The sequence below is a fragment of the Pseudomonas sp. ES3-33 genome, from assembly GCF_000952175.1.
GTDB classification, from domain to species: Bacteria; Pseudomonadota; Gammaproteobacteria; order Pseudomonadales; family Pseudomonadaceae; genus Aquipseudomonas; species Aquipseudomonas gregormendelii.
Window position 1 is genome coordinate 57,672 of record NZ_JZRI01000157.1, and the last position, 46,187, is coordinate 103,858.

The following is a 46,187-nucleotide window of genomic DNA, read 5'->3' on the forward strand; positions in this document are numbered from 1 at the left end:
AATCGGCGTGGGGTACTGAAAGTCGACGCCCCCTTCGGAGATGATCACCGGTTGCGGCTCGCCAATCTGCCCCAGCACGGTAATGGCGATCACCTGGCTCAGCAGGTCGATGCGTTTGTTCTGGGATTTCAAGAATGCCGCAAGGTTGCGGTCGCGCTCACTGATCTGGCGCAACAGGTGTTGCGATTCGAATTCGCTCAGGTGCAATTCGCTGAGCAAATTGAACAGTGGAGAAGCATCCTGCAACACTTCCTGGCCCGCGGCTTCGACAGCGGACAAAGGCCGAATTTCCAGTGCGATCGTGTCCTCGATACGGTAGTATTCGCGGCGATCTTCTTCATCTAATGTCGACATGGCGAACCCATGGTAGCGGCGGTGGTCTGAGTGTAAAGCTGGGTATCGACCCCCGCCACAAGGACGTTCCTTTTCCCTCCGAACAAGCCCCGACATGTTCAGACCTCTCTTCGTATTTATTGGCACGCGTTATACCCGTGCAAAGCGTCGCAATCATTTTGTGTCGTTCATTTCCCTGACTTCCATGATCGGGCTCGCCTTGGGCGTGGTCGTGATGATCGTGGTGCTGTCGGTCATGAACGGCTTCGATCATGAGATGCGCACCCGCGTGCTGGGCATGGTGCCCCACGCGACCATCGAGTCCGGTGAACCGATCAGCGACTGGCCAAGCCTGGCGGCCAAGGTCAAGCAGAACCCGCAGGTGACGGCGGTAGCGCCGTTTACCCAGATGCAGGGGTTGCTGACCAACAACGGCAAGGTGTCCAAGGTGCTGCTCAATGCCATCGACCCGGCGCTGGAGCGCCAGGTGTCGATCATCGACAAGTTCATGCTGCAGGGCAAACTCGACGACCTGGCGCCCGGCAGTTTCGGCATCGTCATCGGTGACAAGGCCGCCGCCAAGCTGGGTGCCGCCATCGGCGACAAGCTGACCTTCGTCGCGCCGGAAGTCACCGTGACCCCGGCCGGGATGTTCCCGCGCATGAAGCGCTTTACCGTGGTCGGCATTTTCCATGTCGGCGCCGGTGAGATCGACGGTTACCTGGGCGTCACCAACCTCCAGGACCTGGCGAAACTGCATCGCTGGAAGCCGGATCAGGTGCAGGGCATCCGCCTCAAGTTCGACGACCTGTTCCAGGCGCCGCGTACCGCGTGGAACATCGCCCAGCAACTTGGCGAAGACCGTTACTATGCGCGTGACTGGACCCGTACCCACGGCAACCTGTACCAGGCGATTCGCATGGAAAAAGCCATGATCGGTCTGCTGTTGCTGCTGATTGTGGCCGTGGCCGCGTTCAACATCATCTCCACCCTGGTGATGGTGGTGAACGACAAGAAGGGCGATATCGCGATCCTGCGCACCCTGGGCGCGACGCCACGCACCATCATGGCGATCTTCATGGTGCAGGGCACGGTGATCGGGGTGTTCGGTACGCTGATCGGCGCCGTGGTCGGGATTTTCGCCGCGCTGAACGTCAGCGCAGCGATCTCGGCCCTCGAAGGCCTGATCGGCCACAAGTTCCTGAACGCCGATGTGTACTTCATCGATTACCTGCCGTCGCAAGTGCAGAGCCAGGACGTGGTGATGGTCTGTGCCGCCGCGTTGATCCTGAGTTTCCTCGCCACCCTGTATCCAGCCTGGCGTGCCGCGCGCACCCAGCCTGCGGAGGCGCTACGTTATGAGTGAATTGGGCATGAGTGAAAAAGCAATCCTGAGCTGCCGCAACCTGGGCAAGTCCTACGAGGAAGGTCCGGAATCGGTCGAGGTCCTGGCGGGGCTGCAACTGGAGTTGCACCCAGGTGAGCGTGTCGCCATCGTCGGCACCTCGGGTTCGGGCAAGAGTACCTTGCTCAACCTGTTGGGCGGCCTCGATACGCCGACCCAGGGCAGCGTGTGGCTCGACGGTGAAGAGCTGTCGGCCCTGAGCGAGAAGAATCGCGGCCTGTTGCGCAATCGGTCGCTGGGTTTTGTCTACCAGTTCCACCACTTGCTGCCGGAATTCACCGCGCTGGAAAACGTCTGCATGCCGCTGCTGATCGGCAAGACTGCGATCCCCGAGGCGCGCCAGCGTGCCACGGCGTTGCTGGAGCGGGTAGGGCTGGGCCATCGCCTGGAGCACAAGCCGGCCGAACTGTCCGGTGGCGAACGCCAGCGTGTGGCCATCGCTCGCGCCCTGGTGAACAAGCCTGGCCTGGTGATGCTCGACGAGCCCACCGGCAACCTCGACTCCCACACCGCCCAGGGCATCCAGGACTTGATGCTGGAACTCAGCACTTCGATGCGCACCGCGTTCCTGGTGGTGACTCACGACATGAACCTGGCCCGCCAGATGGATCGCGTCCTGCATCTGCAGGAAGGCCGCCTGACGCCTATCTGACTGGTCGAAACCCGAGGTCTGCAACGACCTCGGGTCATTTATTTTTATACGGTGCCCCAGCGAATGTTCAGACCGTTATCGATCTTCATCGGCGCGCGCTACACCCGCGCCAAGCGTCGCAATCGCTTCGTGTCCTTCATCTCGATGACCTCGATGATCGGTCTCGCCCTGGGCGTGCTCGCCATGATCGTGGTGCTGTCGGTGATGAACGGCTTCCAGCGTGAGATGAGCTCGCGCATCCTCGGCATGGTGCCGCACGCGACCATCGTCGGTGTCAACCCGATCGACGACTGGCAGCCGGTGGCCGCCGCTGCGATGAAAAACCCCGAAGTGACCGCCGCCGTGCCGTTCACCGAGATGGAAGGCATGCTGTCCTACAAGGGCACGATGCAGCCGATCCAGGTCAGCGGCGTCGACCCGGCGCTCGAAGGCCAGGTGTCGATCGTCGCCAAGCATATCGTCCAGGGGCGCCTGGATGCGCTCAAGCCAGGTGAGTTCGGCGTGGTGGTCGGTGAAATCACGGCCCGGCGTTTCCGCTTGAATGTGGGCGACAAGATCACCCTGATCGTGCCGGAAGTGAGCACGGCACCGGGCGGCATCACGCCGCGCATGCAGCGCCTGAACGTGGTGGGCGTGTTCAAGGTTGGCGCCGAGCTGGACGGCTCGATGGCGCTGATCCATGTGGCCGATGCCGCGCAGATGCAGCACTGGCAGCCGAACCAGGTGCAGAGCGTGCGCCTGGCGGTGAAGGACTTGTACGCGGCGCCGAAGGTCTCCAGCGATATTGCCGGCAGTCTCGGCAGCGCCTACCGGGCGGATGACTGGACCCACACCCAGGGCAGCCTGTTCAGTGCGATGAAGATGGAAAAGACCATGATCGGCCTGCTGTTGCTGATGATCGTCGCCGTTGCCGCCTTCAACATCATTGCCACCCTGATCATGGTCGTGAACGACAAGGGCGCGGACATCGCGATCCTGCGCACCATCGGCGCCACGCCACGACAGATCATGGCGATCTTCATGGTGCAGGGCACGGTGATCGGGATCGTCGGGACCTTGATTGGCGGGGTGCTGGGCGTGATTGCAGCGCTGAACGTCAGCGAGCTGGTGGGTTGGGTAGAGCGGGTGAGCGGGCAGCACATCTTCAGTTCGGATGTGTACTTCGTCAGCAACCTGCCTTCGGAACTGCAGGCTGGTGATGTGCTGTTGATCTGCTCGGCGGGGTTCGTGTTGAGCTTTTTGGCCACGGTGTACCCTGCGTGGCGAGCGGCGAAGATCGAGCCGGCGCATGCTCTACGTTATTCGTAAGTCCTGACGCCGCTCCCCCGTAGGAGCTGCCGAAGGCTGCGATCCTTTGATCTTGCTCTTCCGCCGCTCCCTCGTAGGAGCTGCCGCAGGCTGCGATCTTTTGATCTTGCTCTTAAAAAACAGGATCAAAAGATCGCAGCCTTCGGCAGCTCCTACCGGGGCGGGGGTCAAACTCTTTTTGGCAGCTCAATCGAAAACCGCGTCCAGCCATCCCCCGATTCACACCGAATCTGCCCGCCATGGGCCTTGATGATCGACTGGGTAATCGCCAACCCCAGCCCCGCATGTTCACTGCTGCCTTCCTGGCGCGCAGGGTCCGCCCGGTAGAATCGGTCGAACAAGCGCGGCAGCAGCTCGGCGGCAATCCCTTCGCCCGTGTTCTCGACCACCAGTCCCAACACCTTGGGCTGCTGGCTGATCCGCACGCGCACCTCACCCTCCGCCGGGGTAAACCGCAAGGCATTGTCCAGCAGATTGGAGAGCGCGCGGCGCAGCATGTTGCGATCACCCTCCATACTGGCAGTGCCTTCACGGCTCAATGTCACCCGGGCGTCTTCCGCCAGGGGAGCGAAAAACTCCAGCAGCACATCCACTTCCTGTCCAAGGTCGAGCGGTTCGCGGGTGGGCATCAACAACCCGTGATCGGCCTTGGCCAGGTACAGCATGTCGTTGACCAGCTGCGCCATCCATTGCAGCTCTTCAAGGTTGCTGTGCAGCGCCTCGCGGTAATCCTCCAGCGGTCGCGGGCGCGTGAGGGTGACCTGAGTGTGGGTCAGCAGGTTTGACAGCGGCGTGCGCAGCTCATGGGCGATGTCGGCGGAGAAAGCCGACAGTCGCTGGAATGAGTCGTCGAGACGTTCCAGCATGGCGTTGAAGTGATGGGCCATTTGCGCAAGTTCGGGTGGCATCTGCTCTTCGGGCAATCGGGCGTTCAGCGACTGGGCCGACACCCCGCGCGCCACTTCACTCATGCGCCGCAGCGGCCGCAAGCCACTGCGCGCCGCCCAGGCTCCAAGCAGTGCGGTGGCCAGCGCCGAGAGGCCGACGGTCAGCCAGATCAGGCGCTGCATGCGCTGCAGGAAGTGCTGGTGATGGGTGATGTCGAGCAGCAGGGTCAACTGCGGCGAGTCGGGTTGGCCCGGATAGAGCGGGGCGCTCAGCACTCGATAGTCGGTGCCTACGTGGCTGGTGGTGGACAAGCCCGCGGTCAGTGGAAGTTGTTCCGGCAGTTGCGCCGAGCTGTCGTACCAGCGCCGGCCGTCAGCCCCGGTGATGCGCAGTGCCAGGTCGGCCTGGCGGCTCAACTCATCGGCTAGCCTGGCCTGGCTGTCGCTCGATTGAATGTCGTGCAGCGCCCGACGCAAACCAATCAATTTGCCGTCCAGCAACTGTTGGTCCAACTCGATGAAATGCGCCTCGCTGGCACGGCTGAACAGCACGCCGGCGATCAGTGACACCACCGCCGTACAGGCAGCGAACAGCAGCGCCAGGCGGCTGCTCAAGGACAGTCGAGGCATCAGGCAGAACGCTCTTCGAGGACGTAACCCATGCCGCGCACGGTGTGGATCAGCTTGTTGGGGAAGTCATCGTCAATCTTCAGGCGCAACCGGCGGATCGCCACTTCGATAACATTGGTGTCGCTGTCGAAATTCATGTCCCACACCTGTGAAGCGATCAGCGACTTGGGCAACACCTCGCCCTGACGGCGCAACAGCATTTCCAGCAAGGCAAACTCCTTGGCGGTGAGGTCGATGCGCTGCCCACTGCGTTCAACCCGGCGCCGGATCAGGTCCAGGCGCAGGTCCGCCAGTTGCAAGCTGGTGTCCTGGGGCGGGGCGCTGCCACGGCGTAACAGGCTGCGCACCCGCGCCAGTAATTCGGAGAAGGCGAAGGGCTTGACCAGGTAATCGTCGGCCCCCAGCTCCAGGCCATAAACCCGGTCCTCTACGGCGTCACGGGCGGTGAGAAACAGCACCGGCGTGTCGAGACCTGCGCCGCGCACGGCTTGCAGAATTTGCCAGCCATCGCGCCCGGGCAGCATCACATCAAGAATCAACAAGGCGTATTCGCCGCTCAGTGCCAGCTGTTGACCAGTGCTGCCTTCGGCCACCAACTCGGTATTGAACCCGGCCTCGGTCAGGCCCTGGCGCAGGTATTGGCCGGTTTTCGCTTGGTCTTCGACGATCAACAGTTTCATGGAGAGCTCGGGGTCAATGGAACGAAGGCTTTATACCGTGGGCCGCGCGAGTGCAGGCCAACCTGACAAAGTTGTAATCTGCCTGTCAGGTTACGGGCAGTCGTGTCAGTTTAGAGTTTTCTACAGGCTGAACCTTATCTTGTTGGAGAAGACCCATGTTTTTGCGCAAATCCCTGCTGTTGACCGCATGCCTGCTGGCGCTGAGCGCTCCGGCGTGGGCATCGCCGGCGCAATCCGTCGATTTTGGTCAGCCGGCCCCGGCAGCCAATGCGACCCGCAGCATCGAAGTGGTCATGGGTGACATGTCGTTCGATCCCCGGGCCATCAAGATCAAGGCGGGGGAGACCGTCCGCTTCGTCCTGGTCAATAAAGGCCAGTTGCTGCACGAGTTCAACCTCGGCGACGCAGCCATGCATGCCCAGCATCAACAGGCCATGCTGCAGATGCAGCAAAGCGGCATGCTGACACCGACCGGCATGAAGGCCATGGATCACGCTGCCATGGGGCATGGCATGAAGCACGATGACCCCAACAGCGTGTTGGTCGAGCCTGGCAAAACCGCCGAGCTGACCTGGACCTTCACCAAACCCACCAGCCTGGAATTCGCCTGCAACATCCCCGGCCACTACCAGGCCGGCATGGTCGGCAAACTAACCATCGAAGCCCCTTAGGCGCTGCGCAGGAGCTGTGTAGGAGCTGTGTAGGAGCTGTCGAGTGCAACGAGGCTGCGATCTTTCCAAAACCACCCAACCCCGAATTCCCAATCCCCAACCCCCAACAAAACCACTGAACACTGATAGAATCCCCTGATTCTTCAGTCAGGTTTCCGCCATGCATCCCGCAGCCGAACACTCGCCGCTGGGTAAATCCAGCGAATACATCGCCACCTACACGCCGTCCCTGCTGTTCCCGATCCCGCGCACCGCAAAATGGGCCGAGCTCGGCCTGACGGCGCAAACCCTGCCGTACACGGGTGTGGACTTCTGGAACTGCTTTGAGCTGTCGTGGTTGCTGCCGTCCGGCAAGCCCGTGGTGGCGATCGGCGAATTCAGCATTCCGGCGGACTCGCCGAATATCATCGAGTCGAAGTCGTTCAAGCTGTACCTCAACTCGCTGAACCAGACGCCATTCGCTGACACGGCAAGCCTCGAGGCAACCCTGGCCAAAGACTTGTCGGCTGCCGCCGGCAAACCGGTGGGCGTGCGCATCCGCAGCCTGAAAGAGGTGGAGGCCGAAGGCGTCGTCGCATTGCCGGGGGTGTGCATCGACGACCTCGATATCAGTGTCAGCAACTACGAACACCCGCGTCCGGAACTGCTGCGTTGCGATGATTCGCGTATCGTCGAGGAGAGCGTCCACAGCCATCTGCTCAAATCCAATTGCCCGGTCACCAGCCAGCCGGATTGGGGCAGTGTGGCAGTCGAATACCGTGGTGCGGCGCTGGATCACGCGAGCCTGCTGGAGTATATCGTCAGCTTCCGCCAGCATTCGGACTTCCATGAGCAGTGTGTGGAGCGGATATTCCTCGACCTGCAGCGGTTGCTCAAACCCGAGAAGCTGACCGTGTATGCGCGGTATGTGCGCCGTGGCGGTCTGGATATCAACCCGTATCGCAGTACCGAAGCCGTGCAACTGCCGAACCACCGCCTGGTCCGCCAATAAAGAACGAATGGGGAGCCCGGTCCCACAGGGAATGCATTGCAAACTGCGCACAATAAAAAGCCCCGCCATCACTGGCGGGGCTTTTTTGCATCTGGCGAATTCAGATACCCATATTGCCCAGCGCCTGCACGATGTTGCGCAAGGTACCAGCAAGGGTCGGGTGCTCGATTTCGAAGCGCTCGACCGCCAGGTTCACATTATCGGACAAGCTTGAATCCTGGGTTTTGGTCTCAAGCTCAAGCTCAAGTTCGATCTGCTGCATCAGTACGTGCAGGTCTTCACGCTCCACTTCCGTCAGTGGCGGATTCTGTTCCAGTTGCTCGCGCAGAGTATTGAGCTGTTCTTGCAGTTCGCGGGCAGGCATGACGTTCTTCCTTTTATCGATAGGCACTGGCATAGACCGCAGCAGCGCGCCAAAGGTCTATGGCTTGCCTTTAGATTAATCCACTCGCGGGCAACCTGCATGCGTTGATCGTGGCGAGGCGGCAATCAGGGCTTTTCGCCCTTGAGTCGGCGCAGGCTGATGTCCGCCAGGCAAGTGTCGAGTTCGCCCAAGTGGTCGATCACCGAATGCACGCCCAGGCCGAACAGTTGCACGGTGGCCTTGCCGCGTTTGAGCTCGCGCTGCTGTGCGCTCAACGCTTGCCATTCATTCGGCGCCAGCCCGCACAGCGATCCGCAGGAGGCCAGGCCAATGGTCCACAAACCGGCGTTCAGGCCTGATTGCAGCAGCCGCGGCTCACCGCTCACCAGCACGCAGCCATCCAGTTGAGCAACGTTGAGGGCCATCAAGGCTTCCCAGCAGGCATGGGGGGACGGCCATGGATTATTTGTTGCAAATTGTGTCGAAGGTTTGATCCATTCCGGCAGCGCGAGCGCCAGGGAGTGGCTAAGGGCAGGGGGCAGTTCATCGAGCCAGGCACAGGGGATTTGCTGTCGCTGCAAGCTGTGCAGACTGTCCAGGGCGCCAGGCGTGACTTCGGCATGCTCCCCTTGATGGTCGGCGTGTTGGCGGGTGCGCGCGCCGAAATCCACCAGGCAGCCACTGAGGCCAAACAACACGGCGGTCAGGCGGGGCGCGGCGAGGGGCAAGGCTTCGGCATGCGGCATTTCGGCATCCTTGAAATAGTACCGAGGCTATTGGACGCGGGTGACAGTTGAGTGACACTGCTGTTATCGACCGTAGGCCAGCTAGACTTGCGCGCTGGCTCACGGCGATACTGCCTAAAACGGCCTTTCCGTCTTATACTAGCCAGCTCAACGCTTGGGTCCAGAGCCCGCGTCAGTACAATCCAAGGAGTTTTTCTATGCGCTGGAGCAACCTTCTAGCTCAGCTGTGTGTGTGTTCCAGCGTGTTGCTGGTGCCTTTCGTTGCCCAGGCAGCCACGGAAGAAGACCCTTGGGAAAGCGTCAACCGCCCAATCTACAAATTCAACGACGTACTCGACACCTATGCGCTGAAGCCATTGGCCCAGGGTTATCAGTACGTGACGCCGCAGTTTGTCGAAGACGGCATTCACAACTTCTTCCGCAACATCGGTGACGTGCGCAATCTCGCCAACAATGTGCTGCAGGCCAAGCCGGCTGCAGCGGGCGTTGATACTGCGCGCCTGATCTTCAACACCACGTTTGGCCTGCTGGGCTTCATTGACGTCGGTACCCGCATGGGCCTTCAACGTAACGATGAAGACTTCGGCCAGACCCTGGGTTACTGGGGTGTCCCGAGTGGTCCGTACGTGATGCTGCCGTTGCTCGGCCCGAGCACCTTGCGCGATGCACCGGCCAAGTACCCGGACTCCTACGTCGGCGCCTATCGCTACGTCGACGACGTAGCCGTGCGTAACTCGTTCATGGCTCTGGATGTGGTCGATGCCCGCGCCAGCCTGCTGTCGGCCGAGAAGCTGATCAACGGCGACAAGTACGTGTTCATCCGTAACGCCTACCTGCAGAATCGTGAATTCAAGGTCAAGGATGGTCAGGTCGAAGACGATTTCTGATTTCGACCAGGCATAAAGAAAGGCGGCCATTGTGCCGCCTTTTTCATTGTCCGGATCACGCAAACTCCAGGTTTTATGGGGCTGAGCAGGCGTTTTGCGCACTGAGTGCTACCTAACATTGAGTTACGGTTTTACCGGTTCTTATAACTACTGGTCATTTGCCAGGTAAAGTCCTCAAGTGACCTTCGCCACGAGCTTGAAACGCCCAGCGGATGGGAGTACCGTCTGCGCCTTAGAGGGCACCTCTGGTGTGACGTGTGCGTAGGGCAAAAGCCCGAAACCGGCGCGTCAGAGAGGCTAGAAAGCGAATCCAGTAGCGAGAGCCGGGTCTAAACCCCGCCTGCTACGCCAACCTAATTCTGGCGCCGTTTGCCCACATGCCAAAAACCAGTGCCACGCTGCTGATAATCGATGATGACGAAGTAGTGCGCGCGAGTCTCGCCGCCTATTTGGAAGACAGTGGTTTCAGCGTCCTGCAGGCCAGCAATGGCCAGCAAGGTCTTCAGGTATTCGAGCAAGACAAGCCCGACCTGGTCATCTGCGATCTGCGCATGCCACAGATGGGCGGACTCGAACTTATCCGTCAGGTCACCGAGCGGTCTGCGCAAACCCCGGTCATTGTGGTTTCGGGTGCCGGCGTGATGAATGACGCGGTCGAGGCCCTGCGCCTGGGCGCCGCTGACTACCTGATCAAGCCTCTCGAAGATCTGGCCGTGCTCGAGCACTCCGTGCGCCGGGCCCTGGATCGCGCGCGCCTGCTGCTGGAGAACCAGCGCTACCGTGAGAAGCTGGAGAAGGCCAACCGCGAGCTGGCAGCCAGCCTCAACCTGCTGCAGGAAGACCAGAACGCCGGTCGCCAGGTGCAGATGAACATGCTGCCGGTCAGCCCCTGGACCGTCGATGAGTTCCAGTTCGCTCACCAAATCATCCCGTCGCTGTACCTGTCGGGTGATTTTGTCGACTATTTCCGTGTCGATGAGCGTCGGGTAGCCTTCTACCTGGCGGACGTTTCCGGTCACGGCGCTTCGTCAGCCTTCGTCACCGTGCTGTTGAAGTTCATGACCACGCGCTTGCTGTTCGAATCCAAGCGCAGCGGTACATTGCCGGAATTCAAGCCTTCAGAGGTGCTTGGTCATATCAACCGAGGCCTGATCAGTTGTAAGCTGGGTAAACACGTCACAATGGTCGGTGGAGTCATCGACGAGGAGACAGGTTTGTTGACCTATAGCATCGGTGGTCATTTGCCGTTGCCTGTGTTGTACACGCCAGACAGTGTGCGTTATCTGGAAGGGCGCGGTCTGCCGGTGGGCCTCTTCAATGAAGCCACCTACGAAGACCACGTACTGGAACTGCCACCGACCTTCAGCCTGACGCTGATGTCCGACGGCATCCTGGACCTTCTGCCTGAACCTACACTGAAGGAAAAAGAAGCGGCTTTGCCCCAGCGGGTCAAGGCAGCGGGCGGCACCCTGGATGGGTTGCGGCAGGTTTTTGGATTGGCCACGCTTGGGGAGATGCCGGATGATATCGCCCTGTTGGTGTTGAGCAGGAATCTTTAATGAGTACCGGTAGAATCCAGTTCGCCGAGCAGGACGGCACTTTCGTCCTGAAGTTCGTCGGTGAAGTTCGCCTGACCCTGTGTTCGGCGTTGGATGCGACTATTGAGCGGATCTTCACGGCGTTGAATTTCAACGCCATTGTGATCGACCTGACCGAGACCCGTAGCATCGACAGCACCACCCTTGGCCTGCTGGCCAAATTGTCGATCCTGTCGCGGCAAAAAGTCGGCCTGCTGCCGACCGTCGTCACCACCCACGAAGACATCACCCGTCTGCTGCAGTCCATGGGCTTCGAGCAGGTGTTCAACATCGTTGACCGCCCGATCCCGTGCCCTGAGTGCCTGACCGACCTGCCAGACCAGGATCAGTCGGAAGAAGTGGTGCGGATCAAAGTGCTGGAAGCGCACAAGATCCTCATGGGGCTCAACGACTCCAACCGTGAAGCCTTCCATGACCTGGTGAACGCGCTCGAGCGCCACTGATACTGTCAAATTCCCACACTGGAATTCACACACAAAAAAGGCGAACCCCTGAGGGTTCGCCTTTTTGCACTGCCTTGGACTAGATCACAGCTTGGCTTGCAGAAGCGCCTCAAGCTTTTCCTGATCCCGGGCAAACTGGCGAATCCCCTCAGCCAGCTTCTCCGTCGCCATTGCATCCTCGTTGGACAACCAACGGAACTGCGCTTCATTCAAGCTCAGGCGCGCCTCACCGGCATGCCCTGGGGCCAACTTGCGCTCCAGCTTGCCGTTGTCCGCCGCCAGTTTTTCCAGCAGCTCCGGGCTGATGGTCAGGCGATCACAGCCAGCCAGTTGCTCGATCTGGTTCAGGTTGCGGAAGCTCGCACCCATGACCACGGTCTTGTAGTCATTGGCCTTGTAGTAGTTGTAGATACGGGTCACCGACTGCACGCCCGGATCGTCCGCGCCGGTGTAGTCGCTGCCATTGGCTTTCTTGTACCAGTCGTAGATGCGGCCCACGAACGGCGAAATCAGGAACACGCCCGCGTCGGCACAGGCCGCTGCCTGAGCGAACGAGAACAGCAGGGTGAGGTTGGTCTGGATGCCTTCCTTCTCCAGCTTCTCGGCGGCACGAATGCCCTCCCAGGTGGAAGCGATCTTGATCAGCACGCGGTCACGGCCCACGCCTGCCTTGTCATAGAGCTCGATCAGACGGTGCGCGCGCTTCAATACCGCGTCAGTGTCGAACGACAGGCGCGCATCCACTTCAGTGGAAATCCGCCCCGGTACTACCTTGAGAATTTCCTGCCCGACCGCGACGCCAAAACGATCGCTCGCCAGCCCTACGTCACCTTTGCAGTCATGCACGCACGCATTCAACAACTCGGCATAACCGGAGATTGCGGCGGCTTTGAGCAGCAGCGAAGGGTTAGTGGTAGCGTCTACCGGCTTGACCCGGGCAATGGCTTCGAAGTCGCCAGTGTCGGCGACGACGGTGGTCATTTGTTTCAGTTGTTCCAGCTTGGAAGTCATGGGCGTGCTCTGTCCTTTGGATCTGATGACATTACCCGAGCGCTGACAGCCACTCAAGGGCGCGTGTACCTATCGAAGGCCCCAGCGGCAACAACCTGAAAACGGCTGTTTGAAAGGTGGGGCGCGGTGTTGATAAATACGATGCCGAAATGCGGAACTGGTTCAACCGGGCTGACCAAGCAGTAAAAGCCGTAGCAGCGCAGAAGCGTAGGAGCTGTCGAGTGAAACGAGGCTGCGATCTTTTAAAAACGGCTGCCATCAGCCTCCCCGCATCAACGCCCCTCCAGCAACTCCGCCGCCTGATCCAGCAACGCCAAGGGCTCCTTGGCCTTGTGAATATCCACCGACAACAACTGCCGAAACCTGCGCGCGCCAGGGAATCCCGTACCCAACCCCAGCACATGCCGGGTGATATGGTGCATCGACCCACCCGCAGCAATATGCGCCGCAATATACGGCCGCAACTGCGCCAGCGCCTCAGCCCGGCTGATCACCGGCGCAGTGCTGCCGAACAGCTGTTGATCCACCTCGGCCATCACATAAGGATTGTGATATGCCTCACGCCCCAGCATCACCCCGTCGAAGGTCTGCAAATGCTCATGGCAGGCCTCCAGCGTCTTGATCCCGCCATTAAGGATGATCTCCAGATCCGGGAAGTCAGTCTTCAGCTGCGCCGCCACGTCATAACGCAGCGGCGGAATATCGCGGTTCTCCTTCGGCGACAACCCCTCCAGGATCGCAATCCGCGCATGCACGGTAAAACTCGTACACCCGGCATCCCGCACGGTGCCTACGAAGTCACATAACTGCTCATAACTGTCCCGGCCATTGATGCCGATCCGATGCTTCACCGTCACCGGAATCGACACCGCATCCCGCATCGCCTTCACACAATCCGCCACCAACTGCGGATGCCCCATCAACACCGCGCCGATCATGTTGTTCTGCACCCGATCGCTCGGGCAGCCCACATTCAGGTTCACCTCGTCATAGCCGTGCTCCTGGGCCATGCGTGCGCAGGCAGCGAGGTCCAGGGGGACGCTACCGCCCAGTTGCAGGGCCAGCGGGTGCTCGGCTTCATTGTGACGAAGGAACCGCTCGTGATCGCCGTTGAGGAGCGCGCCGGTGGTGACCATCTCGGTGTAGAGGAGGGCGTGTTTGGAGAGCAGACGCAGGAAGAAGCGGCAGTGGCGGTCTGTCCAATCCATCATGGGTGCAACGGAAAAGCGTCTAGACACCGTAGAGCCTTTATTTACTTGGGTTGTAGCAAGATTTTGTACCATTTTACTCTACGTGTTCTAGGTCGATTTCAGGGGGTAAAACGACGTTTTTTAAGGGGCACTGGTACAATGTACCAACTCAATTCTCAATTGTACCAGTGACCATGGCCACCATCAGAGCACGGAAACGCACCGGCGGCAGCATGAGCTATACGGCACAAATACGCCTGTATCGCGATGGTGCGCAAGTTTACCAAGAGACCCAGACCTTCGCCCGAAAACAGGCTGCCCAGGCATGGGTTCGCAAGCGCGAGGCCGAGCTGGATCAGCCCGGCGCCATCGAGCGAGCCAACCGCCAAGGCGCCACGGTGAAGGAAATGATCGATCGTTACCTGGTCGAAATGGAAAAAGCCCGCCCGCTGGGTAAAACCAAACGCGCAACCCTCAAGGCCATCAGCGAATCGTACCTGGGTAAACTCATGGACCAGAGCATCAACAGCCAGCAGTTGGTCGAGTATGCGCTCTGGCGCATGAGCAAAGAGGGCGGGGGGATAAAACCGCAGACAGCCGGCAATGACCTGGCACACCTTGGCGCGGTGCTGTCGATTGCTCGCCCCGCATGGGGCTATGAGGTTGACCCGCATTCCATGAGCGACGCGCGAAAAGTCCTGAGAAAGCTGGGCTACAACATGCGCAGCCGCGAACGGGACCGCCGGCCAACCCTGGACGAACTGGACAAGCTGCTCAAGCATTTTCAGGGCATCCAGAAGACTCGCCCTACCTCCATCAACATGCTCAAGATGACCGCATTCGCGCTGTTCTCGACGCGTCGACAGGAGGAAATCACGCGAATTCTATGGGCCGACCTGGACGAGGCAGGTCAGCGAGTCCTGGTCAGAGACATGAAAAACCCCGGCCAGAAGATCGGTAACGACGTCTGGTGCCATTTGCCCCCGGAAGCCTGGGCCATTCTTCAGACCATGCCAAAGGCCTTGCCGGAGATTTTCCCCTACAGCGCCGAGTCCGTTTCCACGTCCTGGACCCGGGCCTGCAAAATCCTGGGCATCGAAGACCTGCACTTCCACGATCTGCGCCATGATGGCGTCAGTCGACTGTTTGAAATGGATTGGGATATCCCGAGGGTGGCCAGCGTGTCCGGACACCGGGACTGGAACTCAATGCGTCGATACACCCACTTGCGCGGGCGGGGCGACGTCTACGCCAACTGGAAGTGGCTGGAGAAGGTTTTGAAGGCGCCCGTGAAGCTGGGCGCCCGGACGTTGAAGTAGCTCAACTGCTACGGGGCAGGCTGTGCAGCTGATTTCTTTCTTTAACCGCGGCGGCACGCTGCCCATCCAGGTACTCAGCCAGATCGGTGATGTGCACGCCCTTGGCGCTCTTTTGACTCGCCTCCATGCGTGTAATCGCGATTTTGATCTGGCCCGCCATCACCTTGCGCTGGAACATGTCGGTGGTGAGGTGAGTGAAATAGTCCGCACAGACGCTCTCCAGGGGAATAACCACCTGGCCGTCATACTGGGCCATCAGCACGAATAGCGTTTTCATGGCACAGCCCCTTCCGCAGAGGGTTTGGACGCCAGCGCCTTGTACCTGAGATCGTCCAGAAGCCTGAGCCTCTCCCGCTGGGTGCGTTGCGTTCGATGCACGCTGTCTTCAAAAATAGCCTTGTCGCTCATTTCGTTGGTCCCTGTGATCACGTTGTTCTCCAATTCAAAGCCCGAATATCTGGTAAGCCAATGTCGGCGTCACGCCTGAAAGTGCCAGCACTTAACAATTGGTTGCTTCGTAATCACCGCATTGCTGTGCTTGGCCTGATAAGCCCGAACCGCGCTGTCTGTCGCCTTATTGACGTCCAGTAGCTTCCGAGAGCGGGAATCCTTGAGGCGCTCCCTCAGTTCGCTGACATCAGCAATTTTCTGACGATGCTCGGTAGCGCACTTCACGAAGTCGTTGAAGTTGATGGCGATGACGTTGTCTTTTTTGCTGTGGTTAACCACCGGGCCATCGGCATCAAGGCTCTCCAGGTACTCGTACACCTCCCAAAATTCAGTCACCACTGGATGGTCGGAGCTGATTGAAGCCTGGCGTTCGATCGCCATGCGGATGATCTGGGCGCGGGTATGGGTGATCTGAGATTCGCTGAGCGGCACCACCAGGCGCATGCAGTCCAGCAATGCGAGCATTTGTGCGTGGTTCTTATTGATACGCTCTACGCGGATGTAACCGCGCAGATTGTTGCCGCAATGGCCACAGTCGTCTTGCTCGCCCTGGAACGGGCGCTCGCAGGCATAGCAATGGGAGTGCAGGTTGCGCAGTTTGGCCTCGTAACCCGGCACGCGTTGGGCGAACGATTCCATCACTTCTGGCTCTTTGCGCACGGCCTGCAACACAAAATTGCTGAGCGTCGAGCTTTCCAGGGAATTGAGCAGATCCGCTGCCGCACGGCTTTCGGGTGTCACGTTCGGCCGCACAAAGTGCAGTTTCACAATTCGCGTCATGATTGCTTCAGAGGCCACCACAGGGGCGTTCTGGCTGATAGCGATCGTTCCGCGAAAAGGGGGCTCATAGGTTTCGTTGCCGGCAGTCTTAACACCCTTGGTAGCCAACGTACCTCCGCCGTAGTAGTCCTTGAGTTCATCCCACTCAAAGGTCTTGGCATGGACCTTGTCGTCTCCGCTACGGTCGGACTCCAGCAGCACGATTGGCATGCCCGACACCTGGCCCATCAAGCGGCTGCGGCCGGCTTTGGTCGACTTGGAAGGGTCGAACCCTTCGTAACCATCGCGGCCGGCAAGCTTCCACAGCAGCGTCAGCAGGGTGGTTTTACCTGCACCGGCCTCGCCAGTGGCTTCAAGAAAGGGAAACGACTGGTACCGACTGCGGATCTGTTCAGCAAACAGCGAACCGAACCAAAAGGTCAGCGCCACAATGCCCTGAGTCCCAAAGCACTGCCAAAGCAGCCCCAACCACTGCGGGTCGTACTTTTTGCTGTCTCTCTGCAGATCGATCTTCACCCCCTTTTGCAGGGTCTTGAGCTTCAGCTTGCCCATTTCAAAGAACTCCTCCTCGTTGATATTGATGATCTGTCCTTCTCGCACGGCGACGTCGTTAAACACGTAACAGCGGTACTCCCTGCTGTAGCCGACGTAGTCGATGGTCTGAACGGTTTTGATGCCGAAAAGCTGATCTTTCATAAGCTTGTCCAGTTGCTGTCCACTGCCGGTGAACACGGCTCCGGCACCCATGCCGAGAAGTCTTTTCTTGAACTCGCTGGCGGCCGCGACCTGGCCACCGGTAAAGGTGTTTTTTACCGAACCACCGTCATGCGGGAAGTCGACACGGAAGAAGTACCAGGACTCGTCGGTGATCTCGTTGCGCTGGAAATAGAGGGCTTTGGGGTAGCAATTGGCGATCTCGACGACACAGCCCGCCATCTGCAATGCCTTATCTCTGATCTGCTTTTCGTTCAGCACCTGGTCGTCTTGATTGTCGCTTTTGTCGAATGTCTGCTTGGCGGCGTTGAATTTCGCGATGTCCAACTTCCACCAGTACAAGCGCGAGTCGTAACAGAAGTGAAACTCCTCCCGCTCTCGCCACTGGTACATGAGCAGGGCTTTGTCACTGGCGCTCTCAGCGATCAGCAAAGCACCGTGATGCCTGGCCTCTTTGAGCTCTTTATCGATCCGCTGCGTTCGGGCTTCGTCGTCATCCATGAAAGCCCAGCGCTGGTGCAGGTCGTTCCAGTCAACCTTGCGCGCGTCGGGTTGGGGCACTTGCGCGGCTTCACAGACGAAGCCGAGCTCACGGGCACGCATCACCCAGGTGCGTGTGTACTTGTGTGCGCCAGGCTCGTTGTCCAGAGCCCAGATCAACTTCGGCGTTCTGCCGCCGCGCGCGGCGATCAAAGCCTTGAGTGATTCCTCCGGAAAGGCATTCGAAGACAGTGCCGCAACGGCCGACAGGTTGTTGTGAATGAGGGCTATGGCGTCGAAGATGCCTTCGACAATCCAGAGTTCGTCGACCTGGAGCAGATCCAGGCACGGCGGGCACCACCAGTGCCCCCTGTAGCTTTTGAGCGGTTGGAAGCGCGCCTTCTTCTTGCCAAAGCGCGAAGGCTGGTCAATCAGGCGCTCCCAGTAACCGCCATGATCGAGCGGGAAGCGCACTGTTGCCGAGCCGATGCCCAGCTCGTGATCAAAGTAGCTTTCCTGCGTGAACCAGCCCTTGAGCATGTCCACACGAAAGCCGCGGCCGAAGGCGAGGTATGCATTGGCACTCGCGGCGGGTTCTTCGCGGGTGACTGGTGCGCGTTTGCTCCAGTCCTCAAAAAGATCGGGGTACAGCTCCTTGACCGGGGCCTGATATCTGCAGTTTTGCTCGCGCCCGCAGCGGATGAACCAAGGTTCATCGTGGCGTGAAAACAGGCGTCGCTGCCCGCACTGAGGGCAGGTGCCTTTGCGCATGTAGTGCGTGCCCGTCATGTGTTTGAGGCCGAACTCGTTCTCAAGGCGCTGAATGACGTCGGCGCGTAGCTGATGTTCCATCTTCATCGGGACTTACTTCACTTCGCCGAGGCTATGTTTAAGGGCGCCGATCAGGCGTTTTTGCGCGGCCATGACAGGGAAGGCCGCGAGTAACGAGCCGTGCCGTAAACCCTCGGGGATCATGCGAAATCGATCGTCGTACCAGTACTCGTTGAACTGAACCGAGTACTGGGCGCGCATTGCCTGGAGCAGGGCTTCGGCCTGTTCGCGGGGCAGTTTTGCGGTGATGGCGACGTCGATTTCCATGATCCACCTCGGATTTCGGGCAAAGCTCACCCAAACCCACGGGAAGCGGGGTAGGGCGGGTGTTTTAAAAGGGTGTTACTGAGGGTGGTGCTTGTGCGGGGAGTCGCGCTGGGTGAGCAGGGTCTGCGGCAGCAGCCTCGCTGGGACCGGGTAACGCAGGTTCGCCCGGGTGTCGATCAGGTGCACGACCGTGCTACCAGGGCTGTGACCCCAGTCCACGCCGATCCACTTGCGTTGGTTAATGACCTCAAGTTCCGTCCAAGCGTTGTGCACCAGCTGCTGCGCCATAAAAACCGGCACCTCCAGCGCGTTGGTCATATGCCGCACGCAGTTCTCGTAGAGCAAGTCGGAATCCACCAGGTGCTGGGCTTCGTGCCGTTGCAGGTAGGCGAAAGCCGCCCGTTGCATGCTGCTGCGGTAGTCGTGATCAAGCTGTTCGTGATTCATTTCGCACACTCCATTTCCATTTGGTCGAGCAGGTCGGGTTGATCGTCGGCGGTTTTCATTGCCTGGCGTCGCATGACGACGCTTGCCACTGGAAGGCGAACTGAGGGGTTTGGCATACCGCTAGGGCTCATCTCATGAGTCATTTCAAACTCAGCCCGCACGGACCAGCCGCAGGCTTCGTTCGTGCATTGCACGTAAGCCACCCGCAGAAAAATGTGCGTGCCCTCGCTGGTGCGGATACGCATGCGGCCGCGGCAATGCGCGCAAACGAGTTTGTAAGTGCTCATGGCCGGGTTCCTTTAGAGCGATTCAGCGGCTTCATAGGCGATGTTCAGCGGGGTGATCGCGTCACCAATCGCGAGCCTGATATCAGTGCCTGAGCAGGAGTCGTTGGTGGTCGAGACAATTTCTTTTAAGGTGTCCAGTCGCTGCTGAGCGATAACCATTAGGTCCAATAATTGATGTCTTTCTACTTCGGAGATGTAGGTCATGGGGATTCACTCAAAAAAGGATGTTGAGGGCTTATTGCAGCGCTTGCAGGAGCGGCAGGCAGCGTTGGTGGACATCATGCGTGGCAGAGAAGCCACGACGTCGAGTACCAAGGAGGTGCCAAAATTAGTCGTGAAGGCTGAGGACATTCGTTTTGCTGTCGATGACGTCGCTACTGCACTGAAAGAGATCAAGTCACGTCTCGGTAAAGGGTGATGGTGGCTGTGCATACTCACCGTCCTTGTATCGTCTTGCTGTGCAGCTGGATGGTCGCCAGGACTTCGGCATACCGGGCAGACATGTAGTGCATCAGGGCGTTGATGATGGCTTCGGCTTCGCCCTTTTCGATGACGCCGTCGTCCATGGCTTCGGCAATGATCTGGTCAACCCTGCCGCGCTTGGCGGCAGCCTTGATTGAGCGGGTGAACAGCTCGACGTTGTCCAGCGATTCAGGGGTTGTCAGCGGTACGAACATGCCGCCGTACTTTGCGGCGATGTAATCGGCCAAAAAAGTTGTTCCAGTGACTTGCTCCAGTCGATGGATGTGGTCATCGGATAATGGGCGGCTGCCGGCGCTCTCGTAGGCGTGGTTGTCGAATTTCTTTATTGGCAACCCGAGATCGGCGGCGGCATATAAACGGCCCTTGGGATAGGCGCAAATAACTGCACTAACCACATCTTTACGACTTGCTAGAACTGGCCGTTTCATCTTCTGGTTTCTCCTTGGCGATATCGCCCCTACAGTTAATTCACAACCTGGGGTGCAACCGATAGTTCAGCAGGCTCCGCGAGGATGCCGGGCAGCACTTCTTTCCCGATTAACTTAGAGATGTCGCGAAGGATGCGGAATGACAAGCGTCCTCGCGGAAGTGAGTCGTGACCAGCCCACCGTTGTACCACCTGCGTGACCGTGCGCGGTTCGTAGCCGTGGCTGATGGCGAATTGCCGAAAATTGCTTCCTTGTTCAATCAGTCGCGCCTGAATCTGACGCTTTTCCATGGCTTGGCTCATGGTTGATGTGTCCCTACTTGGTTAATATGTACCTGTTTGTTCGCAGTATACGCACCAAAACGGGTGCGTCAACCGGATCATATGAAAAAATGAGTATAGCAACGCGTCTGCGCACTGTTCTCGATCTGAAGGGGTTATCCATCAAGGAGGCTTCTGAGGTTGTAGGAATTCCCTACAGAACCCTACAGAACTATCTTCTGGATGAGCGCGAACCTAACGCGAAAGCAATGGGTGCGATGCGCACCTATTTGGGTATAAACGTCGATTGGTTGCTAACCGGCGAGGGAACAATGTTTCGCGGTGTTGCGGCGCCTGGGACGAGTGCAAACGCTGAAAATTTGCAGGAAGAGGCCATGCTTGAGCTGTTTCGCTCGCTCGGAGAGGCAGGACGCCGAGAGTTACAAACCGTTGCGGAGGAGAAAAAACGGCTCATGGACATCGAGCGACGACTCAAGGAATTGACCGAAACGCTTGCTGATACTAATCGGCCAGCCTAATCTGTTCCCATTAAGAACAGATCATGAAGAAAAGGAACTTCGATGGCTGCCGAAAAGGACTCACTGCGTTTGCTGTCTTTCTCCTACCGTGATAGCAAGGGTAATGTGACTGAGCGTGAGCTCACTCACTGGAAGGAAACCTCCGTCTATATCCAGGGGCGTGCTGAATCTGACGCCTTTTATCGCACGTTCCGAAAGGATCGGGTGATTGAGTATTTGTGTGGTGCGCAGCATCTTTCTTTCGACCGAGCACCGCCACCCCCTCCGTATTCAAAAACACTGCCTACAGATGTGCAAGGTCAAATTCTTTTCACCGGATTTAAATCTGAAGATCGCATTAATTTAGAAAATCTTGCGGCTGCGAATGGTTTGCGTGTAGTTAAAACGCCAACCAAAAATCTCGCATTTTTATGCGCTGGTTATAATGCTGGTTGGACAAAAATCGAAGCTGCGGTGGGGAAAGGTGCGTTTATTCTAAGTGAAGCGCAGTTGCTCGCAATGTTTCAAACGGGTGAGATATCAGAAGTTAGTTGAGCGGTTATGCATGTTGTAACTGTTGTCGAGTGTCGAATATTTGAAAAACTTGGCTGGTGCGATGTTTTTTTTGATATTGGGGGGGTATGACTATTCAGTTAGATGTGTGGGTCGGCGATTTTATGTGAGCGCTAAGCTCTTGCTTGAGACTGCGACGAGCGGTAGTACATATGGGAAAATGCTGTCTACTATTCGTGCTAAATTTCCAGGTGCAAGTAAGTGTTTAGTTTCTTGGGGACCTGATGAGAAAGCGCTTGGTGTTGACGAAGCTATGGGTATGTTGCAGGAATCTGAAGACGATAGCTTATCGAGTGTGACTCTCCTGATGAAATTCAAAGCGCTGCACAAGCTGCCACGCAAATGTTTCATGTGGCAGCAAACACTTCACATTTCTGGTTGAAGCAATTTACCGGTAGTCTCTTTCCAATTGCTTTGGGCTGCGGAGTCGGCTGGTGGGCGATAGTATACGACTCCGAGCTTAAACAGATGGACTCTTTAAAGGATGTCGTAACAAACGTATTAACGTTTGCATCTGTCCTTGCGGGCTTTATGGTTACATTGATGCTGTTTACTGGCAGAACCAATGGTGCAAAGTTACTTACTGTAGACCAGGCTCCTGCGTACGTTCAAAAAGTCACGTATTTGCTTTTTTCTCAGGCGTTTACGTTAATCATTCATATCGGTTGTATAATTCTTTGCGTGGCATGGCTTTTTATGCTGGGAGTAAAGTCTGCTCCTGAAATAAATTGCTGGCTTCTCGTAGCAGTTTTTGGTGTCGTTTCTCTTTCTTTGTTTCGGACCGTCCTACTACCCTTTCAGATTTATGAAGTTCATCTTTTTGAACTGGAAGCTATGCTTGAAGAAAAGTACAAAGAGTATGAGAAAAGCAAAGAGGACGACGGCGAGTGACATGGCTTTTTCTACGCGGTCGCGTAGGTTGGTCGTTTGGGTTTATAAGTCCGATTCAGAAATCGTCAATGTCTGGGTACATGATTTTACCTAATATCCAAGGCTCAACAATTTGACTGTGAACATTGCGTAGAAAAGAACCCCATTCCTTACGACTATGCGCGTCTGGCCCCAAGACAGTTAGAAGCAAGTATTCATCACGAAAATCGTCGTAGGCGTACAACAACCAAAAATCATTATCGGGATCATTCACCAAGGTGGTGCGATGATACTGGCTGCGAGCGGATGTCCAACGCACTTGCATTTCAGGGGTGCTGGCCAAGTGAATGTGATGCATATCGGACAAATCAAGGGCTTCATCTCTGCCAAAGATGTTCGGCAGCTCTCCGCACACTTTGTAATTATAAAAGTGAGCGGAGTAGTTTTGCCAGTTTCTGATCGTCTCGAACAGTGCTGAAATTTTGACCGACGGCATCCAGGCCTACTTGGAGACTGGGAGCTTGCCCGTGACGACGAAAGCCTCAAAGGCTTTTTGCCCGTCGCGCGCGGCTTGCCGCACATCAAGGTAGGTCAGTTCATCGCTGATTACCTTTTTTCGCGGTTTTTCGGCTTTCTTCGCGGTGGCCATGGCGACCTCCAGAGGATGTGTATTCATGCTGAAAAGCTTATGCGATTAATCATTTTTGAGCAAACCGCTCAGTTGTTTCGGGGTGCATCCGTTGCCACTCACGGCCCACTGCACGCTTTGCGGATTTCTCGGTTACATACAGCCACCGTAGCCGCTTCGGCTTGCTCTGATCACCGGCAGTAACGGCCTTATCCTTCCCGCTCTTCATATCCCGATAATGAGCAATGATCCCGGTGAAATCCCCTGTGGTCTCGTCCGCCAGCCCCTCAACGGTGTCCTCCGGCAATTTGCTCTCCAGATCCAGGCTCATGGTGTAGCCGTTGTCGGCGCCCAGGCTGTGTCGCACGTTCCCGCCGTACCAAATGATCTCGTCAATTTCAGCCTTCACGCCCTGTAGGGTGTAAGTCAGCTCAGGAATCAGATCAGGCCTGCCTTTTGCGAGCGTATAGCTCAAGGTGGCAGTCCCTCGCTGCAATCGGTTGAACTCCGCACGTGCGGCACGCAAGGCTGATTGGTGGTCGCTGTAGGTGTGGCGCAGGTCTTTCAGGTTATCTCCACCCCCGGCGACGGCCTCCTGTTTTTTCGCGCTGTTTACATCGTAGAAGTAGGCGCGCACGCCGTCGTAGCTGTCCCGCTCGGCGTGCAGGTAGCTGTGCTGATCGCCGTCGACGCGGGTCAAAGTGATGTGGGGCAGGGCCAATCCACTGGCCGACTTGCCGCCGCCTGCCGGCATACACAGCAGGCAGCCCGCTTTGACGGTGGTTACTGCGTCGAATTCTTCGCCCAGACGAGTGATCAGGTTGGCGTCCGATTCGTTGGCCTGGTCGAGCTGCAGGATGGGCAGTTCCCCTAAAGCGGCGGAAATCGAGGTTGTCAGGCCGTTGCCGGTGGCGATGTCACTTAAGACTTTACTAAGTGTGGTGTCGCTCCAGCTGCGTTCGCGCTTCACCTTCAGCCCTTTGCGCAGATCCGCCGACCGTGCGCGAATGCTCAGCACGTCCGGGGCGCCGCTGTGCTCCGTTTCGTCGACGGTGTACGTGCCTTTGTCGACCAGGCCGGTATCGCTCCAGCCGAGCCAGAGCCGCAGCACTGCGCCCCTGGACGGAATGCTGAGCAGCCCGTCGTGGTCGCTGAGGGTGATGCTGAGTTGATCGGCTTCTATCCCACGGTTATCGGTCAGGTCCAGGTTCATCAGCCGCGGATTGACCAGGTGCGCGATATCGACGCCGTCGACCGTGAGTCGATAAGCCGGCACTGAGTACACCGTATCGCGGCGATATTGTTCCAGCGGTGCGGTCAGGTACCCGGTTACCCGGGCAGTGGCGTCATCAATCACAGCAAGCCCCGCAGGATGTTGAGCCCGGTGCTGATGCTGGAACCGAGTAAGTCGATGCGGCCATCATCGATGCGCTTGAGGGCCAGGTTGAATTCGATCCGGCGGGCGGCGCCGTCAGCAAAGAACAGGCTCCGGGTTTCAGTCAGGTTTTCGATCACCCACAGCCCGCACAAGCGGCCGGTACCTTCGACCATGGGCCAAGCCTTGCCTGTATCGGCCATCAGGCGCAGTGCGTCGAGGCTCAGAGTCGTGCCGGCCAGCTCGGGCAGGATGATGCCGGGGAGGGTGATCGCATCTTCTCCGCGTCCGAGGAACTGGCGGGCAGGTTGGGCGCCAATACGATTGCTGCTGGGGTGGCGCCAATCAGTTTGGCGCTGCATCTCCTGGTACGCGGCGGTGTGCAGGCTGAAGACGAACATGCCGAGGGCGAGCATCATGTGAGTTTTACTCCCGGTCTTTCAGACGGCTGCGGCTGCGGGCTGACTTTTCGCTTTCGATGCGCGTCAGCTCGAAGCGCACGGCTCGTGCGATGGCTTGAGCATCCATCCCGGGTGTGGGGTGGATATTGATTTCGTACTTGTCGTGGCTGTCGTAGGTGGACGCTGCAGGCCGGCTGACGGGGGCGCGGTTGTCGATCGATAACGCGGCGGCGCTGTTTGCTCCCATCGCCATTGTGGGTAGCGCGATGCTGCCCAGTGCGATGGCGCTGGCTGCGGTGATCTGTTTGCTGATTCGCGACATGGCGTTTAGCGGGCCTGCTTCGCCACCGCGCAAGCCTTGTGTCAGGCCGTCCATGGTGAAGCCGCCCAGCTCGGCGAACACGCGTGAGGGGCTGTGAATGCCGAGCTTCTCCTTGAACCAACCGATGGTTGAGTCGCCGATTGAGGTGATGGCGCCTTTGATTTGGCCCAAGCCGGCGAACAGTCCGTTGACCAGGCCGTTGACGATCATGTTGCCGAACTCTGTGAAGCGGTTCGGCAGGTCGATGCCCAGGTAACCCAGCACGCCCGCAAATGCCTGGTAGATCAGGCCGAGGGGGCTGAAGTTGGCCAGCACGGTCAATATGCCGCCGACGCCACCGCTGAAGCCCGCTTTTATCTCGGCCCATGCGTCGGTGAAGTAGGTCTTAACGGCGTCCCAGTTGCTGTAGATGAGGTAAGCCGCCGTCGCAATCGCGGTGATGGCGAGGCCGATGGGGTTGAGCATCAGAGCGCGTCCAATCATCAGCAGGGCCTTGCCAACGAAGGGCAGGACGATCTTGCCGAGCTTCCACAGCAGGCCTATGAGACTGGGGAGTTGAACGCCCATTCTGGCGAACATGAAACGCAGGGCCACGAATGGGAGCATTACGCTTGCCACTGTGACGAGCAGCCCGCCTATCGCCATGGTCAACCCGGCAATGATTGCGGCGGCTTTGATAAGCCCTCCAGCGAGTGCGGGGTTTTCCTTGATCCACAGACCAACGCTGCGAACGACATCGGTAATACTTCGGATGAACTCCCTGAGCGGCCCCTCGTTGACGTCGGTGATGCCGATGCCGACTTCCTCCCAGGCACTGCGTAAACCTTTCAAGTCGCCGTCAATATTGTCGGCGCGGGTACGTGCCATTTTGGCGTTTTCACCTTGGGCGTTTTGTAGCTCACTCAACAGTGCTTTCAGGGCGCCAGTACCTTGTTTATCGATTAGCTCTGCCATGCCTGAACCCGCTTCGGCTCCAAAAATATTTCTCAGGTGAGCGGTGCGCTGGGTGTTGCCCATTTTGTCGGTGGCGTTGGCGACGTCTTGGAGGATGCTGGGCATGTCCCTAAGGTTGCCGTTCGAATCACTGACCTGTAGTCCAAGCTCAGCGATAGAGTTTTGTGCTTCTCTGGCTGGAGCAGCCAGACGGTTGAGCATGGCGCGCATAGTGGTGCCAGCCTGGCTGCCTTGTATGCCGATATTACCCAGCAAACCCGCCATCGTTGCTGTCTGCTCAAGAGTCAGCCCCAAGCTTTCGGCCGAGCCCATGTACTTCATTGTTTCGCCCAGCATTGCGAGGTTGATGTTGGCGCGGGCCGAGGCGGCGGAAAGTACATCGGTAACGCGAGTGATGTTGCCGCCAACTTCGGGATCGATCTTGAAGGCGCTGCTGATGTTTGAGGCAATGTCCGCCGTTCGTGCCAGATCCACTCCGTTGGCAAGGGCTAGATCAAGTATGTCTTGCATAGAGGCGTTGATGGCCTGCGGCGAGAAGCCTGCACGCGCGAGGAACGTTTGCCCTGCGCCAACCTGCGTGGCACTGAACGCAGTCGATCCGCCGAGTTCACGGGCTTGCTGCTTGAGCGCTGTGAAGCGGTCGTCGTCTTTTCCCAGGCGTGTTACCGCTTGCAGCTCGCTCATTTGGGCGCCGTACTCGATGCCTGGTGCCAGCAGCCTTGCTCCGGCATAGAGCGCAGCACCACCACCCGCTAAAGCCCCGGCACCTCTGGATGCCATATTTCCGGCAAGTTGTTTTTGCTTGTCATACGTGGCGCGGGCATTGGCGAGTGCGTTTCTGTGTTTGCCTATGGCAACCAACCGATCTTTCTGGGTATTGAGCGCTCGGTTGGCCGCGTCCACTTTCGTCTTCAAGCTGGCTTCGTGTTCACCGAGTTTGCCGGTGGCAATACCGGCCTCTCTCAGTTTGGCCATGTGAGGGGTTAGCCCCTTTCGCTGTTCCTGCAATTTGGTGGTCAAATCGCGCACAGCTTCATGGGCTTTGCGAAAGTCATTCTTGAATTTGCCAGATGCGGCGTCTCCGCTTGTTTGCATGGCAGTTTTCATCAAGCGCAGTTGCTCCTGCGCTTTGTTCAGTTTGTCGGAGGTAGCCCCTATCGCGCCTTGCTGCTTTTTGAACGAGGCGATATTTGATTGCTGGTCCTTTAGCAGCTTGAGTTGATCGCGAGCGGCCTTCAGTGCTTTTGCCGTGTCGGAGCTGCCATCGGTAATACGCCTCAGCGGCTTGCTGGCCTTATCAATGGCGTTCAGCAGTACCTGAATTTTTAGATCAATTGCCATCGCTGGTACTCCGCACCCTGGCACGCTCGCGCCAGTCCATCAGCTCCTGCAGGCCCAGCTGATCCATATCGGCCGGCGCCCAGTGAAAGACCACGGCCAAGTCGGCCATGGCATCTTCTACGCAACGAGGGAGGCGTCCGTCTTCGTCTGCTTCTGTAGCAAAAAACCGACGATCCTGGTGCCGATGGCGAGCAGGTCGGCCGGGTTCATGCCTGCGGCTTCAGTGGCGGTGAGCGCCGGTGAGCTGATGCGCGGTAGCACCTTGATGAGGCTGCCGACATCGAGGTTCAGCAACTCGGCCAGGTGAATGCCGCGCAGCTCGCCGGCATTGGGTTTGCGCAGCGTGATGCTGTCGACTGCCTGGGTGCCGCGCTTGATCGGGGTGTCGAGGGCGACTACGTTTTCGTTGACGACGATTTCATCGGTGGTGGCATCGACGTTGGGTTCGTTGGTGCGCATGGTGTGCTCCTGGTTAATGGCTGTGGGTGATGTTCAGGGTCAGATGCCGAGGGCGATACGCTGTTTTTCAAGCATGTCGACGCCGTTGATTTTTTCGATGAAATTGAGCAAGTCGATCTCGATGATGTCCTCGCCGTCGACCGTCAATTTGTAGTAGCTGCAGGTGGTGGTCATGGCGTGTTCGGTGTCTTCGCCGGCCTGGCCGTCGCCCATTTCGATGGTTTCGTGGCGGCCGCGAACGACGATCTCGACGTTGCTCATTTCTTCGGTGTCGTCCTGCTGGAAAGCGCCGGTAAAACGCAGCAGCACGCCTGATGCCTTGACCATGCCGAACTGGCGCAGCGAGATCAGATCCAGGCCACCGGTCTTCCACTCCAGCTGGATACCGTCATCGGAGATGCCCAGGTCAGCCTTGACTGGCCCGTTCATGCCGCCGCCGCGATAGCTTTCCATCTTGCGACCGAGGGTGGGCAGGGTGACGGTTTTGGAGACGCCCAGATAACTGTGGCCGTCGTTGAAGAGGTTCATGTTCTTGAGTTTGCGAGGCAGGGCCATGGCGGTGTTCTCCGGTCGGCTGGCGCAGTGTGACCCCCGCGAGGGGAGGTCCGGGATTAGCTTTTGATGCGGCTGGCGAAGTCGACCAGGTAGCGGTCGGTGATGCGCTGGCGCAAGGTCAGGTCTTCCAGCGGCGGCACGGGGGTGTAGTCGTAATCGATGAAAAGCTTGCCGGCCTTGAGCGTGGTTTCGTCGTTGGCTTCTTCGTCGAACCAAGCGGCGCCGCCGATCAGGTAGCCGCCCGAAACCATCTCGCGGAATTTGTCGTTGATGCTTTCGAGCATGTCGCGCACCAGCGAGGGGTGCATGGGCCGATCAATGGCCCACATTTGCGCCTCGGCCATGGTGTCGGCCAGTACCTGGGCGGTGCGGGTGTAGTTCTCGAATGCAAACAGTGAATCGTCGCTGCATGTACGGCTGCCCCAGAAGCGGTAACCACCTTCGTTGATCAAGGTGGTGACTTCGTTGCTGTTGAGGTAGTTGGCATCGGTGGCGGGGTTCTGCAAATCCCAGAACACGTCGGCACTGATACCGGTCACGCCATTGACGGCGACGTTGGACAGGGTTTTGTGCCAGCCCACTTCCTGGTCGATCTTGGCGCGCAGCCCGAGCGCCCGCGCCACGGCCGGGGCGGTGACCGTTGCATTGGTGGCGGTGCTCCAGTTCTGGAAGTCTGGCCAGATGACCATGACTTCACGAGCGCCGAAGTTTTCGCGGTAGGCGGTCGCTTCCTCTTTGGTTTGGCAATCCCAGGCGCTGACGTAAGCGAAAGCGCGCAGTTGCTGGGCGATGGCGACCAGTGCGGTGGCTACCGGCTGGCTGTCGAGGCCTGGTACGCCGAGGATTCGCGGAGTGACCTTCAAGCGGGCCTTGGCCGCGAGCAGGGCCTTCATGCCGGTGTATTTGCCGGCAGCGGTGGTGGTGCCGATCAGGTTGCTGGTGGTTTCTGCGTCATCGGCGCCTTTGGCAACACGCACTACCACGGTGATCGGTTTGGTCTGATCGGCGATCGCCTGCAAGCTGGCGGCGAGGGTGCCTTGCTTACCGGCCTTGCCGATAGCGGTTTGCACGTTGGTGATCAGGACCGGAGTGTCCAGCGGGAACATCGTGGCGTCCGCGTCTTCGGCGGTACACACCATGCCGATGACAGCGGTGGAAACGGTGCGGATTGGGCGAGTGCCTTCGTTGATTTCGAGGACTCGCACGCCGTGATGATATTCGTCGGCCATAAGGGGATGCCTGCGCAGTGTTTGGAATGACAGTGCACAGGCTGCCGCGCGCGCGCCGCTTGGGCGAGCGCGTGGGCTTGTAGGGGAGGGTGCTACAGGGACAGTTGACGGGGCTGCTATTGGATCTGCTCAGCCACCCAAGGCGGCGCCACCGGCCGGCGTCCTGAATCAGGGAAGTCGGGTGATAGAGGCCAGTCCCGCAGAGTCTGGACATAACTCAACAGCTCTGCTGACTGTTCAGCGGTAAGCGTTGTTGGCCTTGCAGAGTCGACTTCGTCGCGGTGCCGCTCTCGCAGCCATCGAACGCTTTCGATTTTGCCGTCTCGCCACAGCCGTTCAGCCGCCGTCAGTTCATCGGGCGTTAGCGGTGGTGGATCGATCAACATGGGCAGCCCTTCGTGATCGTGGCTGCGCACCTTGCCCGGTTCAGGGTTGGCGATGACTTCCAGGTAGCGTTCCTCAGTGATCGGGACGACATCCCCTGGCGTATCCCCGTGAATGGCTTGGAGGTATGTGCTGCCTGTGGACGGGCTATAGAGTCGTTGCATATGAAGCTCCTTAATGGCCTACGGCGATCCAGTCGATGCCGAGTACACCGGGGCTGCCGATGATCGACGAATACCAGGTGTAACCCGTTCGCGTGGGAGCGCCGGATCCGGCGAGTACCCCGATCATGGACGGGTTAGCAGAGCGGCCTGTGCCCAAGACATGCCAGCAAGCGTTAGGGAAGGCGAGCGGGAACGTCGTCGACCCAACCCCACCCGCATTGGTCAACGTGACACCCCACATGAGGGTGAAACCAAATAGCCACGACGGGAAGACGATGTAGCCGTTGGTGGTAAAGCTGCAGGCGAAGCCGGCTCGCATCTTCGCGGGCGTAACGATGACATTGTCCATAGCACCGGCATTCACCTCGGCCTGGGTGCCGATACGAAGCACGCCATGCAGTGCCTCGGTCGCCATCGCAGCGGCTGAACGAAGCACCTGAAATACCCTGAGCGACGTCATGATCTTAGTGTCGTCGGTGCCAGACTCGGCTTCGACCTGCGTAGCCTGGGCGGCCCTCAATTTTTTCGGCGTGACAATGACAGTGTCATCCGTACCGGTGGTGACCTGTTCTTGTGTGGCAATTTTTGCCCAGCCCAATACATTTTCCGTGGCTTGGACGACCACTTTGGCAATGGCTTGGAAGACCCGTACAGGTGTCATGAGCTTGCTTTCGTCGGTACCGGCTTCCGCTTCGGCCTGCGTAGCCTGGGCAGCTCTCAACTTTTTGGGCGTGACGATGGTGGAATCGTCCGTGCCGGCACTGATGTGCGCCTGGGTGGCAATTTTTGCCCAGCCTGATGCTTTTTCTGTCGCCTGCTTTACCACCTTAGCGATGGCTTGAAATACGCGCAGCGGAGTCATGATCTTGCTGTTTTCACTACCCGCTTCAGCCTCGGCCTGGCTCGCGCGCTTAGTCAGACTGTCGACGTAGGCGCGTGTTGCCAGCACCACGCTGGGGTCGATCTTCAACTCAATGTTGCTGGAGTTGCTGACGATCATGTTCATACGCACGACCTGCGTGCGGCCAGAGCCCTGGTTGAGTAACGGTTTAAACGAGGGTGCGCAGTTGGCGATGGCGATCATGTCGCCGTCTGAATCGTACAAGCTGATTTCGCGGATCCACCAGCCGCCGACGTTTTCCGGAATCACCTGTTCCGCGACGATGATTGCTGCATTCTCCGGGTCGACTTTGAGCAGGTTCAGCGGTGCGCGGCGCCGTTCGTTGATGAGCTTGGTCTGAGTGGCGTCCGGCATGGGGTCGGTGCCGTTGGCATCGCCGACGCCCATCTCGGTTATTTTCCAGGGAATGCCCAAGGCATCAGCATTTGCCTGTTTGGCGACGCCGATGTTGGTGAGAATCGCGAAAAACTGAGAGTTCTGGTCGATCATGAGCGTACGTCCATGGTGTCTATGGTGTGGTCGCGACCTCCACGGCCAATCACGCCGCTGACTTCGATGTCGCGTTGGGCGGGTGGGTAGACGCTGATTTCGTCGCCTTCATATAGGGCTGCGGCGAGGTACAGTTGGCCACCGGTTTCCAGATGGATTGCCAAGCCGGTGAGGTGGCGACTACGAGGTTTGGCGTCATCGATAAGGAAGGTCAGTTCCTGGTACATCTCGTCGGTGATGCCGGTGTCCAGTACGCCGACCTTGACCGCGAAAGTCCCGGGCACGCCCTCAGGGATGGTCTCGTGCCACTCAATGACCTCGATCAGGTAGCCGAGCGGCTCGACGACGCGGCGCAGGGCACCGATGGTGCCTTTGCGGGAGTGGATGTAGTACGCAGAGCGAATGGCCGCGCGTTTGGTGGCTTCGGTCCAGTCGCTGCTCCAGCGGTCCACGGAAAACGACCACGCCAGGTACGGCAGCATCTCGACCGGGCATTGCGATGGGTTCCAGAGCTGCCGCAGCGGAATGGGCGTGCGCTGGATCTGCGCCAGCGCTTGGGCCGCCAAACGCTCCAATTGGGTGGCGTTGCGCGGAAGAAGCGAAATGCTGTCCGTCATTCAACCCCCTGAAGCACTGAGATACCGGTGCAGTAGGGGGCTTGGTACGGCGTTGCACTGATGTCCTTCCAGTCTTCCAATTCGACTTTACGCACGCCTTCAACGTGCAAAGCGGCGTGGATGGCGGATCTGGACACCTCCATGGCCAGGCGTCGACGCTGACGCACCAGCGCGAGCAAGCGTTTCTCGGCAGCAGCAAGGATCGGCTCAGACTCCGGGCCGCTGGTTTTCAGGAACAGTCTGGCTTTGACCTGGTACGCAATGACCGCGGCACTCTGCACGGTCAAACGGTCGGCCAACGGTCGGCGGTCGTCGTCGCTGAGGTAGGTACTGACAATGCTGAGCAATTCAGGGGATGCAGTGCCGTCGCCCAGCAGCGCCTGAACCGTCACGACCACCACCGCTGGCGAGGGGCTTTCAGCCGTGGCGTCGGCGACGCGCCCATCGGCTGCTCGCGCGTGGAAGATGTAACTGTTACGCGGCCCCGCAGTGCTCAGGCCTTCCCAGGCCATTTGTGCCCGTTCGCGCAAGCTGTCGTCGCTCTCCAGAACTTCGGGAATCGGCGGCACGGCGCTCGGATTGCCTTTCTGTACCACCAGGCGGCGGACGTTGTAGTTCGCGGTCAGGTTCTCCAGGTCGGCGCCTTTGGCCAGGGCCAGCATGTTGGCAACCGAGGCCTCGTTGACGCGCTGGCGCCAGAGGGTTTCGCGGTAGGCGTTTTCCTCGAGCAGCTTGGTCAGCGGTTCGGATTCCAGCGCCAGACGGGCGGCAATTTCCGCTTGCTGTTCCGGGGGCCAGAGGCTGATGGCGTAGGCTTTGCGCTCTGCGAGGATGACCTCGTAGTCGATCTGCTCGACGATTTGCGGCGCGGGCAGTTGGCCGAGGTCGATAGGGACGAAGGTGTTCATGCGTTGGCTCCCAGCTGCAGGGGCACGCGCAGGTTTTGCACTTCGTTGGAATCGACCAGGGCCGCTTCCAGGTCTATTTCAATCTTGCCTTCCAGGGTGATGCCGCTGAACTGGACGCGGCTCAGGGTGATGCGCGGTTCCCAGCGCATCAGCGCCATTGCGGTGGCCGCGTAGAGGCGCAGGCGGGTGGCGTCGTTGAAGGGTTGATCGACGAGTTCTGGGATCAGCGAGCCGTAGTCGCGGCGCATGACACGGGTGCCGATGCGGGTTTCCAGGATGTCGGAGCTCGACTGGATGATGTGGTCAAGCTCGCTGATGGTGCCACCGGTTTCTCTGTTCATACGGGGACGGGCTCCCCTGACTGTTCCAGCCCGGACTTCACGCCGCTATGTGGGTGTTTGACCAGGCTGATGCCTGCAGCGATGACGTCTTCGGATACGGTGACCTTGCCGGTGACGTTCTGGTTGCCGGTTTGGGTGTAGTCGCCTTCATGGGTGATCGGGCCGACGATGTGGAGGCCGCTTTGGCTGATGATCTGCGTTGTGCCCGCTTCGGGGAGAACGGCGCGCAGGTGGTGGGCGATGCTGTCGTACTCGATGACGGCGCCGTCGCGGTAGGTTCGGCGTTGGAGGCCGGGGCGGTCGCCGTTGGCGGGGTGGTTGGTGCTGAAGATGCCGGTCAGGGCGATGCCGTTGGCGAGCTGGCCTGATGGGCTGAGGAGTACGACCTGTTCATTCTCTGTGGGCGGGTCCCAGGTCTGGTCTTCGCCTGCTCGGATGGCAATCCATGGCAGCCAGGCGGTGAGTAGGTCTCCGGTTTTCACGCGTACACGCGGGGGTGTCATCTGGACTTGGGCGATGGTGCCGAAGCGGATGAGGTTTTCGATCATGCGGGAGAGGGTGGCTATGTCGTTCATGGCGCCAATGTTGGCGCCTTGTGGAATGGGAGTGCAGCTCGGCTGTATTGTAGGAGCGATTTCTACAAATCGTTCTCGCCCTACACCCGAGTTAAACTCAGTTCATCGAAAAGCGGGTCTAACGAGTTAGAGCAACAACAATAGCGATGACAGCTATCAGTGCAGATACTAACGAGGTAGCGATAATATAGTTGAATTTTTCATTGAGCTTGTTTGAGCTATTTATTAGTTGGTCGATATGCTTAGTGTTATCAATCACAAGTGTTTTTTCACTCGGCACTTCTTGATTGTCACTTGAGGTCTTATCGGCGTGAACGGCGATGATGCTGCCTCCTGCACCCGAGCAGGCTAATAAAATTACCTGCCCAAAAATGTTGAAGTGATCAATTGCGTCCGCAGGCATAAGACATTCGTCTACAAATATATAGAAAAACTTTGGATAAATTAGTTGGTATAGAACACCAAAGCCGATTAGAAAGGCGCGTTGTAATACTATGTCTAGTTTTAGATCCAAAAAAATTATAAATGACACGAATGAACTGCTGAGCGCCGCGTATGTGGCTAGTACGGGATGGTCGTAAACGCCAGCAAAAGGAACTCCTATAAACATTATGCAAAGTGCAATTGTTAGTAGGATTGCGATTCTGATATTAACGCTTAGCTTCATTTTTAAGCATTCCTTGGCGGAAAAATTCAATTGAATCATAAGGATATCATCTGTAGGGAGCGTGTAGCTTACTCAGAGAGGCGATTTAGGATTTCACCTCGTATCATGTCTAGTTCGCCATGGGTGAACCCCAGCAGCTCTCTGCGCTTATATCGCACATCCGGTGCGCCGCGTTCCGCCTGATCATTCAAGCCGTACTGATGCACCCGTGCGATGCGGGCGATGCGTCCCGTGAAGCCAGCGCTGATGCCGTCATTGTTGCTTCGGGCTTTCAGATGAGTCGCAGTGCGTAGCTTCTGAAACATCGTCACCTTTTGCTTAACTCGGCCCTTCTTACTTCGCAGGTTCCGTCGCTTCCTCGGTGTGTATCTGCTGCCATCTGGATTGCGCTGCTCCCCAATCCGTTGTTGCTGACTTCGCCGCAGCTGCTGCGCGATGGTTTTGGCCAGCGAGTTGCGCGCTGCTGGGTCAATCCGCTGCAACAAAACGCCTGCCCACGCTTCCAAGGCTTGCAGTTGATCACTCATGGCCAGGGCGCTGCGGATGCGGGCTGGCCAATGCCATGCTGTCAGCGGGCAATGGTGCCTGCCATTCGGCGACCAGCACGCCGTTCGCGAACACCTGGATCGGCCCTTCAATAGCTTCGTAGGGCGTGTACTGGGGCTCGGCCGCATGTTTCACGGAGTGGGTGCCGTCATCCTGCATCTTCACCAACACCCGCTCAGTCAGAGGCAACGTCAGGCTCATGTCCACCTTGCTGCTGTCGATGATGTCCGCTTCGAACTTGATCCCATCGGCGGATTTATCGAGGTTGGTCATTAACTCCGATTGATTGACCTGCAACCAGCCCAACAGCGGCAGCATGATGCTGTCGGGGTGGCCGGCGAAGTCGGTCAGGATGATTTGCAGGTCGTAGGCGTATTCGAACGACAGGCTTGCTGCCGCCGTGCAGCGGACTTTGCCGTTGTCGATGAAGATCAGCAGCCGGTCCGGGTCGTGCTTGAGTTCCGGGACGGAGGCCAGCAGGTGGGCGCGCAGGCTATCGGGCTTGTTCATTTTGCACCTGGTGTTGATAGACCATGTCGACCTGGGCAGCGCAGTCGGCCCATGCGGCTTCGGCGCGGTCCTGGTCAGTGAGCAGGGCGCCGTTGTGGGTTGGGTTGGTCGCCGGCAGCCGGCACGGCACCACGGCTGGACAGCCAGTGACGATAAGCGTCGGCGCCGGTGAGGGCGGGGCGCTCGCGCAGCCGGCGAGCAGCATCAGGCAAAGGCTGGTCAGCCCAAGCGCGCAGTTGGGAGTTTTCACGTTTGAGTTCCTCGATGGTTTGTTCCCGCTTCGCCAGCCCGTGGCGCAGCAAATCCTGCTGGGTGCGCAGGTTCGCCTGCGCGTCGCGCTCTTGTTGCAACGTCGAGCGCAGGGCGTTGGCCGTGGACAAATTGCGATCGGAATCTTCACGGGCCGTCTTGCCGTTCTGCTCAGCCAGTTCAGTGTTTTTATTGGCTACGGTAATCCGCTGTTCCTGGCCCCAGATCAGCAGTGCCAGAGCGCCCAATAGAGCGAAGCCAAACAAGGCTTGGCGAAGGGTGCTCATGCGCGGTACCAGCCGAGTTTGTTCATGGCGCCGACGTCCAGCTGCTGCACCGGGCCGCGAATGATGATGACCTTGCACCCTGGCATCAGGTATTGGAGCGCTTCACTCAGCAGCTCCATGCCTTGCGGCTCGGTGTCTTCCGGGACCACGAGCAGATCGCCGTACTGAACATTTAGCCTTTGCACTTTTTCGAGGTCGATCATGCGGCCACCGCCTGACCACAGTCGCAGTCTGCGTGCCGTTCGAAGGCACGCTGCAGTTTGATGTCGTAGAGATTTCGCTTGTAGTCGGGACCGTTGTAGAGCTTGGCGAAGACGGTCCATTTGCGGGCCTTCAACGCTTTGTACAGCGCCGGGTCGGTTTCGATGAAGCGGACAAAGGCGTCGAACTGGATCGACTCGCTGGTACTTACGGCCGCGACAAAGTCATGCACGCTGGCGTAACCCAGGCGCTGCCAATGAAAGCCCATGATTTGAAACGCGCCCCATGAGGCCGATTCCAGCGCGGCGGTGTCATCGATCAGACGGGCGCTGCTCAGGCGCTGATGTTCGACCGTACCGCCGGCATATCCACCGGGTTTCGGGTTGACCAGGGCAGGGTTGGTGGCGGCGAGCTGATCGGCGTGGCGCTGGAGCTCGGACGGGTCATCTGCGTCATGTCGGGGGGCTTTGAGTTGGCGGTACATGACGTGCCGTTCGAACAGGATCACTGGCTTGCCGTTGTCGAGAAATCCCTTACCCACGGATTCCACTTCATTGACCGCGTACACGCTGGCTAAGGGCACGTCGAGACGTTTGGCTGCATTCACCAGGTCAACGTTTTTCAGCAGCTTCGAACAATCGCCACCCGCCAGACTGAGCTGGGTTTTGCTGCCGGCGACACCGTCAACCACCAGGCCGACTTTCAGCTGATAAGCGCGGACGGCGTTTTCGGTTGCGTCACCGTAGGCGCCATCCACGCGCAGGTTGGCACCGTGGCTTTTGAGGTTTTTTTGCATGCTGCGCACCGCTTGCGAGCGGTCGCCATGTCGGAGTGTGGTCATAGTTGTTCTACCTTGCGGGTGAAAAACTTGCGTGCCGCCGCGCGGGTGCCCTCGACGCCTAGCAGACCGATGACGCCGCCGAAGAATGGCGCGGTGGACGCGGGGATGCCGAGTAATGACAAACCATGGCTGGCGGCAAGTGCCAAAGCACCGCAAAGCGGCGCCTCAACCACGATGCGACGTAAGGTGCCGCCGCCGTAAATGATCCGAAGGGTGGCGACGATGAGTGCCAGGAGACCGGCGTACAGTGCCGGCCAGTTCTGTTCGAGCCAGGTGACGAACCAGGCCCAGGTGTCAGGACGTTCAGGCATGCGCTTCATTCCATTGTCCGTGGGTGGAGGGTTTGAAGGCTTTGTCGGTCAGTCCCATAGGTTCACCATTTGCCGTTCCGGCGCTGTGCGCTGGGCATCTGGCATCGTGACGACGAGGCCTTGCGGGAGGGTGGGGCCGTAGTCGGCCAGGCCGGGATTGGCTTTGAGGACGTCTTCAGTCACCCCGGCCGTTCGGCCGTAGTGACGCCAGCACAAGGCGTCGACGGTGTCGTGCTGATTGGCGCGGACGGTAACGGCCATCAGATCAACTCCACCGTGGTGCGCCCCAACCCAAGGAAGTCACGCACGGCCCAGCGTTGATCGCGGCGCAGTTCATCAATGCTCGGGGTGAGGTCGTCGGCGTTCTGGTTGCCGCTGTTGGTGGTGTCGAAGGAGCGGTAGCGCTCGCAGATTTCTGCGCCGGTTGCGGTGTAGATGGCCCGCAGGTACAGGTGGACGTTTTCCGATACGTCTTTGACTTTGTCCGCCGGCACTTCAGCAAGGGTCGCGTAGCCTGCTGCCTGCTGGGTCTCGCGCCACGCTTTGAACTCACGGTTGATGGTGATGGCAGCTGCAATGGTGGCGGTTTCTAGCCTGATTGCCGTGACGCTGGAGTCGAGCCGTAGCGTGCCGCGCACGTCTTCCAGATCAATGGAGGGCCAGAAGGGGTCGGTGTTGATATGGCCGCTGGGCGAGGTGCCGCCCGCTACGAATCCGCTCATGAAACGGTGCTCTGTAATAGACGCCGGTGGTCGAGGCTTCACGTTCAGGAGGAGTGGCCTGACGATCGGCCCCGAGCCGGCGGGTGCGTGGGGACGCTCGGTTAACTGCTTGTGGCAGCGAGTTTGTTGAGCAGGCGTTCGGCCCGTTCCAGATCCTTCTTGCCGCCGCAGGCGTCGTGCAGTGCGATCGCTTTTTTCAGGAGATCGATGCCGGCTTGCGGCTGGCCGGTTCGGCCCGGTAGCTCTTCGGTGATGCCTTCCAATGTGGCGCGGCCCATGGCGAGAAAGAGCTTGGCGCGGGCCTGATCGGGCATGTCTTCGGCATCGGTCAGTTCGGCGGTTCGGTGCAGAATTTCGAGGTCGAAAGGCTCGTTGATCTTCTGCGCCTTGAAGGCAGCAGTGGCGACTTCTTCCGCCACCAGGCAGCCCAAGGTGCGAGCAAAACGGTCGGGCATGACCATCTTGTGTTCCAGCACGTACTCGGCGATGTCCAGACCTCCGGCGAAGTCGCCGGCATCGAAACGCCAGACCATGACGGTGGTCATGACTTCGTCCTGGGCGCCTTGGCCTGCTGCCAATACGCCTTGCACGTAAGGCACGTACTCGGGCAGTAACTGGCGTTTGAGTTCGGCTTTGCCTTGGTTCGACTGCACCTGTTTCAGGCGCAGACGGTCCTGCAGCAGTTGGTTGAGCTGATGCTCATAGGCGGTAGCGCCGGCCATGGTCTGAGTAGGGGCGGTCGCTGCCGCCTCGATGGCGGCAGTGACACGTTGGAAGTGGCGGTGGCAGGGGTTGGTCATGATTGCCGTCCTCAGCTCAGGGTGATGTTTTCGGCCATGGCCGCGCAGCCCAGGTCTTCGATCACATAGCTTTCATTGACCGATTCAAAGTTCTCGATGCGGTCGCGTTTCGCGTTGTCGACGACGGTGCGACGGCGGGTGCCTTCCTGCCAATAGATCGACAGGTTGTCCATGCGGGTGACCAACAAGCCGTTGGCAGGGAAGTGCGGGACGCGGACTGCCGGCAGGTTGCCGAGACGCTTTTGGCTGGTGACGATATCGGCCGCGAGCATTTCGGTGGGCGCCTGGTTTTTGTTGATGATCGGGAAGTACTTGTCAGCCAGCAGTTGGCGACCGCAGATCACCACCAGTTCGGTGTCCTCCTGATACCAGGGCTCGATGAGCTCGTTGACCATGCTGACGACCAGGGCGTCGATGTTTTCGAAATCCTTACCCTCTCCGATTTCAATCTTGCCGCTGCCTTCTTTCACTTCAGCCATGACGCGGGCTTCGTTTTCCACGCGCATTTTTTGCAGCCAACCGATGTTCACGTCCTGCAACAGGGGATGGGTAGCGGGGTTTGAGGTCGCGGCGCGGCTGATGCCGTTCCAGCCGATCATGATGCGGTTGAGTGCCTGCGCCTTGATGATGGCGTCGCGGATTCGGGCTTGGAAGTCTTTGAACTTCGCCCACTGATCGAGCTTCTGGTAACGCAGGCCTGTGTCGAAGTTGGTCTGGGTGCAGATATACCCGCGGTTGTCCAAGCCGCTCGGATCACGCGGTTCACGGTCCTTGACCGTGGTGTCGGTGGTGCTCGCGATGGTTCCGTCGATACCGATGCCGATCTTCTCGCCCGTCTGTTCCGAGACGCCGTAGAGGTTGATGGCGCTGAGGAACGAGCTGGATTCCTGAATGCGGGTCTCCAGTGTTTGGGCAACACTCGGCGCGGCGGTGAATTTGGTGGTGACATCGGTGACGCCGTGCAATTGAGCCAGCTGGTGCAGGTAGGCGTTGAACAGAACTCGGGTGTCGTTGCGCATAGGGATCGTCCTTCGTTACTCGGGGCTGGGGTGGGCTGACTGTTAGCAGTCGGTCACGACCTGGTTGTCGCCACCGGATACCGGAGGGCGTTCTTTCTGGCGGTGGTCTTGGGTGGTGGAAAGTTTGGTTTTCAGTTCTTTCAGATCGGTGCTGACCTGGTCGAGCTGAGTCTTCAGCCCGGCTGAAAATCGCTTCTCGGCGGCGAGTTGGTCGGGCAGGTCTTTGACGTGCTCGGCGATGGTTTCGACGGCTTGGCCCATTTGGGCGAACTCGCTGTCGTCCTTGTCCTGCTTGCCTTTGAGCAGGGTCTGGACCTTGCTGAAGAGTTGGGCGCCTAGGCTGGGCTTCTCTTCGAACTCTTCAAATTTCAGTTCGGTCTCGACGGCTTCGGTGAACATCGAGGTCGCTGAGTAATGACGGTCTTTGAACGGGCTGGCATCGGGCTTCTGGGCGGAGAACGCTAGGACGTCGGTGCCGAGGCTGGCAGGGGAGTCGGTCACCGCCAGGCCGACGATGTAGGCCTCACCGGTGTCGGCGAAGCTGTCGTCGATCTCAATGGAGGTGTAGATCTTCTGCTTGGCTTTGTTCATGGCGACCAGGTCGGCGGTGGGCTCGACCTGGGCGAACAGCGCGAGCTTCTTCTGGCCGTGGATGTCGATTTCTTCGGTCTTGACCGCGAGCACATCGCCGTAGGCTTTGAACGGACTTTCCGGCAAAAGGCTGCGGTAGTGCTCCAGCCAGATACGGGCGCCATAGGTGGCCGGGTTGAAATTCTTGGCGGCTTGTTCCAGCCAGGCGCGTTTGATGGTGCGTTTGTCTGAGGTGGCGCCCTCGACGGCGACGCGGAACCAGTTGCTGCGAAATTTCTTCATGCCGTAAATCCTCGGTGCGTGGGCGCCTGCCGTGACGTGAGCAGTGCGTTGCAATGAGGGCATGGTCGTGACGCGCGCGAGTTGCGGCAACGAGGCGGGACTGTAGCGAGGGACGCTACAAGGGGCGGCGCTATTGAGTCGCGGGTATGAGCGGCAGCATCGCGGCCATGAATGCCACCGAACTGCTGCCTATCGATCCCCGCCGACAATCCAAGTTTCTGTACTGGATGGGGTGGCGCATCTGCGAGATCGCAGAGGCTACTGGCGAAAAAGAAAAAACGCTACACAGCTGGAAATCCCGGGATGAGTGGGATCGGGCGAACAACGTCGAGCGTATAGGCGGGGCGCTGGAAGCGCGTCTGGTGCAACTGATCCTCAAGGAAGGCAAGAGCAGCGGCGACTTCAAGGAGATAGATCTGCTGCACCGGCAGCTGGAGCGGCAGGCGCGCATTCAACGGTTTCAGGGTGGCGGTACCGAGACCGACCTCAATCCGAACCTGGCCAAGCGCAACGAAGGGCCGAAGAAGAAAAGCCCGAAGAACGACATCAGCGAAGAACAAATCGAGCTGCTGCGCGAGGCCTTCATCGATGGATGTTTCGATTATCAGAAGGACTGGTACCGGGCGGGCAATCAGCGGACTCGGGTCATCCTCAAGAGCCGGCAGATCGGGGCGACTTATTACTTCGCGCGAGAGGCGTTTATCGATGCGTTAGAGACGGGACGTAACCAGATTTTCCTGTCGGCTTCGAAAAACCAGGCGTACCTGTTTCGTGGCTATATCCAGGCCTTTGCCCGGGAAGTAATTGGCGTTGAGCTGACTGGCGATCCCATTGTGCTCCCCAACGGCGCCGAACTGTTCTTCCTTGGGACCAATGCGCGCACCGCCCAGGGCTATCACGGCAATTTCTACTTCGACGAATTCTTCTGGACCTTCAAGTTTGAAGAGCTGAACAAGGTCGCCTCGGGCATGGCGATGCACAAGAAATGGCGCAAGACCTACTTCTCGACGCCTTCCAGCATGGCGCACGAAGCCTATACGTTCTGGACCGGGGAGCGGTTCAACAAGGGTAAGCCGGCAGCGCAGCACACCAAGGTCGACGTAAGCCACGGATCGCTTCAGCAGGGGCGGCTCTGTGAGGATCGGTTGTGGCGGCAGATCGTCAACATCCTGGATGCGGAGCAGGGCGGCTGTGATCTTTTTGACGTCGATGAGCTGCGGCGCGAGTACAGCCCCGAGGCGTTCGCCAACTTGCTGATGTGCGACTTTGTTGACGACGGGGCAAGCATTTTCCCGTTGGCGTTGTTGCAGTCCTGCATGGTCGATAGCTGGGTTGAATGGGCTGAGGACTACAAGCCGTTTGCGATGCGGCCGTTTGGCGATCGGCAGGTATGGATTGGCTACGATCCAGCCGAGACCGGGGATTGCTCGGGTCTGGTAGTGGTCGCGCCGCCGCTGGTCCCGGGCGGCAAGTTTCGCGTGCTCGAGCGGCACCAATTTCGGGGGATGGACTTTGCTGCCCAGGCTGCGTTTATCAAAAGCGTTTGCGACCGCTACTGGGTGACGTACATCGGGATTGATGTCACTGGACTGGGGAGTGGCGTGGCGCAGCTGGTGCGCCAGTTTTTCCCGGCGGTGACCACGTTCAGCTATTCGCCTGAAGTGAAAACACGCCTGGTACTGAAGGCCTACGACGTGATCCATAAGGGGCGGCTGGAGTTCGACGCCGGGTGGACCGACATGGCGCAGTCGCTGATGGCGATTCGCAAGACGATGACTGCGGGTGGGCGGCAGTACACCTATACCGCAGGACGTAACGACAACACCGGTCACGCCGATCTGGCGTGGGCGCTCTTTCATGCATTGCACAACGAACCGCTTGAGGGGCAGACGGCTGCCAATACTGGGCGGATGGAGATTTATTGATGACTGAACAACACGCCAATCAGGCCTTGGTGCCCGCAGCCACCGATGCACCGCCAGTTAGCCAGGGCACGCGGGTGTTCAGTTTTGGTGATCCCTCGCCTGTGTTGGGTGGGCGGCAGGTATTCGATTACCTGGAGTGTTGGTTTAACGGCCGATGGTATGAGCCGCCGCTTTCGCTGGATGGTCTGGCGCGTTCGGTGGGGGCGAGTGTGCACTTGCACTCGGGACTGATGTTCAAGCGCAACTTACTAAGCAAGACTTTCATTCCGCACCCGATGTTGTCCCGCGCTGCGTTTGAACAGTTTGCCCTGGACTGGTTGTGCCTAGGCAATGGCTACCTGGAATGCCGCCGTTCGGTGTTGGGCAGCGCTATGCAGCTTGTGCCGCCATTGGCGAAGTACATGCGAGCCGGACCAGATGGCATGTTTTATCAGGTGCAGGGCTTCAAAAATGAGCATGCATTCGAACCAGGTAGCATTTTCCACCTGCGTGAGGCGGATCTGCATCAGGAAATCTACGGGCTGCCGGAGTGGATCAGCGCATTGCAATCAGCCTTGCTCAATGAGGCCGCAACCCTGTTCCGGCGCAAGTACTACGAGAACGGTAGTCATGCCGGCTTCATTTTGTACATGACCGACGCTGCGCAGACCGAGACTGATATCGACGCACTGCGCAAGGCGCTCAAGGATTCGAAAGGGCCAGGAAATTTTCGCAACTTGTTTGTGTACTCGCCGACCGGGAAGAAAGACGGAATTCAGCTAATTCCGGTCAGTGAAGTGGCGGCAAAGGACGAGTTCAACTCGATCAAGAATCAGACACGCGATGACGTACTGGCCAGCTTGCGGATTCCGCCCCAATTAATGGGCATCGTGCCGCAGAACGCAGGCGGATTTGGATCGATCAGAGAGGCGGCGCAGATCTATGCGGCGAATGAGCTGGAGCCAATTCAGACGCGGATGTTGCAGCTGAATGATTGGGTGGGAGAGGAAGTAATCCGGTTTAAACCCTACGAAATCGTCGGGGAGGTATCAAGCCCTTCTCCGCAGTGAACGAGACGGCGAGCCGGTGCGTCGACACCAATTCGACCTTGAATCACTCGAACACGCCGATTGCTACCAGACGGTGGTGGACTGGGCGCCCAGTCTAGGGGCGTGGGAAACACGACCAGCAAAAAGGCCCCCGCGTTCTTTGTAAGTGGGGGCTTTTTTACATAAGTGGTGTCACTGGAAGTTCTTGCCCCATCTGGCGTTTAATGTAAACTCAAATGAGTAAATAATCATTTATATCAATCCGGCGCAGATCTAGAGGCTCCAATGACCCATATCGACATAACCATCACCCACCACCGCGTGGAACATTCTGACGGTGACCTTCCGCCATTCTGGCTACTGTATTTCACACTCAATGGTACGGAACATCGCGTACAGCTAGACGGGCATCTGCTGCTGGATCGCACCACTAACGATGGCATCCGCCAGGATTTCAGCGATGAAGCCGAAGCCGCCCTGGAAGCGGCGATTGCCGAGTATGTCGGTGAGCATGAAGCCGAGCTGTCGTTCGACGAGCACAACGAGCAAGAGCTCGCCCAGTTGCTGGCCCGACTCCAGCAACACAGCAATCAGGACTATACCCTGCACAAACTGCCGGGGGATCAAGGTTACGAGTTGCGCCTGCCGATCCATGGCACTCGGCATCAAGTAGCCGTCTATGCCAGTGTGGCTTATGCTTACCGGGGCTTGCAGCAGATTATTCAAGACACTGCGCCAGTGCTCAAACGGCTGAACGCGAACATTCCGCTGGCCTTGCACACTCGCTTCAAAGTCGTCTGCGCACAGCGCAATTTGCCGATGGGCGATGCCTTGATCGAAATGATCCGCGACTGGTGTGAGCCGGTTTGATCTATTTGGGCGCTCGTCAGTTTCCGATGTTTGGTGGAGGGGGTACCTGCCGCCATCGATTGGCCAAACCGTTCCCATACCAGTTGTATATAACAGCCGCAAAAAAGCCCACTCTGGTGGGCTTTTTTCGTGCGGCGCATTTAACGGATGTCCCGTTACTCGTTATGGCTAGTCAAAGAAACCGGCCCCCTCATCGGCAGGCTTGCCGAGCACATAGATCGGCCCTACTTCCTTTTCGCCTGCCAGATGTCGGGTTCCGCTGACCACAGCCACAATCACCCAGCCGTCGGCCAAATAGCGGTTGGTATCATCCTCGCTGAACGATTCATAGATTTCGCTGACATTTGTATTCGACATCGTGACTCCTTGGGTTTTGTAGGCAGTACCGACACGGCACGGCCGGGGTTCCTTTCTTGTTGGTTCCGCTCAACGCGCGGCGGCTTCGCGGGCGGCGCGGTTGTTCGCCTGGGCAATCCACTCCCGGGTGGCCCAGCGCCATCCGCTTTTGGGATCGCTCAGCAGTTGCAGGCCTGACAGCTTGGCATCCGGCTTGTTGAACTGGGCCACCCGTGCGCGCACGTACGGCGCCGTGAAATCGTATTCGATCCAGCCGCCCAGGTCAGGCCGGTCGCTTGCTCTAGCGATCGTTCAGTCGACATCTAAACGGTTTCCTTTCCTTGAAATGGGCAGATTGTAGACAGGTTCGGAAAGATTTTTCCGGTTAGGGGTAAAACTTTTCCGGTACGGGGATTTTTGTTTAGGCCGTGCCGGGTAGGGATTCGCCGATATCGGCCAGTGCCGGTTCGCCCTTTCCGCAGGTTGCTGCCAACTAGCCGAGGACGGGCTCTTGCCCTGGCGCGCGCCGTCGTCCCCCCACCACGCCTGCGGGCTAAATAGGGCGCTTTTTCTGCACGCCCCGCAGGTGCTGTCGCGCGCGCCTGGCTGGGCCTGCTCTAGCATTAATGAGGGTGAAAAAGACTGCGAATCCCTGCGAGGGTAGCCCGTTTTGGAGATGGTGACTGGGGCGCAGTCTGGGGCAATTCTGAGAGGCGGCTCGGGAAAAGGGTTAGTTTTTAGAAAGGGGGAGGGAGGTGTCCTTGAGACCCCGTATTTACTGGGGTTGAGTGCTAACTTTGGAGGGTTAGTTATGGTTAGGTTCAAGGTTATCCGATCGTAAGGCTTTGATCTATAA

General features: G+C 58.6%; 60 protein-coding genes and 1 pseudogene (1 of these 61 only partly in view). 16 read left to right on the forward strand and 45 right to left on the reverse strand.

From position 1 onward, the window contains the following. Positions 1–354, reverse strand: the 5' portion of a protein-coding gene (locus UB23_RS26910; RefSeq protein WP_045062464.1) for a PilZ domain-containing protein. The gene continues 228 nt to the left of window position 1, outside the view; only the first 354 of its 582 coding nucleotides appear in the window; it begins with the start codon at positions 352–354; its stop codon lies beyond the left edge, outside the window. 94 nt (positions 355–448) lie between these two features. Here UB23_RS26910 and UB23_RS26915 point away from each other — a divergent pair, with 94 nt between their 5' ends. The 3 genes from UB23_RS26915 (at position 449) to UB23_RS26925 (ending at position 3,698) form a co-directional block, all read left to right on the forward strand. Next, a complete protein-coding gene (locus tag UB23_RS26915; RefSeq protein ID WP_045062466.1) occupies positions 449–1,699 on the forward strand; it encodes a lipoprotein-releasing ABC transporter permease subunit in 1,251 nt (416 codons plus the stop codon). 7 nt (positions 1,700–1,706) lie between these two features. Beyond that, positions 1,707–2,390, forward strand: a complete 684-nt coding sequence (lolD, locus tag UB23_RS26920) for a lipoprotein-releasing ABC transporter ATP-binding protein LolD (RefSeq protein ID WP_163019364.1) — start codon at positions 1,707–1,709, stop codon at positions 2,388–2,390. A gap of 63 nt (positions 2,391–2,453) precedes the next feature. Further along, positions 2,454–3,698: a lipoprotein-releasing ABC transporter permease subunit gene (locus tag UB23_RS26925; RefSeq protein WP_045062469.1), complete on the forward strand. Its 1,245-nt coding sequence runs from the start codon at positions 2,454–2,456 to the stop codon at positions 3,696–3,698. Positions 3,699–3,865: 167 nt separating this feature from the next. On the opposite strand, the gene UB23_RS26930 is transcribed toward UB23_RS26925, so the two are convergent. Together UB23_RS26930 and UB23_RS26935 are read right to left on the reverse strand one after the other, a co-directional pair. Further along, positions 3,866–5,215 (reverse strand): heavy metal sensor histidine kinase, encoded by a 1,350-nt coding sequence (locus UB23_RS26930; RefSeq protein ID WP_045062470.1) that lies wholly within the window; start codon positions 5,213–5,215, stop codon positions 3,866–3,868. Further along, entirely contained in the window at positions 5,215–5,895 is a 681-nt protein-coding gene (locus UB23_RS26935; protein WP_045062471.1) for a heavy metal response regulator transcription factor, read from the reverse strand. Before UB23_RS26935 ends, UB23_RS26930 begins: the two co-directional genes overlap by 1 nt. A gap of 155 nt (positions 5,896–6,050) precedes the next feature. Here UB23_RS26935 and copI point away from each other — a divergent pair, with 155 nt between their 5' ends. Together copI and queF are read left to right on the forward strand one after the other, a co-directional pair. Further along, on the forward strand, positions 6,051–6,566 hold the full coding sequence (gene copI, locus UB23_RS26940) for a copper-resistant cuproprotein CopI (protein ID WP_045062472.1): 516 nt from the start codon (positions 6,051–6,053) through the stop codon (positions 6,564–6,566). 160 nt (positions 6,567–6,726) lie between these two features. After that, positions 6,727–7,557 carry an NADPH-dependent 7-cyano-7-deazaguanine reductase QueF gene (queF, locus tag UB23_RS26945; RefSeq protein WP_045062474.1) on the forward strand — a complete coding sequence of 277 codons (831 nt, stop codon included), beginning with the start codon at positions 6,727–6,729 and terminating at the stop codon, positions 7,555–7,557. A 100-nt stretch (positions 7,558–7,657) separates the two neighbouring features. Here the strand turns inward: queF and UB23_RS26950 are convergent, their stop codons facing one another. Together UB23_RS26950 and UB23_RS26955 are read right to left on the reverse strand one after the other, a co-directional pair. Further along, positions 7,658–7,921, reverse strand: coding sequence for a DUF4404 family protein (locus UB23_RS26950; RefSeq protein WP_045062476.1), 264 nt, complete (start codon positions 7,919–7,921; stop codon positions 7,658–7,660). A 125-nt stretch (positions 7,922–8,046) separates the two neighbouring features. Beyond that, the gene (locus tag UB23_RS26955; RefSeq protein WP_045062479.1) at positions 8,047–8,667 is read right to left on the reverse strand and encodes a hypothetical protein; all 621 of its coding nucleotides are present in this window, start codon (positions 8,665–8,667) and stop codon (positions 8,047–8,049) included. Positions 8,668–8,864: 197 nt separating this feature from the next. On the opposite strand from UB23_RS26955, the gene UB23_RS26960 reads away from it, so the two are divergent. The 3 genes from UB23_RS26960 (at position 8,865) to rssC (ending at position 11,595) form a co-directional block, all read left to right on the forward strand. Beyond that, positions 8,865–9,554 carry an MlaA family lipoprotein gene (locus UB23_RS26960; RefSeq protein WP_045062482.1) on the forward strand — a complete coding sequence of 230 codons (690 nt, stop codon included), beginning with the start codon at positions 8,865–8,867 and terminating at the stop codon, positions 9,552–9,554. Positions 9,555–9,931: 377 nt separating this feature from the next. Continuing rightward, the gene (gene rssB, locus UB23_RS26965) at positions 9,932–11,113 is read left to right on the forward strand and encodes a two-component system response regulator RssB (RefSeq protein ID WP_045062484.1); all 1,182 of its coding nucleotides are present in this window, start codon (positions 9,932–9,934) and stop codon (positions 11,111–11,113) included. Further along, on the forward strand, positions 11,113–11,595 hold the full coding sequence (gene rssC / locus UB23_RS26970; RefSeq protein WP_007935262.1) for an anti-sigma factor antagonist RssC: 483 nt from the start codon (positions 11,113–11,115) through the stop codon (positions 11,593–11,595). The genes rssB and rssC overlap by 1 nt, the downstream gene beginning before the upstream one ends. Positions 11,596–11,679: 84 nt before the next feature. Here rssC and tal read toward each other — a convergent pair whose 3' ends face one another. Together tal and dusA are read right to left on the reverse strand one after the other, a co-directional pair. After that, positions 11,680–12,606 carry a transaldolase gene (gene tal / locus UB23_RS26975; protein WP_045062488.1) on the reverse strand — a complete coding sequence of 309 codons (927 nt, stop codon included), beginning with the start codon at positions 12,604–12,606 and terminating at the stop codon, positions 11,680–11,682. Between the two features lie 272 nt (positions 12,607–12,878). Continuing rightward, positions 12,879–13,889 (reverse strand): tRNA dihydrouridine(20/20a) synthase DusA, encoded by a 1,011-nt coding sequence (dusA, locus tag UB23_RS26980; protein ID WP_082069258.1) that lies wholly within the window; start codon positions 13,887–13,889, stop codon positions 12,879–12,881. 101 nt (positions 13,890–13,990) lie between these two features. On the opposite strand from dusA, the gene UB23_RS26985 reads away from it, so the two are divergent. Then, positions 13,991–15,115: a tyrosine-type recombinase/integrase gene (locus UB23_RS26985; protein ID WP_045062490.1), complete on the forward strand. Its 1,125-nt coding sequence runs from the start codon at positions 13,991–13,993 to the stop codon at positions 15,113–15,115. 1 nt (position 15,116) lies between these two features. Here the strand turns inward: UB23_RS26985 and UB23_RS26990 are convergent, their stop codons facing one another. From UB23_RS26990 to UB23_RS27015, 6 genes are all read right to left on the reverse strand, one after another. Further along, positions 15,117–15,392: a pyocin activator PrtN family protein gene (locus UB23_RS26990; protein WP_045062492.1), complete on the reverse strand. Its 276-nt coding sequence runs from the start codon at positions 15,390–15,392 to the stop codon at positions 15,117–15,119. Positions 15,393–15,592: 200 nt separating this feature from the next. Beyond that, complete coding sequence (locus tag UB23_RS26995) at positions 15,593–18,391, reverse strand: toprim domain-containing protein (RefSeq protein ID WP_045062574.1); 2,799 nt, start codon at positions 18,389–18,391, stop codon at positions 15,593–15,595. A gap of 12 nt (positions 18,392–18,403) precedes the next feature. Beyond that, entirely contained in the window at positions 18,404–18,637 is a 234-nt protein-coding gene (locus UB23_RS27000) for a hypothetical protein (RefSeq protein WP_045062494.1), read from the reverse strand. A gap of 75 nt (positions 18,638–18,712) precedes the next feature. Continuing rightward, entirely contained in the window at positions 18,713–19,084 is a 372-nt protein-coding gene (locus UB23_RS27005) for a hypothetical protein (RefSeq protein WP_045062496.1), read from the reverse strand. Then, positions 19,081–19,371, reverse strand: a complete 291-nt coding sequence (locus UB23_RS27010) for an ogr/Delta-like zinc finger family protein (RefSeq protein ID WP_045062498.1) — start codon at positions 19,369–19,371, stop codon at positions 19,081–19,083. Before UB23_RS27010 ends, UB23_RS27005 begins: the two co-directional genes overlap by 4 nt. A 12-nt stretch (positions 19,372–19,383) precedes the next feature. Beyond that, entirely contained in the window at positions 19,384–19,575 is a 192-nt protein-coding gene (locus UB23_RS27015; protein WP_045062500.1) for a hypothetical protein, read from the reverse strand. Here UB23_RS27015 and UB23_RS27020 point away from each other — a divergent pair. After that, complete coding sequence (locus tag UB23_RS27020; RefSeq protein WP_045062502.1) at positions 19,574–19,789, forward strand: hypothetical protein; 216 nt, start codon at positions 19,574–19,576, stop codon at positions 19,787–19,789. The genes UB23_RS27015 and UB23_RS27020 overlap by 2 nt on opposite strands. Positions 19,790–19,805: 16 nt before the next feature. Here the strand turns inward: UB23_RS27020 and UB23_RS27025 are convergent, their stop codons facing one another. Together UB23_RS27025 and UB23_RS27030 are read right to left on the reverse strand one after the other, a co-directional pair. Then, positions 19,806–20,282, reverse strand: a complete 477-nt coding sequence (locus tag UB23_RS27025) for a YmfL family putative regulatory protein (RefSeq protein WP_045062504.1) — start codon at positions 20,280–20,282, stop codon at positions 19,806–19,808. Positions 20,283–20,317: 35 nt separating this feature from the next. Beyond that, positions 20,318–20,572 carry a phage-associated protein, BcepMu gp16 family gene (locus UB23_RS27030; RefSeq protein ID WP_045062506.1) on the reverse strand — a complete coding sequence of 85 codons (255 nt, stop codon included), beginning with the start codon at positions 20,570–20,572 and terminating at the stop codon, positions 20,318–20,320. A gap of 101 nt (positions 20,573–20,673) precedes the next feature. Here UB23_RS27030 and UB23_RS27035 point away from each other — a divergent pair, with 101 nt between their 5' ends. The 3 genes from UB23_RS27035 to UB23_RS27045 all read left to right on the forward strand — a co-directional run bounded on the left by UB23_RS27035 (position 20,674) and on the right by UB23_RS27045 (position 22,524). After that, positions 20,674–21,081, forward strand: a complete 408-nt coding sequence (locus UB23_RS27035) for a helix-turn-helix domain-containing protein (RefSeq protein WP_045062509.1) — start codon at positions 20,674–20,676, stop codon at positions 21,079–21,081. Between the two features lie 42 nt (positions 21,082–21,123). Next, positions 21,124–21,615 carry a BRCT domain-containing protein gene (locus UB23_RS27040; protein ID WP_052673023.1) on the forward strand — a complete coding sequence of 164 codons (492 nt, stop codon included), beginning with the start codon at positions 21,124–21,126 and terminating at the stop codon, positions 21,613–21,615. Between the two features lie 360 nt (positions 21,616–21,975). Further along, the gene (locus UB23_RS27045) at positions 21,976–22,524 is read left to right on the forward strand and encodes a hypothetical protein (RefSeq protein WP_045062512.1); all 549 of its coding nucleotides are present in this window, start codon (positions 21,976–21,978) and stop codon (positions 22,522–22,524) included. Between the two features lie 55 nt (positions 22,525–22,579). Here the strand turns inward: UB23_RS27045 and UB23_RS27050 are convergent, their stop codons facing one another. The 28 genes and pseudogenes from UB23_RS27050 to UB23_RS27175 form a co-directional block, all read right to left on the reverse strand. Next, on the reverse strand, positions 22,580–22,999 hold the full coding sequence (locus UB23_RS27050) for a type II toxin-antitoxin system YafO family toxin (RefSeq protein WP_045062515.1): 420 nt from the start codon (positions 22,997–22,999) through the stop codon (positions 22,580–22,582). A 6-nt stretch (positions 23,000–23,005) separates the two neighbouring features. Beyond that, positions 23,006–23,152, reverse strand: a complete 147-nt coding sequence (locus UB23_RS29980) for a hypothetical protein (RefSeq protein WP_177328603.1) — start codon at positions 23,150–23,152, stop codon at positions 23,006–23,008. A 49-nt stretch (positions 23,153–23,201) separates the two neighbouring features. Then, complete coding sequence (locus tag UB23_RS27055; RefSeq protein ID WP_045062517.1) at positions 23,202–24,488, reverse strand: phage late control D family protein; 1,287 nt, start codon at positions 24,486–24,488, stop codon at positions 23,202–23,204. Further along, complete coding sequence (locus UB23_RS27060) at positions 24,485–24,925, reverse strand: phage tail protein (RefSeq protein WP_045062519.1); 441 nt, start codon at positions 24,923–24,925, stop codon at positions 24,485–24,487. Before UB23_RS27060 ends, UB23_RS27055 begins: the two co-directional genes overlap by 4 nt. 7 nt (positions 24,926–24,932) lie before the next feature. Then, the gene (locus UB23_RS27065) at positions 24,933–27,524 is read right to left on the reverse strand and encodes a phage tail tape measure protein (RefSeq protein ID WP_045062521.1); all 2,592 of its coding nucleotides are present in this window, start codon (positions 27,522–27,524) and stop codon (positions 24,933–24,935) included. After that, positions 27,514–27,633, reverse strand: coding sequence for a GpE family phage tail protein (locus UB23_RS28970; RefSeq protein ID WP_045062523.1), 120 nt, complete (start codon positions 27,631–27,633; stop codon positions 27,514–27,516). The genes UB23_RS27065 and UB23_RS28970 overlap by 11 nt, the downstream gene beginning before the upstream one ends. Before the next feature lie 8 nt (positions 27,634–27,641). After that, a complete protein-coding gene (locus UB23_RS27075; RefSeq protein WP_045062526.1) occupies positions 27,642–27,983 on the reverse strand; it encodes a phage tail assembly protein in 342 nt (113 codons plus the stop codon). Positions 27,984–28,022: 39 nt separating this feature from the next. Further along, positions 28,023–28,538 carry a phage major tail tube protein gene (locus UB23_RS27080; protein WP_045062529.1) on the reverse strand — a complete coding sequence of 172 codons (516 nt, stop codon included), beginning with the start codon at positions 28,536–28,538 and terminating at the stop codon, positions 28,023–28,025. Between the two features lie 56 nt (positions 28,539–28,594). After that, positions 28,595–29,767, reverse strand: a complete 1,173-nt coding sequence (locus UB23_RS27085; protein WP_045062530.1) for a phage tail sheath protein — start codon at positions 29,765–29,767, stop codon at positions 28,595–28,597. A 116-nt stretch (positions 29,768–29,883) separates the two neighbouring features. Then, complete coding sequence (locus tag UB23_RS27090; protein WP_045062533.1) at positions 29,884–30,315, reverse strand: phage tail assembly chaperone; 432 nt, start codon at positions 30,313–30,315, stop codon at positions 29,884–29,886. A 10-nt stretch (positions 30,316–30,325) separates the two neighbouring features. Beyond that, entirely contained in the window at positions 30,326–31,705 is a 1,380-nt protein-coding gene (locus UB23_RS30450) for a phage tail protein (RefSeq protein WP_045062536.1), read from the reverse strand. Continuing rightward, positions 31,702–32,322: a phage tail protein I gene (locus UB23_RS27100; protein ID WP_045062538.1), complete on the reverse strand. Its 621-nt coding sequence runs from the start codon at positions 32,320–32,322 to the stop codon at positions 31,702–31,704. Before UB23_RS27100 ends, UB23_RS30450 begins: the two co-directional genes overlap by 4 nt. After that, entirely contained in the window at positions 32,319–33,230 is a 912-nt protein-coding gene (locus UB23_RS27105) for a baseplate assembly protein (protein ID WP_045062541.1), read from the reverse strand. The genes UB23_RS27100 and UB23_RS27105 overlap by 4 nt, the downstream gene beginning before the upstream one ends. Next, the gene (locus tag UB23_RS27110; RefSeq protein WP_045062545.1) at positions 33,227–33,571 is read right to left on the reverse strand and encodes a GPW/gp25 family protein; all 345 of its coding nucleotides are present in this window, start codon (positions 33,569–33,571) and stop codon (positions 33,227–33,229) included. The genes UB23_RS27105 and UB23_RS27110 overlap by 4 nt, the downstream gene beginning before the upstream one ends. Further along, a complete protein-coding gene (locus tag UB23_RS27115) occupies positions 33,568–34,146 on the reverse strand; it encodes a phage baseplate assembly protein V (protein WP_045062548.1) in 579 nt (192 codons plus the stop codon). Before UB23_RS27115 ends, UB23_RS27110 begins: the two co-directional genes overlap by 4 nt. Before the next feature lie 118 nt (positions 34,147–34,264). Further along, the gene (locus tag UB23_RS27120; protein ID WP_152644327.1) at positions 34,265–34,852 is read right to left on the reverse strand and encodes a hypothetical protein; all 588 of its coding nucleotides are present in this window, start codon (positions 34,850–34,852) and stop codon (positions 34,265–34,267) included. A gap of 29 nt (positions 34,853–34,881) precedes the next feature. Continuing rightward, on the reverse strand, positions 34,882–35,340 hold the full coding sequence (locus UB23_RS27125) for a phage virion morphogenesis protein (protein ID WP_045062552.1): 459 nt from the start codon (positions 35,338–35,340) through the stop codon (positions 34,882–34,884). Continuing rightward, positions 35,333–35,869, reverse strand: coding sequence for a phage tail protein (locus UB23_RS27130; protein WP_045062555.1), 537 nt, complete (start codon positions 35,867–35,869; stop codon positions 35,333–35,335). Before UB23_RS27130 ends, UB23_RS27125 begins: the two co-directional genes overlap by 8 nt. Then, positions 35,853–36,119 (reverse strand): Rz1-like lysis system protein LysC, encoded by a 267-nt coding sequence (gene lysC, locus UB23_RS30455; RefSeq protein WP_236695889.1) that lies wholly within the window; start codon positions 36,117–36,119, stop codon positions 35,853–35,855. Before lysC ends, UB23_RS27130 begins: the two co-directional genes overlap by 17 nt. Then, positions 36,040–36,405, reverse strand: a pseudogene (locus UB23_RS27135) (Rz-like lysis system protein LysB); the annotation flags it as partial. The pseudogene UB23_RS27135 and the gene lysC, both read right to left, overlap by 80 nt. Further along, positions 36,402–36,608: a hypothetical protein gene (locus tag UB23_RS27140; protein ID WP_045062559.1), complete on the reverse strand. Its 207-nt coding sequence runs from the start codon at positions 36,606–36,608 to the stop codon at positions 36,402–36,404. The pseudogene UB23_RS27135 and the gene UB23_RS27140, both read right to left, overlap by 4 nt. After that, entirely contained in the window at positions 36,605–37,447 is an 843-nt protein-coding gene (locus UB23_RS27145; RefSeq protein ID WP_045062560.1) for an N-acetylmuramidase domain-containing protein, read from the reverse strand. Before UB23_RS27145 ends, UB23_RS27140 begins: the two co-directional genes overlap by 4 nt. Continuing rightward, complete coding sequence (locus UB23_RS27150) at positions 37,444–37,767, reverse strand: phage holin, lambda family (RefSeq protein WP_177328604.1); 324 nt, start codon at positions 37,765–37,767, stop codon at positions 37,444–37,446. Before UB23_RS27150 ends, UB23_RS27145 begins: the two co-directional genes overlap by 4 nt. 39 nt (positions 37,768–37,806) lie before the next feature. Continuing rightward, positions 37,807–38,019, reverse strand: coding sequence for a tail protein X (locus UB23_RS27155; RefSeq protein ID WP_045062562.1), 213 nt, complete (start codon positions 38,017–38,019; stop codon positions 37,807–37,809). After that, positions 38,019–38,480 (reverse strand): head completion/stabilization protein, encoded by a 462-nt coding sequence (locus tag UB23_RS27160; protein ID WP_045062563.1) that lies wholly within the window; start codon positions 38,478–38,480, stop codon positions 38,019–38,021. Before UB23_RS27160 ends, UB23_RS27155 begins: the two co-directional genes overlap by 1 nt. A gap of 101 nt (positions 38,481–38,581) precedes the next feature. Then, positions 38,582–39,280, reverse strand: coding sequence for a phage terminase small subunit (locus UB23_RS27165; RefSeq protein WP_045062564.1), 699 nt, complete (start codon positions 39,278–39,280; stop codon positions 38,582–38,584). Positions 39,281–39,291: 11 nt separating this feature from the next. Continuing rightward, a complete protein-coding gene (locus tag UB23_RS27170; protein ID WP_045062565.1) occupies positions 39,292–40,299 on the reverse strand; it encodes a phage major capsid protein, P2 family in 1,008 nt (335 codons plus the stop codon). 42 nt (positions 40,300–40,341) lie between these two features. Continuing rightward, positions 40,342–41,172: a GPO family capsid scaffolding protein gene (locus UB23_RS27175; protein WP_045062566.1), complete on the reverse strand. Its 831-nt coding sequence runs from the start codon at positions 41,170–41,172 to the stop codon at positions 40,342–40,344. A gap of 167 nt (positions 41,173–41,339) precedes the next feature. Between UB23_RS27175 and UB23_RS27180 the strand changes: the two genes are divergently transcribed. The 3 genes from UB23_RS27180 (at position 41,340) to UB23_RS27190 (ending at position 44,995) form a co-directional block, all read left to right on the forward strand. Continuing rightward, entirely contained in the window at positions 41,340–43,097 is a 1,758-nt protein-coding gene (locus UB23_RS27180; RefSeq protein WP_045062577.1) for a terminase ATPase subunit family protein, read from the forward strand. Further along, on the forward strand, positions 43,097–44,146 hold the full coding sequence (locus UB23_RS27185) for a phage portal protein (RefSeq protein WP_082069259.1): 1,050 nt from the start codon (positions 43,097–43,099) through the stop codon (positions 44,144–44,146). Before UB23_RS27180 ends, UB23_RS27185 begins: the two co-directional genes overlap by 1 nt. 264 nt (positions 44,147–44,410) lie before the next feature. After that, entirely contained in the window at positions 44,411–44,995 is a 585-nt protein-coding gene (locus UB23_RS27190; protein WP_045062567.1) for a hypothetical protein, read from the forward strand. A gap of 168 nt (positions 44,996–45,163) precedes the next feature. Here UB23_RS27190 and UB23_RS27195 read toward each other — a convergent pair whose 3' ends face one another. Both UB23_RS27195 and UB23_RS29850 read right to left on the reverse strand, forming a co-directional pair. After that, on the reverse strand, positions 45,164–45,352 hold the full coding sequence (locus tag UB23_RS27195) for a hypothetical protein (RefSeq protein WP_045062568.1): 189 nt from the start codon (positions 45,350–45,352) through the stop codon (positions 45,164–45,166). A 69-nt stretch (positions 45,353–45,421) separates the two neighbouring features. Then, positions 45,422–45,574 (reverse strand): hypothetical protein, encoded by a 153-nt coding sequence (locus UB23_RS29850; RefSeq protein WP_160298075.1) that lies wholly within the window; start codon positions 45,572–45,574, stop codon positions 45,422–45,424. Positions 45,575–46,187: the final 613 nt, after the last annotated feature.

Bases quoted from the DNA above. Each gene is read 5' to 3' on its own strand.
- UB23_RS26915 (WP_045062466.1), top strand. From the start codon at position 449: ATGTTCAGACCTCTCTTCGTATTTATTGGCACGCGTTATACCCGTGCA.
- lolD (WP_163019364.1), top strand. From the start codon at position 1,707: ATGAGTGAAAAAGCAATCCTGAGCTGCCGCAACCTGGGCAAGTCCTAC.
- UB23_RS26925 (WP_045062469.1), top strand. From the start codon at position 2,454: ATGTTCAGACCGTTATCGATCTTCATCGGCGCGCGCTACACCCGCGCC.
- UB23_RS26930 (WP_045062470.1), bottom strand. From the start codon at position 5,215: ATGCCTCGACTGTCCTTGAGCAGCCGCCTGGCGCTGCTGTTCGCTGCC.
- UB23_RS26935 (WP_045062471.1), bottom strand. From the start codon at position 5,895: ATGAAACTGTTGATCGTCGAAGACCAAGCGAAAACCGGCCAATACCTG.
- copI (WP_045062472.1), top strand. From the start codon at position 6,051: ATGTTTTTGCGCAAATCCCTGCTGTTGACCGCATGCCTGCTGGCGCTG.
- queF (WP_045062474.1), top strand. From the start codon at position 6,727: ATGCATCCCGCAGCCGAACACTCGCCGCTGGGTAAATCCAGCGAATAC.
- UB23_RS26950 (WP_045062476.1), bottom strand. From the start codon at position 7,921: ATGCCTGCCCGCGAACTGCAAGAACAGCTCAATACTCTGCGCGAGCAA.
- UB23_RS26955 (WP_045062479.1), bottom strand. From the start codon at position 8,667: ATGCCGCATGCCGAAGCCTTGCCCCTCGCCGCGCCCCGCCTGACCGCC.
- UB23_RS26960 (WP_045062482.1), top strand. From the start codon at position 8,865: ATGCGCTGGAGCAACCTTCTAGCTCAGCTGTGTGTGTGTTCCAGCGTG.
- rssB (WP_045062484.1), top strand. From the start codon at position 9,932: ATGCCAAAAACCAGTGCCACGCTGCTGATAATCGATGATGACGAAGTA.
- rssC (WP_007935262.1), top strand. From the start codon at position 11,113: ATGAGTACCGGTAGAATCCAGTTCGCCGAGCAGGACGGCACTTTCGTC.
- tal (WP_045062488.1), bottom strand. From the start codon at position 12,606: ATGACTTCCAAGCTGGAACAACTGAAACAAATGACCACCGTCGTCGCC.
- dusA (WP_082069258.1), bottom strand. From the start codon at position 13,889: ATGGTACAAAATCTTGCTACAACCCAAGTAAATAAAGGCTCTACGGTG.
- UB23_RS26985 (WP_045062490.1), top strand. From the start codon at position 13,991: ATGGCCACCATCAGAGCACGGAAACGCACCGGCGGCAGCATGAGCTAT.
- UB23_RS26990 (WP_045062492.1), bottom strand. From the start codon at position 15,392: ATGAAAACGCTATTCGTGCTGATGGCCCAGTATGACGGCCAGGTGGTT.
- UB23_RS26995 (WP_045062574.1), bottom strand. From the start codon at position 18,391: ATGGAACATCAGCTACGCGCCGACGTCATTCAGCGCCTTGAGAACGAG.
- UB23_RS27000 (WP_045062494.1), bottom strand. From the start codon at position 18,637: ATGGAAATCGACGTCGCCATCACCGCAAAACTGCCCCGCGAACAGGCC.
- UB23_RS27005 (WP_045062496.1), bottom strand. From the start codon at position 19,084: ATGAATCACGAACAGCTTGATCACGACTACCGCAGCAGCATGCAACGG.
- UB23_RS27010 (WP_045062498.1), bottom strand. From the start codon at position 19,371: ATGAGCACTTACAAACTCGTTTGCGCGCATTGCCGCGGCCGCATGCGT.
- UB23_RS27020 (WP_045062502.1), top strand. From the start codon at position 19,574: ATGGGGATTCACTCAAAAAAGGATGTTGAGGGCTTATTGCAGCGCTTG.
- UB23_RS27015 (WP_045062500.1), bottom strand. From the start codon at position 19,575: ATGACCTACATCTCCGAAGTAGAAAGACATCAATTATTGGACCTAATG.
- UB23_RS27025 (WP_045062504.1), bottom strand. From the start codon at position 20,282: ATGAAACGGCCAGTTCTAGCAAGTCGTAAAGATGTGGTTAGTGCAGTT.
- UB23_RS27030 (WP_045062506.1), bottom strand. From the start codon at position 20,572: ATGGAAAAGCGTCAGATTCAGGCGCGACTGATTGAACAAGGAAGCAAT.
- UB23_RS27035 (WP_045062509.1), top strand. From the start codon at position 20,674: ATGAGTATAGCAACGCGTCTGCGCACTGTTCTCGATCTGAAGGGGTTA.
- UB23_RS27040 (WP_052673023.1), top strand. From the start codon at position 21,124: ATGGCTGCCGAAAAGGACTCACTGCGTTTGCTGTCTTTCTCCTACCGT.
- UB23_RS27045 (WP_045062512.1), top strand. From the start codon at position 21,976: ATGTTTCATGTGGCAGCAAACACTTCACATTTCTGGTTGAAGCAATTT.
- UB23_RS27050 (WP_045062515.1), bottom strand. From the start codon at position 22,999: ATGCCGTCGGTCAAAATTTCAGCACTGTTCGAGACGATCAGAAACTGG.
- UB23_RS29980 (WP_177328603.1), bottom strand. From the start codon at position 23,152: ATGGCCACCGCGAAGAAAGCCGAAAAACCGCGAAAAAAGGTAATCAGC.
- UB23_RS27060 (WP_045062519.1), bottom strand. From the start codon at position 24,925: ATGATGCTCGCCCTCGGCATGTTCGTCTTCAGCCTGCACACCGCCGCG.
- UB23_RS27065 (WP_045062521.1), bottom strand. From the start codon at position 27,524: ATGGCAATTGATCTAAAAATTCAGGTACTGCTGAACGCCATTGATAAG.
- UB23_RS28970 (WP_045062523.1), bottom strand. From the start codon at position 27,633: ATGGCCGACTTGGCCGTGGTCTTTCACTGGGCGCCGGCCGATATGGAT.
- UB23_RS27075 (WP_045062526.1), bottom strand. From the start codon at position 27,983: ATGCGCACCAACGAACCCAACGTCGATGCCACCACCGATGAAATCGTC.
- UB23_RS27080 (WP_045062529.1), bottom strand. From the start codon at position 28,538: ATGGCCCTGCCTCGCAAACTCAAGAACATGAACCTCTTCAACGACGGC.
- UB23_RS27085 (WP_045062530.1), bottom strand. From the start codon at position 29,767: ATGGCCGACGAATATCATCACGGCGTGCGAGTCCTCGAAATCAACGAA.
- UB23_RS27090 (WP_045062533.1), bottom strand. From the start codon at position 30,315: ATGCAACGACTCTATAGCCCGTCCACAGGCAGCACATACCTCCAAGCC.
- UB23_RS30450 (WP_045062536.1), bottom strand. From the start codon at position 31,705: ATGATCGACCAGAACTCTCAGTTTTTCGCGATTCTCACCAACATCGGC.
- UB23_RS27100 (WP_045062538.1), bottom strand. From the start codon at position 32,322: ATGACGGACAGCATTTCGCTTCTTCCGCGCAACGCCACCCAATTGGAG.
- UB23_RS27105 (WP_045062541.1), bottom strand. From the start codon at position 33,230: ATGAACACCTTCGTCCCTATCGACCTCGGCCAACTGCCCGCGCCGCAA.
- UB23_RS27110 (WP_045062545.1), bottom strand. From the start codon at position 33,571: ATGAACAGAGAAACCGGTGGCACCATCAGCGAGCTTGACCACATCATC.
- UB23_RS27115 (WP_045062548.1), bottom strand. From the start codon at position 34,146: ATGAACGACATAGCCACCCTCTCCCGCATGATCGAAAACCTCATCCGC.
- UB23_RS27120 (WP_152644327.1), bottom strand. From the start codon at position 34,852: ATGATTCAATTGAATTTTTCCGCCAAGGAATGCTTAAAAATGAAGCTA.
- UB23_RS27125 (WP_045062552.1), bottom strand. From the start codon at position 35,340: ATGAGTGATCAACTGCAAGCCTTGGAAGCGTGGGCAGGCGTTTTGTTG.
- UB23_RS27130 (WP_045062555.1), bottom strand. From the start codon at position 35,869: ATGAACAAGCCCGATAGCCTGCGCGCCCACCTGCTGGCCTCCGTCCCG.
- UB23_RS27140 (WP_045062559.1), bottom strand. From the start codon at position 36,608: ATGATCGACCTCGAAAAAGTGCAAAGGCTAAATGTTCAGTACGGCGAT.
- UB23_RS27145 (WP_045062560.1), bottom strand. From the start codon at position 37,447: ATGACCACACTCCGACATGGCGACCGCTCGCAAGCGGTGCGCAGCATG.
- UB23_RS27150 (WP_177328604.1), bottom strand. From the start codon at position 37,767: ATGAAGCGCATGCCTGAACGTCCTGACACCTGGGCCTGGTTCGTCACC.
- UB23_RS27155 (WP_045062562.1), bottom strand. From the start codon at position 38,019: ATGGCCGTTACCGTCCGCGCCAATCAGCACGACACCGTCGACGCCTTG.
- UB23_RS27160 (WP_045062563.1), bottom strand. From the start codon at position 38,480: ATGAGCGGATTCGTAGCGGGCGGCACCTCGCCCAGCGGCCATATCAAC.
- UB23_RS27165 (WP_045062564.1), bottom strand. From the start codon at position 39,280: ATGACCAACCCCTGCCACCGCCACTTCCAACGTGTCACTGCCGCCATC.
- UB23_RS27170 (WP_045062565.1), bottom strand. From the start codon at position 40,299: ATGCGCAACGACACCCGAGTTCTGTTCAACGCCTACCTGCACCAGCTG.
- UB23_RS27175 (WP_045062566.1), bottom strand. From the start codon at position 41,172: ATGAAGAAATTTCGCAGCAACTGGTTCCGCGTCGCCGTCGAGGGCGCC.
- UB23_RS27180 (WP_045062577.1), top strand. From the start codon at position 41,340: ATGAATGCCACCGAACTGCTGCCTATCGATCCCCGCCGACAATCCAAG.
- UB23_RS27185 (WP_082069259.1), top strand. From the start codon at position 43,097: ATGACTGAACAACACGCCAATCAGGCCTTGGTGCCCGCAGCCACCGAT.
- UB23_RS27190 (WP_045062567.1), top strand. From the start codon at position 44,411: ATGACCCATATCGACATAACCATCACCCACCACCGCGTGGAACATTCT.
- UB23_RS27195 (WP_045062568.1), bottom strand. From the start codon at position 45,352: ATGTCGAATACAAATGTCAGCGAAATCTATGAATCGTTCAGCGAGGAT.